Below are 56,116 nucleotides of genomic sequence, written 5' to 3' on the forward strand. Positions count from 1 at the left end.
CGGTACTCGTCGACCACGTCACCGGTGTTGCGCAGCCGTAGTCGCACGGTCGTACTGCTTCCCGGGTCCACAGTCGCGGAGGCGGGTTCGAGGGAAGTCCAAAGGCTCACACAGCCACGCTAGGCGGGCGGTCGACGGGCGTCAGGAGTCGCAGGGGCACCCCGGATGTCCACAAGGCCCTCCGGCCCGGGGCCCGGACCAGCGCCGGACGGGCCCCGGAGTGACCATGAGCGGATCCCCGGTCCGCCACCCCGGGAGCGACCGTGAGCGGATCACCGGTCCACCACCCCGTGACGGCCCGTGAGCGGATCGCCGGTTTGCCACACGCGCACCGGCCGTACGCGGATCGCCGGCCGGCCGGGCCCGGCCGGCTATGCGCGAATGGCGGGCCTACCGCGCCCCGACCGGCCGTACGCGGATTCGTCGGGCCCGAGGCGCTCGAAGTGGCCTACACGGCCCGCCGACCGGCCGTACACCGACCGCCAGCCCGCGGCGCCCCGACCGGCCGTACACAGACCAGCGGCCCCCAGGCGCCCGAAGCGGCGCACACGGATCGCCGACCGGCCGCGCCCGGACGGCCATACGCGCATCGCGGACCTGCCACACCCTGACCAGCTGTACGCAGGCCTTCGGGCCCGAGGCACCCGAAGCGGCACACACCGACCGCCAGCCCGCCGCGCACCGACCAGCCGTACACACACCAGCGGCCCCGAGGCACCCGAAGCGGCGCACGCGGAACGTCGGCCGGGCGTGCCCGGACCGCCGTAGGCGCACCGCGGGCCTGCCGCACCCCGGTCGGCCGCCCACGGGCCGTCGGTCGGCCCGTGGGCGGAGCGGGAGCGCGGCGCCGGAAACGGGCCGGTGTGTTGCCCCTGTGGGCAACAGGACTGCCCCCTACCAGGCCCCCGAGGACGTTTCGAGGCACGCGCTTCGCGCGTGAGGGTGAGAGGCGACCTGTCTCGTACCCCAAGGAGAGCAGAGCATGCCGTCCTACCTGTCGCCGGGCGTCTACGTCGAGGAGGTGGCCAGCGGCTCGCGTCCCATCGAGGGTGTGGGCACCTCGGTGGCCGCCTTCGTCGGCCTGGCCCCGACCGGTCCGCTGAACGAGCCGACCCTGGTGACCAACTGGTCCCAGTACGTCGCGGCCTTCGGCGAGTTCACCGACGGCTACTACCTCGCGCACTCGGTGTACGGGTTCTTCAACAACGGCGGCAGCGCCGCGTACGTCGTCCGGGTCGGCGGCACGGCCGCGGACGGCGCGTCCGCCCAGGGCCCGGCCGCCGTGACGGGCTCCGCCGCGCCGGCCGCGCTGCCGCCGGGCGAGCCGAAGCAGCTGGGCACGTTCAGCGTGACCGCCATCGCGGGCGGTTCGCTCAGCGTCGAGGTCGCCGACCCCGAGGGCGAGGGCCCCGCCGAGCGCTTCAAGCTGATCGTCAAGCACGGCGACAAGCCGGTCGAGACCTTCGACGTGACCGCCAAGAAGGGCGGCCGCAACTACGTCGTCACCCAGGTCAAGGAGCGCTCCAAGCTCATCACCGTCACGGAGACGGCGCCGGCCGCGCAGCTCGCGCGCCCCGACAACCAGACCGTGGCCCTGGCGGCCCCCGCCGCTCCCGCCCCGGTCGCCCCCGCCACGACGGACGACGCCCACCCCGGCCCGGCCGAGTACCTCGGCGACTCCGCCGACCGCACCGGCTTCGGCGGCCTGGAGGCCGTGGACGAGATCTCGATGGTCGCCGTGCCCGACCTGATGGCCGCCTACCAGCGCGGCGCGATCGACCTGGAGGCCGTCAAGGCCGTCCAGCTCGGTCTCATCGCGCACTGCGAGCTGATGGGCGACCGCGTCGCCGTCATCGACCCGCCGCCCGGCCTCAACGCCCGCCAGATCCGGGTCTGGCGCCAGGAGACCGCCGGGTACGACTCCAAGTACGCGGCCCTCTACTACCCCTGGATCAAGGTCTTCGACCCGGCCACCGGCCAGTCGAGGGTGGTCCCGCCGAGCGGCCACGTCGCCGGTGTCTGGGCCCGCAACGACTTCGAGCGCGGTGTGCACAAGGCTCCCGCCAACGAGGTCGTACGCGGCGCGGTGGACCTGGAGCTGCAGATCACCCGCGGCGAGCAGGACCTGCTCAACCCCATCGGCGTCAACTGCATCCGTGCCTTCCCCGGCCGTGGCATCCGCGTCTGGGGCGCCCGCACCATGTCCTCGGACCCGGCCTGGCGCTACCTCAACATCCGCCGGTACTTCAACTACCTGGAGGAGTCGATCCTGATCGGCACCCAGTGGGTGGTGTTCGAGCCGAACGACCACGCGCTGTGGGCCCGGATCCGGCGCAACGTCTCCGCGTTCCTGGTCAACGAGTGGCGCCAGGGCGCCCTCTTCGGCCAGCGGCCCGAGGAGGCGTACTACGTCAAGTGCGACGAGGAGACCAACCCGCCGGAGTCGGTCGACCTCGGCCGGGTCATCTGCGAGATCGGCATCGCCCCGGTCAAGCCCGCCGAGTTCGTGATCTTCCGGCTGGCGCAGTTCTCCAGCGGCAACGGGGAGCTGGAGGAGTAAGCACCCCGGCCCGCCGGCCCTCGTACGCCATTCCTCAAGACCCCCTAGAAGGACAGAGAACAGATGAGTCTCGCACCGGGTGACGCCCTTACCTCACATAATTTCGGCCTCCAGATTGACGGCGTGATGGTCGAGTACCTCGCCGAGGTCAGCGGCCTCAGCCTCGAACAGGACGTCATCACGTACCAGCAGAACTCCGCCCAGGGCCGGCCCGAGGTCAACCTTCTGCCCGGTGTGCAGAAGAACGGGCAGTGCACGGTGGTCCGCGGTATGACCCAGTCGGCCGCGTTCAACACGTGGATCAACGACTCCATCAACGGTCAGATGAGCTCGGCCCGCAAGAACGCGTCGATCATCATGATGGATTATCAGAACAACCCGGTGAAGCGGTACAACATGCGCAACGCCTGGTGCAGCAAGATCGACGCGAGCACCCTCAAGGCGGGCGAGGCGTCCGCGCTCACCGAGACCGTGACCATCGTCTTCGAAGAACTGGTCATCGAGTAATGCGGCGTACGGCTGCCAGGGCGGGCGCGGGCTCGATCGTGGACGTACCGGGTCCGGGCGTGGCGGCCGGGCCGGGAGCGGTGGCGGGTGCGGCTCCGGCTGCGGGCGCGGGCGTGGGTATGGGCGTGGGAGAGGGAGTGGCTCCGGCCGCCCCCGCCCCCGCTCCTTCTCCGACCGCCGCGCCGGTGGCGCAGCGGCTGCGGACGGAGTTCCCGTTCGAGCTGCCGCGCGGTTATGTCGACGAGGCGGGGAACGTCCACCGGGAGGGCGTGATGCGTCTCGCCACCGCCCGGGACGAGTTGATCCCGCTCCGCGACGTCCGCGTCCAGGAGAACCCGGCGTATCTGTCGGTCGTACTGCTCGGCCGGGTCATCACCCGTCTCGGCAATCTGCCGATGGTCCACGACGGGATCGTGGAGAACATGTTCGCGTCCGACCTCGCGTTCCTGCAGGACTTCTACCGGCAGGTCAACGCCGAGGGTCACACCCGTGCCGCCGTGGAGTGCCCCCACTGCTCCGAGCCCTTCGAGGTCGAACTCGGCGGGAGCCGCCTGGGGGAATCGTGACGTACGCGACCGACCGGCTGCACGAGGAGATCGCGTACGTCGCCTTCCACTTCCACTGGAGCTTCGAGGAGATTCTCGACCTCGAACACCACGACCGCCGCCGCTACACCGAACAGATCGCGTCCCTCGTGACACGGGGCGGGGCGGAGGGCTGACGTGGGGTTCTTGGATCGCCTACGGGGTGCCCGTGCGTCGGCGGGGCGCCAGGGCGGGGTTGACGGGAGTGGCTCGGGTGACGGGGCCGGCTCGGGTACTGGGGTTGGCTCGGGCGACGGGGTCGGTTCGGCTTCGGGGGCTGAGGCGTCTTCGGGGGCTGAGGCGTCTTCGGTGAGTGGCGCCGCGTTCGTAGGTGGGGCTGCTTCCGTGAGTGGGGCTGCTTCGGTGAGTGGTGATGCTCCGGTCGGCGGGGTCGCTCCGGTCGGCGGGGGCGCTTCGATCGGTGGCTGGGAGGGGCTTGCTCCGATCCAGCGGGCCACCGGCGGGCGGGCCGTGGTCGCTGACGCCGGATTCAGCGGGCGGTTGAGCACGTGGCAGAACCCGTCCTTCACCGGAACCTTGTCCCACGCCGTCCTGTCCGGAGCGCCGGGCGGGCTGGTCAGGGATGTCCTCACCACGTCGGCGGCACCCGTCTCCGGCCTCGAACTGCCCACGCGCACGCTGCCGGTGGCGAACACCGACGAGCTCCCGGCCCAGGCCGACGTGCGCGGCGACGCGCTGCCGGTGCAGCGCGCGCCCTACCGGGTCACGCCGTCGCGTCCGACTGGGCCCCGGGTGACTCCGGTACCGCCTCGGGTGGCCCACCCGGCCCCGTTGACCAGGGCGCCTGCCGCGCCTGCCGCGCAGCGCCGGACGCTGCCGACGGCGCGGCCACAGGTCTCTGGGGTCGTCGGGACGTCGGGACGTACGGCGTCGGGCGGTACCGCGTCCGGACGTACGACTTCGGGCGGTGCGGCGTCGGAACACGCGGCTGCGGAGCGGGCGGCTGCGGAGCGGGTGGCCTCAAGCGGTTCCTCGTCAGGCCGTGCGGCGACGGGCGGCGGCAGCGCGCCTGCGCCTACGGCCTCCGGCCCCGGTGCGTCGGGCTCGGCCGATGCGGGACCGAGTCAGGTCGGCGCCTCCGGCGGCCCGCTTGGGGCGACGGCGCCTACCGGGGCGAGCGTCGGCTCCGACGCCTCGGGAAGCGGCTTCACCGTCACGGTCACCGGTCCCCGTGACGCGGGAGCCGCCACTCCCACGGGGCTCGACATCCAGAGGGCGACGACCGACTCAGGCCGTACGGCAGCCGATCCGGCCGGGGAGGCAGGCAACCCCGCCGGGGCGGCAGGTGGCTCCGCCGTGCCGGCAACCAGCCCCGACAGGACGGCAGTCGGCCCCGCCGGGAAGGCAGTCGGTTCCGCAGGGACGGCCGCTGGCCCCGCAGGGACGGCAGCCGGCCCCACAGGGAAGGCAGTCGGCCCCGCAGGGACGGCAACTGGCGCGGCCGCCACGGTCACCGGTTCTGGCGGCAGGCCTGTAGCCCCGCGAGCAGCTGTCAGCGTCCAGCGGGCGGCGGCCGACCCCAGTCGTACGACAACCAACCCCAGCGCAACGACCACCGGCCCCGCCGGGGCATCGGTCGGCCCTCGCGGGACCGTGGGCGGCCCCGACGGCACGCCGGTCGGCCCGCGCAACACGGCGGTCACCACGCAACGGTCGGCGACCGGACACGGCAGCTCGGCGGGCGAGACAGCCGGTACGACGACAGGTCCCGGCACGCCGCCAAGCAGCCCCGGCACGAGGGCGACCGGCCCCGACACCCCGGCGGCCGGCATCCGGCGTGCGGAAAGCGACCCCAGCAGCACGCCGAACCGCCCCACAGGCACCACCGCCGGCGCAGCCACGGGCCCCACCGGCTCCGGCTCCGGCTCCGGCAGGACGGCGGCTGGTGCCAGCCGTACGGCAACCGGGCCTTCCGGCGGAGCGGTCCACGTCCAGCGGGCGGCAACGAATCCCAGCCGTACGGCAGCCGCGTCCGTCGGAACACCAACCAGCCCGTCCGGAACGGCGACCGGCACCGGTGCGGCAGCACGCGGTCGCGACGCGGTGGCGACCGGCACCGGTGCGACGCCAACTGGCCTCGGCAGAGCGGCTGCGGGCTCCAGCGCCACGCCGACCACGGATGATCCTGTGATCGGCGTCCAGAGAGCAACCCCCGACCGCAGCCCCGCGCCAACCACCTCCACCTCCACCGGCACGGCGACCGGCTCCAGTGGCACGCCCGCCACCAGCCGCGCAGCCACCATCGTCCAACGGACAACGGCCGGCCCCGAGAGCACGACGGCCTCTTCCGCCGGGCCCGCGCCGGCCCCCGCGCCCGTCCGCCCGGTGCTGGATCACGGAACCCCTGCGGCCCGCCCGACTGGCTTCGTGGCCAACGCGGCCGAAGGAACAGCTCGTTCCGCACTCACAAAGACCAGCACCAGCGGCACGCTCTCGGCCGGTCCATCAGGCAGCAGCCCGCTCGGCGCGCCGGCCACCATCCAAAGGGCGTCAGCCACCCCCGGCGGCGCTACGGCGGCGACAGCGACCGGCCGCAGCAACTCCACGGCCCCGGTTGTCCCCTCGACCACGCCGGCCCTTCCCAGCACGCCCCCCAGCACAACCACGCACCCCGTACAGCCACGCACCTCCGGTGGACGGCGCATAGGCCTCGGCGCGCCGACCCCCGGCAACCTGCCGGCCCCCACCGCCACGCCCGCACTCCCGACCCCGGCCCCCTCACCCACCACGGCCGCCCCCTCGGGCCCCCCTGCTCCCCCGGCTCCCCCGGTCCAGCGCGCCACCACCCCCGCCCCCCGCCAACGCCCCCTGCTCGGCGCCCCCCTCTCCACCCCGCCCCAGGAAGCGAAGCCTCTCTCCGCGCGCACCGCCCCCGGCGGTTCACTTCCCGCCGGGCCCCCTCCCGTACAGCGGGCCACAACACCACACCAGGGAACGTCGCAGCACACCCCGGGCCCGCTCCCTCAGGCCCCCGAAGCTCCCGCGCCCACACCGGCGGCGGCCCTACCGTCCCACCGCCCCCCGGCCGTACCCCTGACCCGCCCGGCCCCCAACGCCCCCGCCGTACAGCGCGCCACGGCGTACCCCTCGACGACGGGCACCACAGCCGAGAGCCACAAGCCAGCGGTACAGCGCACCACCTCAACCCCCCTCACGCCCACCGCCATGCCCACCACCCCCACACCACCCACGTTCGCGCCCGTCTCCACCCCCGTGCGCCCCCTGGCCCCCACCCGCGCCCTCACCTCGTCCCTCCCCTCCACCACCACACCCCCCGCCGGCGCGCGTCAGGCACCCCAGCCCGCCGTACCCCTGCGCCGCCCCACGCCCGCGACGGGCCGGTCCGCATCCCCGGGCACCGGCCCCGCCGTACAACGCCTCACGGCCGACAAGCCCACGTCCCGTACAGCCGCCCCCCTCACCGTCGCCCCCGCGACGCGCCCGCACGCACCGCAGGCACCGCAGGCACCGCAGCGGCCAAGCCCTCTCCCCACCAGGACAGTCGCCCAGCGCCAAGCCACCGACACCACCCACACCATCGCCACCCCGAAGACGCCCGGCGCCCCCCACACGCCCACGCCCCCACTCACCACCCCGCCCCCCGCTGTCACCCAGGCCCCGCCCCCGGCCCCCGCCCTGATACAGCGAGCCCCAGAAACCTCCCTGCGCCCCACGGCCCCCACCACAACGCAGCGCACCGCGCCCGCCGCCCCACCCCCCACCTCCGCAGCGGACAACGACTCCCCCAGGGCCCAGTTCGACCCCCGTTCCCTCACCGACTTCCAGCTCGACGAACTCACACACAAGCTCGTCGGCCGGATCACCCGCCTCGTCCGCACCGAACTCCGTCTCGACCGCGAACGCATAGGCAAGCTCCGCGACCCCCGCCACTGACCCACAACCCACCCACCAGCCCACCACCTCACCCACCCCCCGCCACACCCCGACCCCCCGTCCGCAGAAAGGCCCTCCCCGATGCCCCGCGATCTCGACCCGGGCTCCACCATCTTCTTCACGCTGACGATCGACGGCGAAAGCCTCGGTTACTTCAACGGGTGTGAAGGCCTGTCGTCGACGGTGGAGATCGAGCACCGCCAGGAGGGCGGAAACAACGGGTTCGTCTGGCAGTTGCCGTCCCGCGTGACGTTCTCGAACATCCGGCTGACGCGACCGCTGACACCGGACACGGCGAAGGTCGCGGCGTGGATCTCGTCCGTGGCGACGGGCGTGAAGCGCCCGACGGCCCAGATCGCGGCGCTGCGCGCGGACGGCTCGGAGGTGGCGCACTGGGGTCTGATCGACGTCCTGCCGGTGAGCTGGCAGGGGCCGTCCCTGGACCCGGCGAACCCGGGCGTGGCGACGGAGGTCCTGGAGATCACGCACCACGGGTTCACGGACTGAGGGGCGGGGACAGGACATGGCGAAGGGAAGCAGGGGCGGCGCGGGCAAGAGTCTCGTGCGGGCCACACTGGCCATTCACGAGCCGCCGGTCGGGACGAGCACGACGCCGGGCGGGTTGATGAAGACGTTCAACTTCGAGTTCAATCCGGCCGAGTTGACGCTGAGCCGGCGCGCCCAGTGGAAGACCACGACCAGCGCGGCCGTACGCGACGGCGCGCTGCCGGAGTTCATGGGGCCCGAGCCCCGGGAGATGAACGTCGAGATCTTCCTCGACTCCTCCGACAAGCCGAGCGGCACCACGGTGCTGAAGAAGGTGGAGTCCCTGCTGTCGTGCTGCGAGGTGACGGCCAAGAGCCTCGCCGCGAAGCAGCCGTCGCCGCCCTGGGTGGTGTTCCAGTGGGGGTCGTTCTCGACGGCCCGTTTCACGGCGTACGTCAGCTCCGTGGACGTCACGTACTCCCTGTTCGGGACGACCGGTGTGCCGATCCGGGCCACCTGCCGGATGTCGCTGCACGAGATCCCCAGTACGACCAAGGGGCAGAACCCGACGTCGGGCGCGCTCACCGCGCAGAGCGTGCACCGGGTCGTCGCGGGCGACTCGCTGCAGTCGCTGGCATGGCGGGAGTACGGGAACGCGTCCGCGTGGCGGGCGATCGCGGAGGCCAACGGCATCGACGACCCCACCCGTCTGCCCACCGGCATCGAACTGGTCCTGCCGGCCGCCGAGGAGGTGGGTTTCTGATGGTGAAGCCATCCTTCTCCAACGTCATCCATGTGACCCTCGACGGGGCGAAGCTGCCGACCGAGTACGCCGATCTGCTGGTCGGCGGCTGGGTCGATCTCGGGGCCGGGGTGCCCGGCGCGTTCCGGCTCACCTTCCGCGACCCGCACGGGCTGCTGCTGGGCAAGCTGAACGTCCGGTTCGGCACCAAGGTGGTCATCGCGCCGGTCGCCGACGGGAAGGGCGCGGCGTCTCCGCTGCTCACGGGTGAGGTCACCGGGATGGAGACCGACTACGACGGCACCGGCACCTTCACCGTCGTGCGCGGCTACGACCCGGGGCACCGGCTGATGCGGGTGCGCAGGGTGGCGGCGTACCGCAACCAGACGGCCGCCGACATCGCGCGCAAGCTGGCCGCGATGAACGGCATCCCGGTCGGTCAGGTGCAGAGCACGAAGACGGTCTACGACTTCATCTCGCAGTCCAATGTGACGGACTGGGACTTCCTGGCGCGGCTCGCCGACGAGAACGAGATGGTGATGTCGCTGGACGCCAAGGGGAGGTTCCAGTTCGTCAAGCCGAAGCCGGCGTCCGGCGCGCCCCCGACGAGCACCCCCGGCGAGAAGAGCCCTTTCGTGCTCCAGGCCGGTGTGGACATCCTGCGCTGCCGGGCCGCCGTGACCGCCGCCGACCAGGTCGGCAAGGTCGAGGCGCGCGGCTGGAACGTCACGACGAAGAAGAAGCTCACCGCGATCACGCCGGCGACCGCCAACCCGGGTATCGCGATCGGCACCAGCCCGCAGAAGGCGGCGGGTGCGTTCAAGGCGGCCAAGCTGGTCGAGACGGACACCCCGTACGACCTCCAGACCGAGGTCACGCACGCGGCCGGGTCCCTCGCCGACGACATCACCTCCTCCTTCGCCGAGCTGGAGGTCACGGTGCGCGGCAACCCGCAGCTGCGGCCCGGGGTGCCTGTGACGCTCACCGAGGTGGGGGCCCCGTTCGAGGGCAAGTACACCTGCACGTCCGTACGGCACTCCTTCGGCGACGGCAGCCACTACGAGACCTGGGTGACCGTCAGCGGGCGGCAGTGGCGCTCGCTGTTCGGCCTGACGTCCGGAGGCGGTACGGCGGCGCCCCGGCTGCCGAGTGTGGCGAACGCGCTGGTCACCGACGTACAGGACCCGCTGAAGCAGGGCCGGGTGAAGCTGCAGTTCCCGTGGCTGGACGACACGTACGTCAGCGACTGGACGCGGACGGTGCAGATGGGCGGCAAGGGCGGCGGCGGGATCTTCCCGCTGGACGTCGGCGACGAGGTGCTGGTCGCCTTCGACCGGGGCGCGCTCGACCACCCGTTCGTGATCGGCGGTCTCTACAACGGCGTGGACAAGCCGACCCCGGTGAAGGACGTGTGGCTGCACGACCCGGTCAAGAAGAAGGCGATCCGGCACACCCTGTCCGACCGGGAGGGCAACCGGGTCGACCTGCTCAGCCAGCAGACCGGCCTGCGCAAGCAGGGCGTACGCATCGCCAGCGGCAACGACCGGCTGATCATCAATCTCGACCGGACGAAGACCGAGATCACGGTGGACAGCAAGGGCGCGGTCAGCATCACGGGCGGTACGTCGGTGTCCGTGAAGGCCGGGACCGATCTGACGCTGAGCGCGCTGCGGTCGGTGACCATCCGGAGCGGCGGGCCGCTCAACCTCCAGGGCCAGGGCATGGTCGGGCTCAGGTCGCTCGGCGGCGCGGTCAACGTCAACGCGGTGGGCGCCATCAGCATGAACGCGGCCGGTGCCGCGACGATCAACGCGGCCGGGACCGTGCAGATCAGCGCCGTCGGCCAGGCGGCGCTCCGGGCGGCGAACGTGGACATCATGGGCCTGGTGACGGTCAACAAGAAGCCGTATCCGATCCCGTGACGCCCGGAGCACGGAAGTCCGCCGAAGAGTCCTACGTTCCAGAAAGGAGGGTGACCCGCTGATGGCCGAGCAGTTCGTCGGATCCGGCTGGGCGTTCCCGCTACGCATCGGGCCCACCGGGGGCATCGCCCTGGTCAGCGGGGAGCGCGAGGTCGAGGAGGCCATCCGGCTCGTGCTGGCCACCGCGCCGGGTGAGCGGCCGATGCGGCCCGAGTTCGGCTGCGCCATCCACGACCTGGTGTTCGCGCCGGTCAACGAGGCCACCGCCGGCCGTATCCAGCACGAGGTGTACGCGAGCCTCGACCGCTGGGAGCCGCGTATCGAGGTGACGGACGTGGAGGTGACGGCGGGCGCCGACCAGGGCGTCCTCTTCATCGACGTCCGCTACGCGATCCGTGGCACCAACAACCCGCGCAGTCTCGTCTTCCCGTTCTACGTCATCCCCTCCCACGACGAGCCGGACCTGGCCTCCGAAGGCTCCGACCGTCCCGAACGCCCCGACCGTCCTGAAAGCGACCGCTGATGGCCCTGCCCTCCCCCAACCTCGACGACCGCCGCTTCCAGCAGTTCGTCGACGACGCCAAGCGCTACATCCAGCAGCGGGCCCCGGAGTGGACCGACCACAACGTCTCCGACCCCGGCGTCACCCTGGTGGAGACGGTCGCCCACATGGCCGACCAGATCGTCTACCGGCTCAACCGGGTGCCGGAGAAGAACCATCTGGCGTTCCTGGACCTGGTGGGCATCACCCTGTTCCCGCCCTCGGCCGCCCGCACGGAGGTGACCTTCTGGCTGTCGGCGCCGCAGGAGGAGCCGGTCCTGCTGCCCGTGGGCACCGAGGTCGCCACCGTGCGCACCGAGAGCGAGGAGGCGGTCGTCTTCGCCACCGAGCGCGAACTGACCGTCGTGCCCTGCGAGTTGCGGAACATCGTGGTGCAGCTGAGCGGTGAGCCGGTGGCCGACCGGACGACCGATCTCGTCGAGGGCAAGGACCTGATGTGCTTCGCCGAGTCCCCGCGGCCCGGCGACTGCATGCTGTTCGGGCTGACCGCCGCCGTTCCGACCTGCGCGGTCGTGCTGGAGCTGGACAGCCGGGTCGACGGTGTCGGCGTGGACCCGCGGCAGCCGCCGCTGGTGTGGGAGGCGTGGACCGAGGACGGCTGGACGCAGTGCGAGGTCGACCGCGACGGCACCGGCGGCCTGAACCGCCCGGGTGAGGTGGTCCTGCACGTCCCCGGCGGGCACACCCTGTCCCGCACCGGCGGGCAGGAGGCCGGCTGGCTGCGCTGCCGGGTCACCGAACCCCTCCCCGGCCAGCCCTTCTACACCACCTCGCCGACCGTCCGCGCCGCCGAGGCCTTCACCATCGGCGGCACCACCACCGTCGTCCACGCCGAGACCGTGTACGACGAGGCGCTCGGCGAGTCCACCGGTCTGCCCGGGCAGCGGCTGCGCCTCGCGCACTTCCCCGTGGTGGGCGACACCCCGCCCGTGCTGCTCCAGACCGCCGAGCACGACGGCTGGAACGACTGGGAGGTCGTCCCCTCCTTCGCCGGATCCGCCCCGTACGACCGCCACATCACCCTCGACGCCGCCACCGGCGAGATCGCCTTCGGCCCGGCGGTACGGGAGGCCGACGGCACCCTGCGCCAGTACGGGGCGGTCGCGCCCAAGGGCGCCGTCGTCCGCGCCGTGCGCTACCGCACCGGCGGCGGCCGGGCCGGCAATGTCGCGCGCGGCGCCATCCGTGTGCTGCGCACCTCCGTCCCGTACGTCTCCGAGGTCGTCAACCGCGAGGCGGCGCGCGGCGGTGTCGACGCGGAGACCGTGGAGGAGGCGAAGGTCCGGGCGCCGATCACCCTGCGCGCACAGGAACGCGCGGTGACCCTGCGCGACTACGAGGAACTCGCCCGCCGCGCCGCCCCCGAGACCGCCCGCATCACCTGCCTGGAGGGCGAGGAGGGCGAGCACGGGGCATACGCGGTACGGGTGTTGGTGGTTCCCCAGGCGGTCCCGGACCCCGGTGGCCGTCTGCGCTTCGAGCAACTGGTGCCCGGTGACGCGCTGTTGCGCCGCATCACCCGCCATCTCGACGAACGCCGCCTGATCGGCACCCGGTTGGCCGTCGGCCCGCCCTTCTACCAGGGCATCACCGTCGTCGCCACGCTGCACGCCTTCCGGGGCACCGACACCGACCGGGTGCGCCGCCAGGCCCACGACGCGCTCTACCGCCACCTCGACCCGTTGACCGGCGGCGCCGACGGCCGCGGCTGGCCCTTCGGTCGCCCCGTCCAGTCCGGCGAGGTCTTCGCCGTCCTCCAACGCGTCCCCGGTGTCGAACTCGTCGACGACGTCCAACTCCACCCGGCGGACCCCCTGACGGGCAAACGAGGCGACCCCACCGACCGCATCGACCTCTCGCCCCCGTCCCTGGTCTTCAGCTTCGACCACCGGGTCCGAGTGATCGGGGACAAGCAGTGAGGACGGCCCTTGACGGGGCGCAGCCCCAAAAGGGGCGCGGGGAACTGCGCGACCAGCCACGACGGACCCGCAGCCGCCGACGCACCGCACCCCCCGAGCTCCCGGGCGCACTCGGAGGCCAAAAATGAGGGGCTCCATAGACGGCCTCGGCTCCTCCACCCCCATCGGCACGATGCTCCCGGCCGTGTTCGCCGACGACGACCTCGCCCAACGCTTCGTCGGCGGCCTGGACGACGTCCTCGCCCCGATCCTCTCCGTCCTCGACTGCCTGGACTCCTACTTCACACCGTCCCTGGCCCCCGTGGACTTCACCCAGTGGCTGGCCGGCTGGGTCGGCGCCGAGACGGACGGCACGGAACCGGAGGACCGCCTGCGCGCCGCGGTCGCCGCCGCCGCGTACCTGCACCGTGTACGAGGCACCCGGCGCGGCCTGTCCGAGGCCGTACGCCTGGTGTTCGGCGTGCCCCCGGAGATCACCGAGAGCGGCGCCGCGACTTGGGACGCCCGCCCCCTCGGCCCGGTCCCCGGCGAGAGCCGGCCCCGTCTCCACGTCACGCTGCGCCTGCCCCACCCCACCCCGGCGGACGAACACCGGCTGGACAGCCTCGTCGCCGCCGCCCGCCCCGCCCACATGCCCTACACGGTCCAGGTGACCGCCGCCGAAAGGATCCCCGAGAGATGACCAGCCAGACCCCCGGCACCGGCCAGGCCCAGAGCTGCGCCGAATGCGGAACCCGCGGGGAGCCCGGCCAGTCGTTCTGCGACGCCTGCGGCGCGGTACTCGGCTGGTCCGGAACCCCGGACCGGTCGACCACGGGCCGCAGCCGGAGCGAAGCCGCCGACCGGCCGGACACCGCACCGGCACCCGCACCCGCACCCGCACCCGCACCCGCACCCGCACGGACCGAAGCCCCGGCCCCGGCGGGCGGCGGTGGCCCGGCAGCCACCGCCCCCGGCCACGCGGCCACCGACCGTACGCCGGCCGCCGCGACCGCCGACCGTGCCGACACCGGACGTACGAGCGAGCCCACCCCGGCCCCCGACCGCGCGGGCTCGGGACACCCGAGGGCGGAGGCGCCGCACCCGGCGCCCGCGGGCCGCACGACGGCCGGCGACGACCACGGCTGGGACGCCTTCTCCCTCCCGGGCGCCGGAACGGGCACGGCCCGCACCGCACACGACGCGGCGCAGGCCGGTACGGCCACGGCCGCCGCCACCGACGTCCACGCCCCGGAGCCCGGCACGGCGGTCCGCACGGACACCCAGACCACCGGTCCCCGCCCCGCCCCCACCCCCTCGGCCCCCTCGTCCGCCTCGGCCCCCGCGACGCCCACCACGCCCGCCACCCCCGAACCGACCCCGACGAGCGCCCCCACCACCCCCCTCCCCTCGGCCTCCGTCCCCTCCCCCTCCGCCGCAGACCGAGCCAGGTCCCTCCTGGTCCCCGTCGCCGACCCCGAACCCCGCGCCCCGGCGGAGCCGAGCGTCGCGCCCGTGCTGCCGGGCCGCCCGGACGCGCAGCGCCCCCAAGTCCGCACCCCCGGCCCGGAGTTCGGCACGGAGGGTGGCGTGCCCTGCCCGTGGTGCGGGACTCCCACCCGCCCGGACCGGCACTTCTGCGCGCGTTGCGCGATGCCGATGGCCGGCCGCCCGGAGGCCCCGGGTCGGCTGCCGTGGTGGCGCCGGATGCTGAACGGCCGCGACACGGAGACCCCGTGGGCGGGCGACCGCCCCCGCCTGCGCCGCGGCTTCGGCCGGATTCTGAACTGGGTGGTCGGCGCCCTCGTCATCGCCCTGATCGTCACCCTCGCCTTCCAGGCCGACGACGGCTACCAGGCGGCCCGCGACCACTTCGCCAAGCGCGCCCAGGTCGTCCCGGACACCTTCAAGGCGTCCCGCTCGTACCCCGGTCACAAGCCACAACTGGCGTTCGACAACCACAGCAACACGTGGTGGGGCCCGGGTGTCACCCAGTCCGGTGAGGGCGAGTGGCTGGAGGCCCACTTCGAGCAGCCGACACGTCTGCTCGACGTGATCATCACGCCCGGTGTCTCGAAGAAGGTGGACACGCTCCCGCAGTCGGCCCGCCCGCACCGCATCGAGGCGACGATCACCGCCTCCGACGGCTCCACCTCCACCAAGTTCCTCACCCTCGACCAGGGCGCCGGCAGCCAACCCCGCAAGTTCCGCGTCGGCGACGCCGAAACCGTCCGTTTCACCATCCGCTCCTCCTACGGCGCCGACGGCAAGAAGCAGGTGGCCATAGCCGAGATCGAATTCTTCGGCCGCTCGAACAACAACAGCTAGAACAACAGCTAGACAACAGCTAGAACAACAACAGCCACACCAGCAGCCGGAACCGGCCTGTCACATCCGGCCCGCCCTCGTCGTGACGAGTCCCCGACCCCCTTCTACCCCCACCCCCGACTGACTCCCCCCGGACCATGCCCAAGGGGCGCCCCACCGCACTGTGCGGTGGGGCGCCCCTTGCGCCTGTGGCTCACTTGCTCAGGTGGGCCCAGAACTCGTCGAACGACAGGAGCTTGTCGCCGTTGAGGTCGCGGGTGCGGATGATGACCTCCGCCACGGACTCGGTGACGTTCCAGTCGCCCTCCTGGGCCAGGGCGGTCTTGAACTCGGCGGCGGTGATGAAACCGTCACCGTCCGCGTCGATCCGCTGGAACTCCTTGCGCGCTGCCTCGATGTCCGCCACCGATCCGCCCCTTCTTGCCCTGCCTCTTCCAGGCAGTCCTGCCGACAGTCCTACTGACGCAGGTCAGATTAACCGGCCACGCGAGCGCGGAGTGCGGCGACCACCCACGCGAACTCCTCGGTGTGCGACGACAGCGGCTCCACGCCCCGTACCCGCGCCGCCAGCTCCCGGAACCGGGCCAGCTCGGCATGGGCCGCCGAGGTGACGCGCTCCAGCAGGACGGCTCGGTCGGCGTCGCCGGGCAGCCCGGTCAGCACCTCCTCGGCCGCCGGCGAGGCCGGATCGACGCCCTGCCGCAGCGCCTCGCCAGCCAACTGCACCAGGCGGCTCATGAACCACAGGGAGGTCCCCGCCGGCACATCGGGCCCCCGGTCCGCCGCGTTGAACTCGACGGTCTGGCGCATCCGCGTCCGGAACCCGGGGTCCTGGATCATCTCGGCCAGCTCCACCCAGGCGTCCACCTGCTCGGGCGTCGGATCCTCCGGCAGATCGGCGAGGCTGAACCTCAGCCGCGTACGGATGTCGGGGTCCGCGGTGTCGAGTCCCCCGAAGGTCTCCTCCATGAAGTCGTCGATGATCCGCCCTCGTTCGGCGGCGGACAGCCGGGCCAGTCTGTTCATCAGCGTCATCTCCTCTGCGGTCGAGCCGCGTCGCGCCACGGTCGACAGCACCGCCCGGGTCACCTTCAGGGCACGGATCTGCGCGTCCAGCGCCGCCACGTGCGTGGCCGCGGCCTCCGCGACGGTCGTCTCGCCCGCGAGCACCCGCCGTACGTGGTCCAGACTGAGGCCCAACTCCCGCAGGGTGCGGATGAGTTCGAGCCGGGCCACGGACCGGGCGTCGTACAGCCGGTAGCCTCCCGCGCTCCGGGCGACCGGGTGCAGTACTCCCTCGTCCGACCAGTAGCGGATCGTGCGGACGGACAGCCCGGAGCCGCGGGCGAGCTGCCCTATGGTGAGAAGGCCGGTGCTGTTCTCGATCATGTCTGCGAGTGTGGGCCTTCCAGTGGGTGGAGACTCAAGGAGCACGGCGGCGATGGAGAGCTTGCGGGACATTCTGGACGCGGCGGCCAAGGGGGTCTTCCCGCCGGCGGACGGCACCACGACCGTCGTCGCCCAGCACTCTCCCCGGGACGCGGGTGTCCTGTGCTTCACGGCACACTCCGTCGTGTTCACGGACGAGGATCCACGGTGGGTGTACGAGAGTCTCGCGGCGACGGAGTGCGACGCGCTGTCCGCGAGCATGAACCCACGGTTCCTGGCGGCCTTCATGGCACGGACGGGCCGTACGTCCGAGACCGTCGACGCGATGCTGGTCGCCTCACCCCTGCCGGGCGAACCGCCGCTGGCGCTGGAGGAGATCGAGGACGCCGGCCATCCCCGCGTCGCGTACGCGCGGCGGCGCCGTGACGACGTACGGGTGTGGGCGGCGGACGGCGGCGTCCTGACGACGGGCCGCGGAATCGCCGGGCGGCTGGAGGTCTCGGTCGAGGTGGACGAGGGCGCACGGCACCGAGGGCTGGGCAGGTCGCTGGTGACCGCCGCACGGCATCTCGTCGGCGAGCCGCTGTGGGCGCAGATCGCACCGGGGAACGCCCGCAGCGTGCGGGCGTTCCAGTCGGCGGGCTATCGTCCGGTGGGCTCGGAGATCCTGCTCAGCGCCCGACCGGCGGGACGGGCCCGGTGAACGCGGTGCGCGTCAGCGCCAGGGCTCGTAGTGCGGGTTGCTCTCGCACTCGCTCATCTTCTCCGTCCTGGTCTTCTTGTCGACCGGGCAGACGCCGATGATGAACTCCGTCCTGATGCCGCCGGGGAAGGCCACCTCGACCTGGTCGGCCCACCTGTGCTGGTCGCCGATGGTCCTGTTGACGTCGACGCCGCCGGGAGCGTCGATGTAGTAGTTGTAGCCGGACTTGTACCAGGTCTTGTACAGGTCGTGGTCGTACGTCGTGGAGACGTACGGCGAGGGCTGGTTGACCAGGACGTACTGCTCGATGTCGTACTGCCCGTCGATGACGTCCCTGGGGTGGAAGCCCTGCTCGAAGACGATCGCCGGGCCCCGGCTGTCGCTGCGGTAGAGCGTGCCGCAGGTCTTGCGCCAGACCGGATCGGGGGTGATGCGGTCGGTGTCCACGCGGCGGTCGGCGGCGGCGTGCACCGGGTCCTCGAACTGGGGGCAGGCGGGAGCGGCGGCTCCCGCGAAGGCTGTGGCAGCGGCGGCCTTGCCCGACGTGGAGGTCTGGGTCTGTGCCGGAGCGGTCGCGGCGGAGGTCGCGAGGACGGCGGCGAGGGACAGGCCGACAGCGGCGGCCCGGCGCAACGGACGAGTTGTGATCATGCGGAGCACGATCACGGCCGCGCGGCGCCGGGCCGTGGATCATCACCCTTACGGCGGCGTGTCAGCCCGCCCGGTTGTCATGTGTCACCGGAAGACGCCCGTGTGGCCGAGGGAGTAGCGGCCCGGCTGCGGGTACACGGCGAGGCCGTGCGGGCCGCTGCCGACGGGGATGCGGGCGAGCTGTTCCCCGGTGCGGGTGTCGATGGCGTACACCTCGGAGTCGTAGCGGCCGGAGAGCCACAGGACCTTGCCGTCGGCGGAGACACCGCCCATGTCGGGGCTGCCGCCGTCGGGGAGGTGCCACTTCTTGGTGAGCCTGTTCTCGGTGAAGTCGAAGACCGACACGGAGCCCTCGCCCCGGTTGGAGACGTACATCTCGCGGGAGTCGCGGCCGACGTACAGCCCGTGGCAGCCCTTGCCGGTGGGCAGCAACGTCGGCTCGTCGAACCTGTCGCCGTCGAGGACCCACATGCCGTCGGCCATCATGTCGGCGATGTAGAACCGCTTGCCGTCGGGTGAGATCTTCACGTCCTGGGGCATGGCCCCTTCGAACGGCAGCTTCTGCTGCCCGATCACCTTCATGTTCTCCGTGTCGACCTTCAGCAGCTCGCCGCTGAACTCGCAGGAGACGATGAAGTACTTGCCGTCCATGGAGAAGTCGGCGTGGTTGACGCCGTAGCAGGTGACCGGCTCGGTCTTGACGCGCTTCATGGTGTGCGGGTCGCGGAAGACGAGTTCGCGGTCGAGGGAGGCCATGACGACGGCGTACTTGCCGTTCGGGGTGAAGTACAGGTTGTACGGGTCGTGCACCTCGACCGGCTTGCCCGCCTTGCCCGTCTTCGGGTCGATGGGGGTGAGGGTGTGGCCCCGGTTGTTGTTGACCCACAGGGTCTTCAGGTCCCAGGAGGGCACGACGTGCTGGGGCTGGCGGCCGACCGGGATCGTCTCGACGATCTCGTACGTCTCCGGGTCGATGACGGAGACGGTGTCGGACTCGCTGTTGGGGACGTACACCCGGGAGGGGAAGTCCTTGACCACCGGGGAGAGCAGGCCCGGGCGGTCGGCGGCGTAGACGTCCTTGGGGTCCAGCACGGGCGGCATCCCGTGGAGTCCCCGCACCGCCGTCCGCTGTTTCTTCTTCCGCTCGGCGGCCTCGGCTTCGGCGGCGGCCCGGTCGGCCCGGGTCCGCTGCTCCTGCTCGTCGGTCCTGGTCTCGGAGCCGCACGCGGCCACGGCGGCGAGTACGGCGGCCGCGAGAAGGCCGCGCTGCACGAGGGTGCGCTGCATGAGGGGGGTGCGGGGCGTGGTCACGCGACCTTTATAGGGAGGTCGGGCACGAATTCCGGCGATTGGACCGATCGGCGGAGGTGCGCGTTGCGCACTCGCGCGTCCTAACGGTCCGCCACTCTCATCTCGAACCATGTCGTCTTCCCGCGCGGCAGCAGGTCGACCCCCCACCGGTCCGAGAGCTTGTCCACCAGGAACAGCCCCCGCCCGCTGAGGTCCATCTCCTGTACCGGCATCAGACACGGCAGCCCTCGCGAGGGGTCGCGGACCTCGATCCGGATCCAGCCCGGCCGGCGGCGCATGCGGAGTCCGAAGACACGGGCGCCGGTGTGCCGTACGGCGTTGCCGACGAGTTCGGAGACGAGTAACACCGCGTCCTCGGTCATCTTCGGTGAGAGCCGCCACTGGCGGAGGGCGACGACCTGGGCGAGCCGCCGGGCCGTGGCCGCGGACTCGGGGCGGGACGGCAGCGGGACCTCCGCCTCGGTCGGGTCGCCGAACAACTCCAGCGCCTTCTGCGCCCGTTCGTCCTCGATCGCAGGTGACCAGCGCGCCGCGGTCGCACTCCCGTGCCGCCGCGGCTGTTCGATACCCTCCAGCCCCGCCATGCCCCCATCATGGCCGTCCAGGGCCCCGTTCGGGGCGGTTCCGCAGGAATACAACCCCCGGAACCAACCATTCCGGGGGTTTCGAATGACATATGCCAGCGGCAACAACTCGCCCGTGACAGCCCGTCTGACCTGCGCGGACCATCTGAACTCCGGTCAGCGGCCAGAGCCTTGGGCAAGGATTGCTTAAGGCTGCCTTAAGGCTCGGATAAACCGCTCCTTCGGGGGACGCGGGTAATACACCGCGTCAACTGCAAGCCGTCCAGGGGCACTTGTCAGACGAACTTCGCCTTGCCCGGCCCCTCTTCGACGAAGCTCCGCATCCCGCGCTCGCGGTCCTCCGTGGCGAACAGCCCCGCGAACCAGTTCCGCTCGATGGCGAGCCCCGTCTCCAGGTCGGTCTCCAGGCCCGCGTCGATGGACTCCTTGGCCGCGCGCAACGCGATCGCCGGCCCCTGCGCCAGCCTGGCGGCCCACTCGTGCGCGGCGGTGTACACCTCGTCGGCCGGGACGACCCGGTCCACCAGGCCGAGCGCCAGGGCCTCGTCCGCCTTGACCATGCGGCCTGTGAAGATGAGGTCCTTGGCCTTGGAGGGACCGATGAGACGGGCCAGCCGCTGGGTGCCGCCCGCGCCCGGGATCACCCCGAGCAGGATCTCCGGCTGGCCGAGCTTCGCGTTCTCCCCGGCGATCCGGTAGTCCGCGCACAGCGCGAGCTCGCAACCGCCGCCCAGCGCATAGCCCGTGACGGCCGCGACGACCGGCTTGGGGATACGGGCCACGGCACTGAAGGAGTCCTGCAGGGCACGGGACCGCGCGACCATCGCCGCGTGGTCCATGGCCCGCATCTCCTTGATGTCCGCACCGGCCGCGAACACCTTCTCCCCGCCGTAGAGGATCACGGCGCGGACGTCGTCCCGGGTCGTCGCCTCCTCGGCGAGTTCCTTGAGGCGGTCCTGGACGGCGATGTCCAGGGCGTTCATCGGGGGGCGGTCGAGGCGGATGGTGCCCACGCCTTCGGCGACTTCAAGATGGACGGTCATGAGGGCAGGTTAACGGTGACTAACGGCAACGGCCTCGGTGCCGTACATCACACCGAGGCCGTGCGTCAGGTTCTCAGGCGGCGGCGCTCACGCCTTCCACTTGTCCCACGCCATGTTCCAGCCGTTGTAGCCGTTGTCCGGGTCGACGACGCGGTCGTTGGAGTTCTTGACGACCACGACGTCACCGATCATCGAGTTGTCGAAGAACCAGGCGCCCGGCGCCTTCCGGTCCCAGCCGCCGCGGGTGTCGCGCAGGCCGATGCAGCCGTGGCTGGCGTTGTAGTTGCCGAAGGCGTCGCCGCCCCAGTAGTTGCCGTGGATGAAGGTGCCGGAGTTGGTCAGACGCATGGCGTCCGGCACGTCCTTGATGTCGTACTCGCCGCCGTAGCCGACCGTTTCGCCGTTCATCCGGGTCACGCTGAGGCGCTCGCTGATGACCATCTGGCCGTTCCAGGTCTCCATGCCGGGCTTGCCGGTGGTGACCGGGATGGTCTTGATGACCTTGCCGTCCCGCTCGACCTTCATCGTGAGCTTCTTGACGTCGACCGTGGAGACCTGGCTGCGGCCGATGGTGAAGGAGACCTTCTTGTCCTGCTCGCCGTAGACGCCGTCGCGGCCCTCGACGCCGTCGAGGTTGAGGTCGACGGTGACCTTCGTACCGGCCTTCCAGTACTTCTCCGGGCGGAAGTCGATGCGGTCGTTGCCGAACCAGTGGCCCTCGACCTCGACGGCCGGCTCGGTCTTGATGGTGATGGCCTTCTCGACGTCCTCCGGGGCGGTGATGCCCCGGGTGAAGCGGATCGAGAACGGCATGCCGACGCCGACCTTCGAGCCGTCCTCGGGCGTGAAGATGCCGACGAAGGTGTTCTTCGGGGTCAGCGTGGTGAAGGACGAGTCCTCGGCCGCCTCACGCCCCTCGGAGTCCTTCGCGACGGCGTGCACCTTGTACTCGGTGGCCGAGTTGAGGTGGATCGACGGCGTCCAGCTGGCGCCGTCGCCGGATATCTCCCCGGCTATCTTCTCGCCCTTGTCGTTCTCGACCGTGACCTCGGACAGCTTGCCCTTGGCGGCGGTCACCTTCAGGGCGCCGCTCGTGGCCACGTCCTCGGCGCCGTTCTTCGGGGCGATGGAGACCACCGCTTCCGAGGCCTTGGTGGCCGCCTTGTCGGAAGCGCTCTTGTCGGAGCCCTTCCCCTTGTCGCCGTCGGAGCCGGAATCCGAACCCCCGCCCCCGCCGCACGCGGTGACGGCGAGCAGCATGAGGACCGGCAGCATCGCCAGAACCCCCTTGCGCCGCCGAGTCCGCGCGCCAACCGACGCCCCCGATATCGGTCGCCCGTTCAACTCTCTGTTCTCCCCTCGCACGGCCTGATCAGGCCCGCACCCCTACGCACAACACGCGCGTACGCACGTACATTAACCAGATGATCGGCATGGATTGACCTCGGCGCATGTCACCGTTCAGTCCCAAGTTGGACAATCGCCCGCCGCGTGAGCGCCCCCCTTTGTCGGTCTACTTCACCGCGGCACCCGCTTTCCATTCCTTCCACCCCATGTTCCATCCTCCGAGGCCATTGTCGGGAGCGACCCTTTTGTCGTTGCTGTTGACGACCTCGACGACGTCCCCGACGAGGCTGCGGTCGAAGAACCAGCCCGCGGGGGTGCTCGAACTGCCGCCCCTCACATCGCGCAGGCCCACACAGCCGTGGCTGACGTTGGCCCTGCCGAAGACGTCCGGGGCCCAGTAGTTGCCGTGCAGGAAGGTGCCGGAGGTGGTCAGGCGCATGGCGTGCGGGACGTCCGGGATGTCGTACTCGCCCTTGCCGTTCGCCTTCTTGAAGCCGACGGTGGCCCCGTTCATCCGGGTCACCTCCAGCATCTCGGTGACGACCATCTTCCCGTTGTACGTGGTGGTGCTGGGCGCCCCGGCCGTGACGGGGAGGACGGCGAGCACACCGTCGCCGCGCTCCACGCGCATGGTGTGCCTGGCCGCGTCGACGACGCTGACCTGGTGGCGGCCGACGGTGAACGAGAACGTCTTGTACTGCTGGCCGTAGACACCGGGCGCGCCCTCGACGTCGCGCAGCCGCAGGCCGACGGTGACCTTCGTGCCGGGCTTCCAGTACCGCTCGGGCCGGAAGTCGAGGCGTCCCCCGCCGAACCAGTGGGGGCGGATCTCCACGGCCGGTTCGGCGCTGACGTCGACGGCGCGTTCGACGGCCGCGCGGTCCTCGATCTCCCGGCTGAAGGCCAGGGAGACGATCATCCCGGTGCCCACGGTGGCCCGGTTCTCGGGGGTGACGTACGCGACGAAGCGCTCGTCGGGGACGTACGTCGTGAAGCTGACGTGCCGTGCCGAGCGGCGGCCGTGGCCGTCGAGGGCGACCGCGTCGACGGTGTACCTGGCGGCCAGCGCGAGCTTCTGTGAGCCGGCGGGGCGCCAGGTCAGCCCGTCGGCGGACATCCGCCCCGGTACGGGGGACTCCTGCGCGTCCTGCGATTTCACGACCTTGACGGACTCCAGGCGCCCGCTGGGCACCCGTACTTCGAAGCGCTGCTCCGGGCGCACGCCCTTGCTGCCGTCCTCCGGTGTGACCCGGATCGTGTCGTCGGGCGCCTTCCCGCTGGTCAACGGGGGTCCGGCGGTGCATCCGGCGGCCCCGGCCAGCAGAGCGGCCCAGGTGAGTGCGGCGGCCAGGGCGGCCACGGCGCGGCGCGCGTGCGTCTGTGCGTGGTTCACGTGCGGCCCAACGACGGCGCACGCCCCCGGGAAACGTGAGTGCGAGGCGTGCTCTGGGCAGAACCCTTGGGAGGACGACTCGGTGGGGAGCAGCGGAGGGACACCTCGCTCCCCTTTCCGTCGCCCCACCGAGCCGCGGGAGGCCTGAAGTGTCGAGCGCAGCCGAGCAGGAGGAAGTCCAGGGGACGCGCGGGGTGCCGGCCGCGCGTCCGGCCACCGTGCTGAGCGGCGGTGGGCGCGAGGAGGTGGTGCCGGAGCCGAGGCCCGTGTGGCCGGGGGCGTCGACGCCGCTCGGCGCGCGGTTCCGGGTGGGCCCCGAGGGGGTCGCGGGCACCAACTTCGCGCTGTGGGCGGGCGGGGCGGAGGCGGTGGAGCTGTGCCTCTTCTCCGAGGCGGGCGAGGAGACCAGGCTCCGGCTGACCGAGCTGACCCATGAGATCTGGCACGGCTTCGTGCCCGGTGTGCTGCCCGGCCAGCGGTACGGCTACCGCGTGCACGGCCGCTGGGACCCGTGGACCGGCGCCCGCTGGAACCCGGCGAAGCTCCTCCTCGACCCGTACACGCGGGCCGTGGACGGCGAGTTCAGCCTGCCGGCCGAGGTGTACGCGCACGTCCGGGACTGGCCCGAGCAGCATGTCGCGGACACCGTGCGCGACGAACGGGACTCGGCGCCGCACGTTCCGAAGGGCGTCGTCGTCCACGATGACGACGACTGGGCCGACGACCGCCGCCCGAAGACCCCGTGGGCGGACTCGGTCATCTATGAACTCCACGTCCGCGGCTTCACCAAGACCCACCCCGGCATCCCGGAGGAACTGCGCGGCACATACGCCGGGCTGGCCCACCCGGCGGCGATCGAGCACCTGGTGAAGCTGGGCGTGACGGCGGTGGAGCTGCTGCCCGTGCACCAGTTCGCCCACGAGGACCATCTGCTGCGCCGGGGCATGCGGAACTACTGGGGCTACAACTCGATCGGCTACTTCGCCCCGCACGCGGCGTACGCGTCGTCGGGCACGGCCGGGCAGCAGGTGGGTGAGTTCAAGCGGATGGTGCGGGCGCTGCACGCCGCCGGGATCGAGGTCGTCCTCGACGTGGTCTACAACCACACCGCAGAGGCCGACGAGCGCGGCCCGAGCCTGTCGCTGCGCGGTATCGACAACCGGGGCTACTACCGCCTGCAGAGCGACGCGCGTCGCTACGCGGACTACACGGGCTGCGGCAACACCCTGCACGTGGTCCAGCCGCACGTCCTGCGTCTGATCACGGACTCCCTGCGCTACTGGGTGACGGAGATGGGCGTCGACGGCTTCCGCTTCGACCTGGCCGCGGCCCTGGCCCGCTCGATGCACGACGTCGACATGCTGTCCCCGTTCCTCGCCGTCATCGCCCAGGACCCCGTCCTGCGCCGGGTCAAGCTCATCGCCGAGCCGTGGGACGTCGGCTCGGGCGGCTACCAGGTGGGCGCCTTCCCGCCGCTGTGGACGGAGTGGAACGACCGCTACCGGGGAGCCGTCCGGGACTTCTGGCGGGGCGCGCTGCCGGACGTACGGGACCTCGGCTACCGGCTGTCGGGGTCGAGCGACCTGTACGCGTGGGGCGGGCGCAGGCCCTACGCCTCGGTCAACTTCATCACCGCGCACGACGGTTTCACCCTGCGGGACCTCGTGTCGTACGAGCGCAAGCACAACGAGGCCAACGGGGAGGGGAACCGGGACGGCTCCGACGACAACCGGGCCTGGAACTGCGGCGCCGAGGGCGAGACGGACGACGAGGGCGTACGGGCGCTCAGGCGGCGCCAGTTGCGGAACCTGCTGACGACGCTGTTGCTGTCCACGGGCGTGCCGATGCTGGTCGCCGGGGACGAACTGGGCCGTACGCAGGGGGGCAACAACAACGCGTACTGCCAGGACAACGAGATCAGCTGGGTGGACTGGGGGCTGCTGGAGGACCCCGGCTGGAAGGCGCTCTTCGACCTGACGGCCCGGCTGATCGCCCTGCGGCACTCGCATCCCGTGCTGCGCCGCCGGGCCTTCTTCTCCGGCCGGCCCCACTCCGCGGACGGGCTGCGGGACCTGGCCTGGTTCACGGCACGCGGGACCGAGATGACCGAGCGGGACTGGTACGCGCCGGCCGCGACGCTGGGCATGTATCTGTCGGGGCGGGACATCCCGGGGCGCGACTCCCGGGGCGCCCCCATCCTCGACGACAGCTTCCTCGCGGTGTTGCACGCGGGGGACCGGCCGGTGAGCTTCGTCCTGCCGGGCACGCCGTGGGCGGAGCGGTACGAGGTGGTCGTCGACACGTCGGTGGAGGAGCAGGTGGAGGGGCCGGGGGTGGTGCACCCGGCGGGGGCGGCGGTGACGGTGCCGGCGCGCACCGTACTGCTGCTCCGGGTGATCGGCTGAGAGTTCGGGGCTCCGCCCCGGACCCCGTTCGCGCGGTTCCCCGCGCCCCTTGGAGGGGCGCGGGCTAGCCGAGAATTCCGCGCTCGTACGCCGTCGCCACCGCCGCCGCGCGGTCCTTCACGCCCAACTTGGCGTAGAGATGGGTGAGGTGGGTCTTCACGGTCGCCTCGCTGATGAAGAGTTCGCGGGCGATCTCGCGGTTGGAGGTGCCCTTGGCGACGAAAGCCAGCACTTCGCGGTCACGCATGTGTCGAGCATCTGGGCGGAGCGCGTGTGCCCGCATCGGCCATCGCGCTCGAACGGACATCAGCCGATCGGTTGATGTCTCGCTACGACCCCACGACCGACCAGGTAGAAGCCCCCACCCCCGCGCAGGTCGTAGGACCGACGGCCGAGCGCGGTCCGGCCAAAACTCGGTGGGCGTTGTCAGTGGCGATCCGTAGGCTCGCTGCTGATGGCCACGACACGTGCAACCGCCGAGGAACCCGAAAAGACCCAGGAACCCGAGCCGCGGACCGCCGAGCCGGGGACGGCCGGGAAGGCCGAGGGGCGGTCCGCCGTACGTATGCTGCTGCGGCTGTGGCCGTACGTGCGGCCCGTGCGGGCGCGGCTGTCCGTCGCCGCGTTCGTCGCGATCATCGCCTCGTGCGTGGGGCTGTTCATCCCGCTCGTCCTGAAGTGGATGGTGGACGGGCCGGTCGCCGACCGTGACCCGGCGGGCGTATGGCTCGGGGCGCTCTACCTGCTGCTGCTCGGCCTCGCCGAGGCGCTGCTGTTCGGGTTACGGCGGTGGCTGGTGGCCCGGCCCCTCGCCGGGGTCGAGGCGTCGATGCGCGCGGATCTCTACCGGCATCTGCAACGCCTGCCGGTCTCCTTCCACGACCGCTGGGCCTCCGGCCAGCTGCTCTCGCGCGGCACGACCGACCTGATGCTGCTGCGGATGTTCCTGGCCTTCCCGCTGACGTTCTTGCTGGTCAACGCGGTGACCATCGTCGTCGGCGTCATCATCATGCTGGTGCAGGACTGGACGCTCGGGCTGGTCATTCTGGGGCCGGCCGTCCCCGTGATGGTCACCTGTGTGGTCTTCGAGAAGAAGTACGCGAAGGTCGCGCGCCTCGCCCAGGACCAGGTCGGCGATCTGACCACGGTCGTCGAGGAGAGCGTCCTCGGGATCCGCATCATCAAGGGGTTCGGCCGCCACCGCAGCCAGGCGCGGGCCTTCCGCGAGCTGTCCCGGACCCTGCGCGGCACCGAGCTGCGCAAGGCCCGTCTGCTGTCCGTGATCTGGGGCGTCATCGTGACCCTCCCGGAGCTGGCGATCGGCGCGGCCCTGATCCTCGGCGTGGTGCAGGTGGCGGACGGCGCGCTGTCCGCCGGCACTCTGGTCGCCTTTCTCTCCATCGCCCTCGCGCTCCGCTGGCCCGTCGACTCGATCGGCTTCCTGCTGGCGATGAGTCAGGAGGCGGCGACGGCGACGGAGCGGTATTTCGAGGTGATGGACGAGAAGCCGGAGTCCCACAGGACCGAGCCTCGCTCGAACGGCGGCACCCCCATCGCCCCGGCGGCACGACCGGCCGCAGCTGAGCCGAGTGACGCGGGCGGCGGCCTCCGGTTCCACGACGTCACCTTCCGCTACCCCGACGCGGCCCCCGGCACCACACCGACCCTCGACCACATCGACCTGCACATCCGCCCCGGCGAGTCGATGGCCCTGGTCGGCGCCACCGGTTCCGGCAAGACGACGCTCACCGCCCTCGTCCCCCGCCTCCACGAGGTCACCTCCGGCCGCATCACGCTGGACGGTCACGACATCACCGAGATGTCCCGGGAATCGCTGCGCGCCCTGGTCGCCGTCGCCTTCGAGGAACCCACCCTCTTCTCGGCGACCGTGGGTGAGAACGTCCTCATGGGCGCGCACCCCGACGCGGGCGAGGCCGAGCTGAACCGCGCCCTCGCCATCGCGCAGGCGGAGTTCACGCACGCGCTCCCCCAGGGCACTGCCACCGAGGTCGGCGAGCAGGGCCTCAGCCTCTCCGGCGGCCAGCGCCAGCGCCTGGCGCTCGCGCGGGCGGTGGTCGGCCGCCCCCGCTTCCTCGTGCTGGACGACCCGCTGTCGGCCCTGGACGTGCACACGGAGGCCGCGGTGGAGGCCGCGCTGCGCCGCGTGCTCGCGGAGACGACCGCGCTGATCGTGGCGCACCGCCCGTCGACGGTGCTGCTCGCCGACCGTGTGGCCCTGCTCTCCGGCGGCCGGATCGCCGCGGTCGGCACCCACCACGAACTGCTGCGCACGCACGCGGAGTACGCCCATCTGATGTCCGGGACCGAGGAGGACGAGCGATGACGGCGCCCATGACCGCCGCGCCGAACAAGGAACCGGACAAGGAACCGGACCAGGAACCGGACCAGGGACCGGACCAGGGACCGGACAAGGAGCCGAACGAGCAGCCGAACGACCGGCCGGGCAAGGAGTCCGGCAAGGCCGTCTCGTTGGAGAAGGCACCCGGCGGCGACCGGCCCGCCCCCGCGCACAAGGCGTCCGCCGACGACCCGTTCGACCACGACGATCTCCCCACTCCCCCGGGCGCCACCCTCGCGCTGCTGCGCTCGCTGCTCGCGCCGATGAGGGCCCGGGTGATCGTGGCGAGTGTGCTGCTCCTGCTCCAGCAGGCGGCTGTGCAGGCGGGCCCGCTGCTGGTGGCGTACGCCATCGACAGGGCCGTACCGGCGCTGCGGGACGGCCGGCACGGGCCGCTGGTCGCGGTGGCGGTCGGCTATCTGCTGTGCGCGCTGCTGGCCGGCGGGCTGCAGTGCGCGTTCATCGGGGCGTCCGCGCGCGTGAACCAGGACGTGCTGCTGGATCTGCGCGGCCGGATCTTCCGGCACGCGCAGGCGCTGAGCATCGACTTCCACGAGCGGTACACCTCGGGCCGGCTCATCTCCCGTTCCACCACGGACGTCGAGTCGCTGCGGGAGCTGCTCGACGAGGGCCTGCAGGAACTCATCGGCGTGATCCTCGCCTTCGTGTACATCTCGGCGATGCTGCTCTGGCTGGACCTGGGCCTCGGCGCGGCGGCGCTGGCGTCGTTCGTGCCGCTGTACGGGTTCGTGCGGATGTACCGGCGGCGCGCGGCGAGCGTCTACACGGCCCGGTCCACCGCGATCGCCGCGGTGATCGTGAAGTTCGCGGAGACGATGAACGGCATCCGTCCGGTGCGGGCGTTCCGTCGGGAGGCCGCGAACGACACGGAGTTCGGCGCCCTGAACCGGCACCACGAGCGCACCAACGGCGACGCGATCCTGGAGATGGCCCGCTATGTGGTCTGCTCCCGTGTCGTCGCGAACATCACGGTGGCGGCGATCGTGCTGTGGGGCGCCTACCGGGTGGCGTCGGAGTCGCTGGCGCTGGGTGTGCTGGCGGCGGCGGTGCTGTACCTGCGGCGGCTGTACGACCCGATCGACCGGCTCGGCATGTTCCTCAACTCGTACCAGTCGGCGGCGGCCTCGCTGGAGAAGATCGCGGGCCTGCTGGCCCAGGCTCCCTCCGTCCCCGAGCCCACCGAGCCGAAGGAACTGCCTGCCGCGACCTCCGAATTCCCGGGCCGTGAGGTCGTGTTCGAGGACGTACGGTTCGCGTACCGCACCGGCGGGGAGGTCCTGCCCCGCTTCGATCTCACCCTCGCGGCGGGCAGCACGGTGGCGGTGGTCGGCTCCACCGGCGCCGGCAAGTCGACCCTCGCCAAGCTGGTGGCCCGTTTCTACGACCCCTCGTCCGGGCGGGTCCTCCTCGACGGCGTCGATCTGCGCGACCTCTCGGTGCCCGAGCTGCGGCGCGGGGTGATCATGGTGACGCAGGAGTCGTTCCTGTTCTCCGGCACGGTCGCCGAGAACATCGCCATCGGCCGCCCCGACGCCACCCGCGAGGACATCGAGCGGGCCGCCAAGGCCATCGGCGCCCACGACTTCATCAGCGCCCTGCCCGACGGCTACGACACCGACGTACGCAAGCGCGGTGGCCGTATCTCCGCCGGCCAGCGTCAACTCGTGGCGTTCGCGCGGGCGTTGCTCGCCGACCCGGCGGTCCTCATCCTGGACGAGGCGACCAGCTCCCTCGACATCCCCGGGGAACGGGCGGTCCAGCGTGCCATGTCGACGGTCCTGCGCGGGCGGACGGCCGTGGTGATCGCCCACCGCCTGTCGACGGTCGAGATCGCCGACCGGGTCCTGGTGATGGAACACGGCCGGATCGTGGAGGACGGCAGCCCGGCCGAACTGATCGAGGGCAAGGGCCGCTTCTCGGACCTGCACCGGGCGTGGCGGGACAGCCTGGCGTAGCGGCGCCCTGGAGAACCGGCCCGAAGGGCCGTTCTCCAGGGGCCCGGGGAACTGCGCGACCAGCCCCCACCCACCCACAGCCGAAACTCGACCCGTCCCACACCTGAATCGGGGGCCGATGATCAACGCGTACGAGGACCCCGGCACACCCGACTGCCGCGGGGGCGGGCGCTACCTCTGGTGGCTGGTCAAGCAGCAGGCCGGTCGGTCCGCGATGGGTTCTTTGATCTCGTGCGTCTGGATGGTGCTGCTCGCGGCCACCCCGTACCTGCTCTCCCGGGCGATCGACGAGGGGCTGGAACCCGGTGACTACAGTGCCCTGGCCGGCTGGACCGCCGCGCTCTTCGGCGTCGGCGCGTTCAACGCCTGGCTGAGCATCATGCGGCACCGCACGATGACCCGGGTGCGGATGGACGCCAACTTCCGCACGGTGAAGGTCGTGATGGCGCACGCGGTCCGGCTGGGGGCGGCACTGCGGCGCCGCGTCGGCGCGGGAGAGGTCGTCACGATCGGTGTGGGCGACGTCAACACGATCTCCTCGTCCCTGACGGTCCTCGGACCCGGGGTCGGCGCGGTCGCCGCGTATCTGGTGGTCGCCGGACTGCTCGTGTCGGTCTCGTTGCCCATCGCGGCGGTCGTGCTGCTGGGGATGCCGCTGATGGCCGTCGTCGTGGGGCCGCTGCTGCGGCGGCTGCAGAGCACGGAGACCGAGTACCGCGAACGGCAGGGCGTGCTGACCGCTCGGATCGCGGACCTGGCGGGCGGGCTGCGCGTCCTCAACGGGCTGGGCGGCAAGGGGCTGGTCGCCGACGCGTTCCACCGGGACTCCCAGCGGCTGCGGCGGCAGGGGTACCGGGTCGGGGCGGTGACGAGCTGGATGCAGGCGCTCGGGGTGGGGCTGCCGACGCTGTTCCTCGCGGTCGTCACCTGGCTGGCGGCCCGGCTCGCCGCCCAGGGGTCCATCAGCGTGGGCGAGTTGGTGTCGGTGTTCGGGTATGTCACCGTGCTGGTGCGGCCGGTGTCGTACCTCGTCGACTGGGGGTACGAGCTCAGCCGCGGGGTGGTGGCCGCGCGGCGCGTCATCCGGTTCCTGACCCTGGAGCCGCTGCCGGACCACGGCACCACGGACGCCCCCGCCGAGCCGTCCGCGCTGCACGACCCGGAGTCCGGCGTGCGGATCCCGCCCGGGCGGCTGGTCGCGCTGGCCGCCGAACGGCCGGCCGAGGCGACAGCGATCGTGGACCGGCTCGGCCGGTACGCGCCGACGGCGGTGACCTGGGGCGGCACCCCGCTCGACGAGATCCCCCTCGCACAGGTCCGCGCCCGGATCATGGTCGCCGACCACGAGGCCGATCTTTTCGCGGGCCGGCTGCGCGACCTGCTCGGCGGACACGGCGAGGTCGACGACGTGGTGGCGGCGCGGGCGTTGCGGGCGGCCGTGGCCGAGGACATCGTGCAGGGTCTGCCGGACGGCCTCGACTCGGCGATCGACGCGCAGGGCCGCAACCTCTCCGGCGGTCAGCGGCAGCGCGTACGGCTGGCCCGGGCTCTGGTGGCCGACCCCGAGGTCCTGCTCGCCGTAGAGCCCACCTCGGCGCTCGACGCCCACACCGAGGCCCGGGTGGCCCAGCGGCTGCGGGCCGCCCGCGAGGGCCGTACGACCCTCGTCACCACCACCTCGCCCCTCGTCCTCGACCACGCGGACACGGTCCTCCACCTGGTCGACGGCAAGGTCGCCGCCACCGGCAGCCATCGCGAACTGCTGGCCGCCGAGCCGGGGTACCGGGCGCTGGTGGCCCGGGACGCGGGCGAGGAAGAGGGCACGGGCCAGGGCCCAGGCAAGAAAGAGGGCCCAGGGGAGGAAGAGGGCCCAGGCAAGGGAGAGGGCCCGAACGAGACCGCGGTCGAGGAGGTCGTACGGTGACCACGGAACCCACCACTTCCCCCGCCTCGGGTCGGCTGCCCATCGCCGACGCGGTCGCCGTGCGGCGGGCCACCGTGCGGCTGGTGCGGGCCGACGGACGGGTGTTCCTCGCCGTGCTGGGGCTGAACGGGGCGGCGGCCGCGATGGGGCTGGCCGGACCGTGGCTGGTGGGGCGGATCATCGACGAGGTGCGCGGCGGGGGCGGCGTCGGGGCGGTGGACCGGCTCGCGGCGACGCTACTGCTGTGCGCGGTGGCGCAGTTGCTGCTGGCGCGCTGGGCCCGGTATGTGGGGCACCGGTTCGGGGAGCGGACGCTGGCGCGGGTGCGTGAGGAGTTCGTGGAGCGGACGCTGGCGCTGCCCGCGTCGGTGGTGGAGCGGGCCGGGACCGGTGATCTGACGGCGCGTGGCACGGCCGACGTGGACGCCGTCGGCAAGACGCTGCGCGACGTCGGCCCGGAAATCCTCATCAGCTCGGTGCAGGCGCTGTTCCTGATCGGCGCGGTGTTCGCGCTGGACCCGTTGCTCGGCGTGTGCGCGCTGTCCGGTCTGACCGGTATCCGGTTCGTGTTGCGCTGGTATCTGCGCCGGGCGCGCACCGGCTATCTCGCGGAGGGCGCGGCCAACTCCGAGGTCGCGGAGATCGTCGCGGCGACGGCGTCCGGCGCGCGTACGGTCGAGGCGCTGCGGCTGGAGGAGCGGCGGATCGCCGCGAGCCGGGACGCGCTGGAGTCGTCCCGGCGACGGCGGTTCCACACCCTGTTCCTGCGCACGGTGTTCTTCCCGGGTGTGGAGGTCTCGTACTTCGTGCCGCAGGTGCTGGTCCTCCTCGTCGGCGGGGTGCTGCTCGCGCGCGGTTCGGTCAGCCTGGGCGCGGTGGTGTCGGCGGCCCTGTATCTGCAGCAGCTCAGCGGCCCGCTCGACGAGATCCTGATGCGGATCGAACTGCTGCAGAGCAGCGGCGCCTCGTTCGCCCGGGTGGAGGGTCTGGCCGGGGCCCCGCGCGCGGACTCCGCCGACTCCCCGGAACCGGCGGACGACCGTATCGACGTGTCCGGTGTGCGGTACGCCTACGACCGGGGCAGCGAGGTGCTGCGCGGTGTCGACCTGACGGTCCGGCCCGGCGAGCGGCTGGCCGTGGTCGGCCCGTCCGGCGCGGGCAAGACGACCCTGAGCCGCCTCCTGGCCGGCATCGACGCGCCGACCGAGGGCACGGTGACGGTCGGCGGCGTCCCCGTCGTCGGCCTCGGCCCCGAACGGCTGCGCCGTCAGGTCGTCCTCGTCACCCAGGAGCACCACGTCTTCCTGGGCACGGTCCGCGACAACCTCCTGATCGCCGAACCGGCCGCCACGGACGAGGAGTTGTGGGCGGCGCTGACGGCCGTGGGCGCGGACCACTGGGTCCGCGCCCTCCCCGACGGCCTCGACACCCGCCTCGGCGAAGGGGGTCGTCGCACGGACGGCCCCCAGGCCCAGCAACTCGCCCTGGCCCGCGTGGTCCTGGCCGACCCCCACACCCTCATCCTCGACGAGGCCACTGCCCTGCTGGACCCCACCACCGCCCGCCACACCGAACGCGCCCTGGCCGCCGTCCTCCACGGCCGCACCGTCATCGCCATCGCCCACCGCCTCCACACCGCCCACGACGCGGACCGCGTCGCCGTCATGGAGAACGGGCTCATCACGGAACTGGGCACCCACGAGGAACTGGTGACGGCGAAGGGCGCGTACGCGGCGCTGTGGCGGAGGTGGCACGGGGAAGGCGCGGCCTGAGGGGCACGCCCGGCGAACAGTCCGTATAGCGAACACGACCAACCGGACAACGGACCGTTTCCAGCCAACTTCTTGACGCGCTCCTGACAGGATGCACGGTCTCCTGCCACTCTGCCCACAACCGCGGCACAGCGGGCTCACAAGTACGCCGGCCGTGCCGCGAAGCACCCTCCACGCATGTGGTTTCGCGTTCACCAGTTCACACCTTGTTCTGCCCGGACGGTCACCAGCCGCCCGGTCTCCCCTGGCCGTGTGAACCGCGGCCATGCAGAAGGAGTCAGTGTTGAGACGCCAGTCCCACAGACGCACCTCCCACACCGGTAACACCTTCGGCCACGGCACCCGGCGGCGCGCGGCCGCCGGCGCGCTCGTCGCCGTGACCGCCCTGTTGGCCGCGGCCGTCCAGTCGGGCGCCGCCACCGCCGCCCCGGAGAAGGCACCGTCGGCTGCGGACAAGGCCAACCCGGGCGCCGTCTCGGTGAAGCTCACCCCCGCCCAGCGGGCCGAGCTGATACGCGAGGCCAACGCCACGAAGGCGGAGACCGCCGAAGAGCTGAACCTCGGCGCGAAGGAGAAGCTCGTCGTCCGTGACGTGGTCAAGGACCGCGACGGCACGGTGCACACGCGGTACGAGCGGACGTACGACGGCCTCCCGGTCCTCGGCGGCGACCTGGTCGTCGAGACCTCGAAGGCGGGCGAGACCGAGGGCATCGTCAAGGCCACCAAGGCCACGATCAAGGTCGCCTCACTGAAGCCCACCGTCACCGCCGCCAAGGCCGAGAAGCAGGCACTCGGTGCCGCGAAGGCGGAGGAGGCCAAGAACCCCGAGGTCAACCGCGCCCCGCGCAAGGTCGTCTGGGCCGCGAGCGGCAAGCCCGTCCTCGCCTACGAGACGGTCGTCGGCGGCTTCCAGCACGACGGCACCCCGCAGGAGCTGCACGTCATCACCGACGCCACCACCGGCGAGAAGCTGTACGAGTGGGAGGCGGTCGAGACCGGCACCGGCAACACGGTGTACAGCGGTCAGGTGACCCTCGGCACCACGCAGTCCGGTTCGACGTACAACCTCACCGACGGCGCCCGCGGCGGCCACAAGACCTACAACCTGAACCGCGGCACCTCCGGCACCGGCACGCTGTTCTCCGGCCCCGACGACGTATGGGGCAACGGCAGCCCGTCGAACCTGGAGTCGGCCGCCGCCGACGCCCACTACGGCGCGGCGCTGACCTGGGACTACTACAAGAACGTGCACGGCCGCAACGGCATCCGCGGTGACGGCGTCGGCGCCTACTCGCGTGTGCACTACGGCAACAACTACGTCAACGCGTTCTGGCAGGACTCCTGCTTCTGTATGACGTACGGTGACGGCTCGGGCAACGCCAACCCGCTGACGTCGATCGACGTGGCCGCGCACGAGATGACGCACGGCCTCACGTCCAACACGGCCGGTCTCAACTACTCCGGTGAGTCCGGGGGCCTGAACGAGGCCACCTCGGACATCTTCGGCTCGACGGTCGAGTTCTACGCGGCGAACTCCTCCGACGTCGGTGACTACCTCATCGGCGAGGAGATCAACATCAACGGCGACGGCACGCCGCTGCGTTACATGGACCAGCCGAGCAAGGACGGCTCGTCCAAGGACGCCTGGTACTCGGGCATCGGCTCGATCGACGTGCACTACTCGTCGGGCCCGGCGAACCACTTCTTCTACCTGCTCTCCGAGGGCAGCGGCGCCAAGACCATCAACGGCGTCAGCTACAACTCGCCCACCTCGGACGGCCTGCCGGTGACCGGCATCGGCCGCGCCAAGGCGGAGCAGATCTGGTTCAAGGCACTCACCACGAAGTTCACGTCCACGACCAACTACGCGGGCGCCCGCACCGGCACCCTCGCGGTCGCCGGTGAGCTGTACGGCACGACGTCCGCCGAGTACACGGCGGTGCAGAACGCCTGGGCGGGCGTGAACGTGGGCACGCGCCCCGGCGGTGGCGGGGGCGGCGGCACGTCGTTCGAGAACACGGCCGACGTATCGATTCCGGACAACGGGGCGGCGGTCACCTCGCCAATCACCGTTTCCGGCCGCACCGGCAACGCGCCCTCCAACCTCGCGGTCGCCGTGGACATCGTCCACACCTACATCGGTGACCTCCAGGTGCAGCTGGTCGCGCCCGACGGCACCGCGTACACGCTGAAGGCGTACGGCAGCGGCGGCAGCACGGACAACATCAACACCACGTACACCGTGAACGCCTCCTCCGAAGTCGCCAACGGTGTCTGGCAGTTGAGGGTCCAGGACAACGCGGCGCGGGACACGGGCCGGATCAACAGCTGGAAGCTGACGTTCCCGTAGGACACCCGGCGCACACAACGCTCCACAGGCGTCGCCCCGGTGGGTCACATCCCGCCGGGGCGACACCCGTTCACATCCCCGAAACATTCACCGGACCGTTGACTTTCGGCCAACATCACCTTCCCCTCCTGACATGCACACGACCCAGGTGCCACTCTTCCTCCACCCGCCGCACCAGCACCAAAGCACTCCCCCACATAAGGAGCTTGTGTGACTCCCCTCTACGCGCGTCACAAGCGCACCTCGCTCGCCATCGCGACCGCTGTCGCCGCCGGCGCGCTGCTGACCACCGGGCTGACGTCCGGCGCCACCGCCCAGCCCGCGCCCGTCGCGGACAAGGCCCAGCCGGCCGGAGCCCCGGTCCTGCTGACCCCCGCCGCGCGCACCGCCCTGATCAAGGAGGCGGACGCGGCCACGACCGAGACCGCCGACGAGATAGGCCTCGGCGCCAAGGAGGAGCTGGTCGTCCGTGACGTCCTCAAGGACGCCGACGGCACGGTCCACACGCGCTACGAGCGCACCTACGGCGGCCTCCCGGTCCTCGGCGGCGACCTGGTCGTCCACGAGTCGAAGGCCGGCGACATCAAGAGCGTCACCAAGGCCACCAGCGCCTCCGTCAAGGTCTCCGACCTCACCGCGGACGTCACCAAGGCCACCGCCGAGAAGCAGGCGCTGAAGGCCGCCCAGGCCGAGGGCTCCACCAGGACCGCGGCCGACAAGGCCCCGCGCAAGGTCGTCTGGGCCGCGGACGGCAAGCCCGCGCTCGCCTACGAGACGGTCGTCGGCGGCTTCCAGCACGACGGCACCCCGCAGGAGCTCCACGTCGTCACCGACGCGGAGACCGGCGAGAAGCTGTACGAGTGGGAGGCCATCCAGACCGGTTCCGGCAACAGCCAGTACAACGGCCAGGTCACCATCGGCACGTCCCTGTCGGGCTCGACGTACCAGCTGAACGACGCCTCGCGCGGCGCCCACAAGACGTACAACAAGGCCCGCGCCACGTCCTCGTCGGCGGGCACGCTCTTCACCGACGCGGACGACGTCTGGGGCACCGGCACCGCCACCAGCTCCTCCACCGACCAGAACGCCGCCGTGGACGCCCACTACGGCGCCCAGGTCACCTGGGACTTCTACAAGAACGTCCTCGGCCGCAACGGCATCAAGAACAACGGCGTCGCCGCGTACTCCCGCGTCCACTACGGCAACGCGTACGTCAACGCCTTCTGGTCCGACAGCTGCTTCTGCATGACGTACGGCGACGGCGCGGGCAACACCAAGCCGCTGACCTCCCTGGACGTGGCGGGCCACGAGATGACCCACGGCCTGACGTCGAACACCGCGGGCCTCAACTACTCGGGCGAGTCCGGCGGCCTGAACGAGGCCACCTCGGACATCCTCGGCACGGCGGTCGAGTTCTACGCCGCCAACTCCAAGGACCCGGGCGACTACCTCATCGGCGAGAAGGTCGACATCCGCGGCAACGGCACCCCCCTGCGCCACATGGACCAGCCGAGCAAGGACGGCAACTCTGCCAACTACTGGTCGTCGAGCCTGGGCAGCCTGGACGTCCACTACTCCTCGGGCCCGGCGAACCACTTCTTCTACCTCCTGTCCGAGGGCAGCGGCGCCAAGACGATCAACGGTGTCAGCTACAACTCCCCCACCTCCAACGGCGCCACGATCACGGGCATCGGCCGCGACAAGGCCGTCCAGATCTGGTACAAGGCGCTGACGACGTACATGACGTCGACCACGAACTACAAGGGCGCCCGCACGGCGACCCTGAACGCGGCGTCCTCCCTCTACGGCTCCAGCAGCACGGAGTACGCGCGGGTGAACGCGGCGTGGGCGGCGGTCAACGTCACGGCGTGACGCACATCCGAGTCAGGGCGGTACCCGGAGAGAAGGCGACTCCGGGTACCGCCCTACGCTGTGCCCCATGCCCCGAACCGACGGCCCCCTCCCCGAGGGCCCCTTCACCTACGACGAGGTGGGCGCGACCCGGAAGGGCCACTGCCCACCCGGCTTCAACCCCCTCCACGTCCGCACCCGCATAGGCGAGGGCGTGGACGTCTTCCACCGCGCCGCCGACGCGGTCCTCACCTGGGAGATGCACCGCGCGATGGGCGTGGGCATACGCGCCTCCGCCCCCGAGGCGTCCCCCGGCGTCGACGTGACGGTGACGTTGGGCGGCGTCATCAAGGCCCCCTGCCGCGTGGTGTGGACGGTCGACGAACCCCGCCGCAAGGGCTGGGCCTACGGCACGCTCCCGGGCCACCCGGAATGCGGCGAGGAGGCCTTCGTGGTCGACCGCACGGGCGACGGCACGGTCTGGCTGACGGTGACCGCCTTCAGCCGGGGCGCGAAGTGGTACGCACGGGCGGGCGGGGCGGCTACGCGGGGGTTGCAGCATGCGTATGCGCGGCGGTGTGGGGTGGTGTTGCGGCGGTTGGCGGGGGACACGAAAGAGTGAACTCTCGGCGCATTAGGCTGCGACACATTTTGTCTAACTAGACTTGGACAGAATCGTCACGGCCGACAGGCAGGAGCCTCCTCGTGGGAGAACGCGACGCTCAGCGCCCAGCCGTTCCGGCCAAGCCCGGCCGGCTTGTCGACCGGGATCGGGAATGGGCGCTACTCACCGATTTCCTCAGCGATCCGTCGCCCGAGATGCGGCTCGGCATCGTGTCCGGCCGGCGACGCCACGGGAAGTCGTTCCTCCTGCGAGCCCTGTGCGAGGAGTATGGCGGCCTGTACGTCACCGCGGTCAGAGAGGAAGGCCGCCTGCCGGCACTCCGGCGTTTCAGCGAGGCGATCGCCGCGCACGCAGGCCTGCGCCCTGGCACCCTGAACCTGCCCGACTGGCGAGAGGTTCTGACCAACGCCCTGGACGTCGCGGCCCGCGGCTCTGCGACCCCCCTCGTGATCATCGACGAGCTCCCGTATCTGCTCCAGCACTCCCCCGAGCTCCCGGGCCTGATCCAGTTGATCTACGACGAGCACCAGTGGCACGCAGGTGTCGGCGCGCGGATCATCCTGTGCGGATCCGCCATGAGTGTCATGCACGAGCTGCTGTCCGGTACGAAGCCCCTGCGCGGCCGCGCGGTCATCGATCTCCGCCTCGGCGCCTTCGACTTCCGTATGAGTAAACAGTTCTGGCAGATCGACGACCCTCTCACCGCCCTCCGCGTCCACGCGGTCCTGGGCGGCGCCGCCGGATACCGCGCCCTCGCCGGCCGCCCGAATCCCAACGCCGGCTTCGACGAATGGGTCACGCGGACCCTGCTCGATCCGGGCCGGGCGGTCTACTCCCCCACGGAGACCGAGTACCTCCTGCGCGAGGACCCCCGCATCACCCAGCACACCCTGTACTACGACATCCTCTCCGCCATCGCACAGGGAGCGAGCACACCCAGCAAGATCGGAGCCGCCCTCGGCCGCCAACGCAACGCGGTCACGCACCCGCTGGATGTCCTCGAGTCAACGGGCTACATCCACCGCGAGCAGGACCTGCTCCGCCCCCGTCACCCCGTCATCACCCTCGCGGACCCGCTGATCCGCTTCAACCAACTCATCACGCTCCCCCAAGCGGCGGCCGTGGAGGAAGGCGGTGCCAAGGAGGTCTGGCAGACCTCCCTCCCCACGTTCAACTCCAAGATCCTGGGCCCTCATTTCGAAGAACTGGCCCGCACCTGGACCCGCCGCTACGCCCACACCATCCTCCCGGGAGGCATCCCAGGCCCGGTCGGCACCACCGAGGTCCCTGACCCGGCAGCCCGCACCAAACACGAGGTCGACGTCATCGCCCTGTCCCTGGGCGAACGCCCCCAGTCACCACGCTCCCGCATCGCGCTACTGGGCGAGGCGACGGCGGCGCGACGCGGAGTGGCTGATCTCCAACGCCTCGAACGTATCCGGGACTTGCTGTCCGAGCAGGGTCACGACACAAGCGGGGTCACTCTGGCGCTCTTCTCGCTGTACGGCTTCCATGCCGACGTGACGGAACTCGCGAAGCGGCGCCCCGACGTCCTGTTGGTGGATTTGGAGACGCTGTACGGCCTGTGAGGCCGAGTAGTGACGCACCCCAATCACTGACGTTTCTCCTTCAGGTTCAGGTCGCTCGGCACAAAGTGACCGGGAGCGCATGACAGACGAGCGGGACCGGAAGCCTGAAGCGCCGACGGCGGCCGACGGAACGACGCGACTGTTCACGGCGATCGGCTGGATGCTCAAGCTCCTACGGGCGCGGGCAGGACTCGCTCAGAAGGAACTCGGCGAGGCGGTCGGCTACGGCCCCGACGCCATCTCGGCATGGAGCACGGCGTACGCCTGGCCCGCCCAAGGTCCTGGAGAAGGCGGAAGATCTCCGCGATGCCGGAGGCTTGTTGAACGCGATGAACTCCGAGATCAAGGGGGGTATGAAAAAGGCACGGACGAGGCATCCAGAGTGCAAATCAAGGTTACGCGGCTCTGGGGTCGCACGCCATGCGGGCCGAGAGGATGGCCCGCCAGGCGATCTTCGAGCAGTGGCCGTCGCCGAGGCTCAGTTTCGTGCTCGACGAGGGTGTGTTGTTGTCCCCGTCGAAGGACAACAAGTACACGCAGGCCAGTTGCGGAACCTGCTGCGCATCGGTAGGAATCTCAGGACCGTAGGGGTTCAGGTCATGCCGATGGACCGCAAGGAACAGTTGAGCATGGACGGCCCGTTCAACCTGCTGACCGTCAGGAAGCAGCTGCCATACATGGAGGTCCACAGCCATTCACGACCCATCACCGACGCGGAAGAAGTACGCATCCTGACCGAGCGCTCCGGCTTCTCAGGCAGGCCACCGCCGACGCGGCAGGCCCTCAGGCCCAGCGAATCCCTGCTCCTGATCGAGAAGCTACGTGGACGGCTACGAAAACCGAAGCAATCTCTCGGTTCAAGAGCAGCCATAGCAGCGGCGGGGGCGGCTAGTGTCTCGAAGGCGCCTACACCTGGCGCAAGCCGTCGCACAGCGACGGCGAAGGCAGTTAGTGCGTAGGGATGTCCATCCGCCCTCAAACCATCCACATCCGCGGCTCCACGAGTCCCACGGGCCTCACCTCACCCTCTCCCCCAGTCACCCAGCCGACGTCCTGACAGGCTAGCTACTGAGTTGACGGCCTTGTGCATCATTACCCGCCACCCCGTTATACGACCCGCACCTGCGGGAGGGCCGGTCAAACTGCCCGAGTTCGCCAACCTCCGCCGCATCCACTTCCAGGGCCTACGGCACTCGACCGCCACCCTCACTGACTCCATAAACAACTTGCTTCTGCGGATCATAGGCGAACAGCCTATGACTGGACGCTAGATCAAGCAGGAGCGAGGAAACTTCCTTGGCCCTCGACCAAGAGATAGAGGCCATCACACACTCACTGGTGACGTAAAGCGGAGAAGCCCAGGGAGAATCGTTCATATTTTCCTCCGTGAGATCCGGTATCGCGGAAATCACGGATTCATAAAAGGCATCAATAGCTGAACTTTCTTCAACCACACCTGTAAGGCCGTCCGCCAGCTGATCGTAAACATGAGCGGCCTCCTCTGAGGTTGGAATCGTCTCCTGGCGCCAGAAGGCCAGATCAAAGCTCACGCTCACTCCCCTCGAAAATGCCATCCTGCCCAACAGGCCAGGCTTCTTCCGGGCATACCATACCCCGGGAAGAGACAGAACGACTATGACCCCGCCTCCAACCGGACCAACAGCTACTATTTTCTATGTATCTGCACGTCAAATACTCCGACCAGCGTGCGCCCGTCCGAGGTGGTCACTGTATTTCCAGGCTCGTTCAGCCAATTGTCAAATTTACGCTGTTGCGGATTCTTCTTCGCCTCACCGCCCTTCACCTCGATCCCGTACCACCGGCCATCGATCTGAACTGTGCCATCATACTTTCTGGGACGGAGTCCAGGCGCAGATACCGGGGTCTCTCTACGCATCACGACTGCGCCATCCACTTCCAATTGATCCCAGGCGTTCGTCTCATCCGCAGCGCCATCGCGACCAGGCTCACCGTTACGCTTTGAGTATTTTCCATCCGGTGTGCGCGGGGCCTCCCCCTTTTTGGCGTCATTGATCGCATCGGCAATGTTTTCGACTTGTCGGGGTGCCTTGAGGATGTCTCCCCAGGGGATGAATCCAGCGGCCCCTGCTGCAACGCCGATCGAGTCGCCTTCGTTCCAGGCGCGCTTGAGGTCAACAAAGTCGCAGCCCCAGCCCAGGACGGGGATCCAGCTACAACCTGCGAGCGCTATCTCCCCTGCCGGGGACAGTTCCTCGGGCGGAGTGTTTCCTGAGCCGCTGAAGTATGAGTCCAGGTCGTAGGGGCCGGACTGGACGCAGTACTTGGAGACGAAGGCGCACGGTTGGTCATCAAGGACGGTTCCGGTGGTGCCCGTACTGTCAGTGGCTGCCGTTCCACTCGACCTGGTGTAATCCACCGCCTCACCGGGACGTCCGTTTCCTTGCGTTCCGTCAGGGCGCGTCGGGCAGGCATCCTGGTTCGGCGAGTTGCCGCAGTTGAGGCCGAGGCCCGACGGGTCGGAGAAGGTGATGGGGTTGTTGATGCTGTACGTGTAGCCGTTGAGGGTCTGGTGCTTGTCGAGTTCCAGCAACGGGTCGACGCTGATGAACTGGCCCGTCTTCGGTCGTACTCGCGCGCTCCTACGTGCGTCAGCCCCGTGCCCGCGTCCGCCGGCTTGCCCAGGAAGGCCTTGTCATCCGGCCAGACGGTGACCGGTTTCGGGTCACGTGAGGCTCCGAACGGTGACGTGTACCGCTTCGTGACCGCGTACGTCGTCGCGTCGAGTGCGAGGCTGGACGTGCCGTGGTGGTCTGAGGCGAGGAAGCTCAGCTTCGTACCCGTGGTGCCCGCGACCGCCGTACGGACCGCGATCGTCTGGCCGTTGGCCGTGTAATAGCGCGTGCCGGACAGGGTCTTGGTCGTGCCCTTGACTGTCAGGCGGACCTCCGTGCCGCCCAGGTACAGGACCGTGTCGCCGTTGCCCTTGGCGCGGCGGATCAACAACTCCCCGTCGGCGTCGTAGAGGTAGTTCGTCTCGGCCGTGCCCTCGGTCGTCTTGGCCAGCTTGCCCTCGCCGTTCCAGAGCAGGGTCTGCTGAGCGGCAGGCCCAGGACGGGATGTCGTGCTGCCGTTTGCGTCGTAGTCGTAGACAGCCGCCCTGGCGCCCGTCGTGTTGTCCAGGGTGTGGGGCTTCTTGTCGCCGGCCGCGCTGGTGTCGTCGTACGTGTATGTCGTCGTGTTGTCGGCCGACGCCGTGTGCTGCGTCTCCGTCTTGCGCTGGCCCGCGTCCGTGTACGTGTACGAGGTCCAGTACGGGGCCGCACTGTCGATGTTCGACTTGGTACGGCCGGAAGCCGCACAGTCAGCAGTCTTCGGGGTCCAGGACTCCGTCATGCGACGGTGGCCGTCATAAGCGAAGCACTGGTAGTCCGCCTTCGCCGTGCCGCCCATTGTCGACGCGTCGAAGATCGACGTGACGTTGCCCGCGTCATCCTGAGTGAACTTCAGTTCCTGCGGCATGTAGCCATGCACGTCGTCGGTGACGAAGGAGCGGGTCAGGCGGCGCGTGCCCGACTCGTAGTCCCAGTTCAGATAGGCCTTCTCCGCCGAGGAGGTGCCGTCCTTGCCGACCGTGAGCTGGCGCAGGTCCCCCTGCGGGGAGAACACCGCCCCTTGCAGATAGCCGGTCGTGCCGGTCGACTCGATCTGCTGGCCGGTCGCGTTGTACTCGTACCCGACCGACTCTGCGGGAAGACCACCAGCCGCCGGCTGGGACGTCACACTGACCGTCCCGTCAAGGCGGTACCCCGTCGTGAACGACAAGGTCTTCGGCACGAAGCCCCCCGCCACCAGCTCGTCGCTCTCGGGCAGCAGGAGCTGGCTCTCCTTGACCTTGTACAGGGGATCGTAGGACGTGATCTTCTTCGTGTACGCCTTGCCGGTCGACGCCGAGCCGCCGTCGTAGCGGGTCGCCTCGTCCAGCTGCCCCCTCGCCAGCGAGTCGAACGTCCAGGCGGCGAGCTTGTTCGCGTCCGTCTTCGTGCCCTGCCACAGGCCCGTCTTGCGGTTCAGTTCGTCGTAGCCGTAGAGGAGCTTCTTGCTTTCCTCCTCGACGTTGAAGGTCGACTCGACCCGGTCGAGGCTGTCAAAGACCGACTTCGCTGTGCCCTTGTCGGGGTCGGTCGCGGTGACCTGGCGGCCGAACAGGTCGTAGGTGTAGGACCACACCGTCTTGTCCGGGCCGGTGATGGCTTCCTGCTGGCCCGCGTCCGTGTACGTGTAGGTGGTCGTCGTGTAGTCCGTGCCCGTCGGGTTCGGGCCCGCGTACTCGCGGCGCTCGGTCGTCTGGCCGAGGACGTTGGTGATCACTGCGGTGGCCTGGCCACCGGTCGGGGCGGACGTGGTGACCGTGTCACCGGTGTACGTGGACTCCGTGGTCCAGCGGGTGACACCGTGCGTCTTCGTGACCGTCTTCGTGGCACGACCGGCGCCGTCGTACGTCGTGTCGGTCTGGATCGGGGCCTGGCTGCCCTCCGTCTGCACCGGAGTGCTCGACGGGGCGGAGGTGTTGTCCCAGATGTCGCCCTGCGCGCTGATCGCCAACCCGCGGGTGTCGTAGCGGGTCAGCGAGACCAGCCGTCCGCCGACCGGGGTCGGGGTCTGGACCTGGCGGGTGCGCAGCAGGTTGTCGTAGAACTCGTACGTGGTGTTGTAGCCGGACGCATCACCCTTCAGCGCGCCGGTCGACACCCAGGACAGGCCCGCGTTGGTGATGTTGTAGGCATAGACATAGTTCGCCTTCTGGCTGAGGGCCTTGAGGCGGTTGGGCAGCCAGACGCTGGTGACGCGGCCGAGGCTGTCGTACTCGGTTTCGGTGATCTTCTTGTTCGCATCGGTCACCTTGAGCGGCGCGCCGGTCGCGAACGACACGTCGGTGATGGTCGTGTGCGCCTTGATGTTGGTGACGGTGCTGGAGGTCAGCGGTCCGGCCTCCGTCGGGGCGTAGGCCGTGTCGGTGACCAGCTTGTCGTTGGTGTCCTTGACGACACGAGGACGGCCGAGAGTGTCGTACGTCGTCGTCGCGACCTTCTGCCAGGCCGGAGCGTCGTCGCTACCGTAGGACTTGGCGCGGCCCGCCCAGACCGGCTCACCCTTCGTCGGCTTCTGCGCCGCCGACCAGGCCGTGGTGGTGGTGTCGTCGTAGACCGTGGCCGTGTCGGAGATGACGTCGCCGGGGCGGCTGGAGTCCGCCGGGAGGTCGAGGGCCGAGTCCGCCGTGGCGCACGTCTTGGCGACCGTACGGTTGCGGGAGACCAGGGAGTTGATGCCGTTGTCGGCGTTGCGGGCGTACCAGGTGCGGGTGCACTTCTCATCGCCCGTGACGGCTGCGTCGCCCTCGTCCTCGGTCGTGCTGACCATGCCGAAGTCGTCGTAGGTGTACGAGATCCGATGCGCTCGGTTGAGGGCGGTGCCGGTGGTCGTCACCCGGGTGCGGTCCGTCTTGCCGGCGACCCGCACCATGTAGGCCTCGGTGTCGGCGTAGGACTTCTGCTGGGTGGCGGTCTTCTTCGACCAGATGGTGTTGATGGTTCCGGAGACCTCGGCGGAACCGTTGTAGGTGACGCTCTCCCGGACGAAGCCGGCGTACTGGTCACGGTCCGTGGCCGCGCCGGCGAGGATGCCCGTCACCGATGCCGACTTGCGGTCGTCCGGGTGCGGCGTCTTGCCGTCCGTGCCGAGGACCCGGTCACCGTTCATGCCCTGCATGTAGATGGTGACCGTCTTCAGTTGGGCGGTGTCGCTGGTACCTGTCAGGTGCGTGACACGCTGGAAGCCCCGCCAGAGCGACCAGGTGCGCTCCTTCGCCGGGACGAAGGGGTCCTCGTTGTAGTGCCAGGCGGGAGTCGAGTACTGGTAGGTGTGCTGGACGGCATCGGTGCCGCCGTCCGGGGCCGAGGTGAGCACGGAGGTGACCGGGTACTTCTGGAACCAGTCGAGGATCGGGGTCTTCTCCCCGTTGGGTGACCAGTACACCGGGTAGCAGCGCTTGGTGTTCTCGTCGACCTTGGGCATGGTCTGCCCGTAGACGCAGTCGGCCTCCATGTACGACACGAGCGTCACCGCGCCCGCCTCGGACGTGATCTTCTTCAGGCGCGGTTTGTCGAAGGAGAGAATGTTGTCGCTCTCGCCGTCGACACGGTTGGGGAGCAGTGTGTGCTCGAACCTCACCGGCGGCAGCGCCAAGTCGGTGCCGCGCTTGCCGGTGTGCTTGATCTCCTTCAGCCAGAGGGACTGGTCGGCGGAGTCGCCGGTGTCACCGGGGTCGGGGTAGCTGTGCTGAAGCGCCCAGGCGTCGACGGCCGCGTACGCGGGCGTCGACGCGGCCGCGTTCCACGCGTACGTGGTGATGCCGGTCAGCCGCTTGCGGGTGAAGAACGAGGGCCCGGTGTTGCCGGTGCACTTGTCGCCGCTCTTGCACACGGCGTCGAAGGGCACATCGGGCCAGTTGTCCCGGGAGTCCTCGGTCAGCGAGTCACAGCCGGTGCCGGACGCGACACAACGCTCGGCGTAGTCGAGGACGACCTTGTTCGAGGCCGCGGGGGTGGCGGAGAACACGGAGTCCTTGCGCTGGCCGTAACGGATCTCCTTGAGGTAACCACCGCGGACATACTCGGTCCCGGTGGTGTCGTCACCGAGCATGTCGTAGTGGTTGCGCTCGGCCTCGTACCAGTAGCTCATCGCGTTGCCGTGGGTGTCCTCGACGTAGTCGAGGTTCCACCTCCACGCTTGCTTCTTCTCGCGGCCGGACAAGCCGCTGCCGCTGCTGTAGCCGGGTTCACCCGAGTCGTCACCGAAGACGGGGACGGTCCAGACCGACTCCGTACGATCGCTCGCGCCCGCACCCTCCAGCTTGTTCAGGCCGAAGACGTACTTGGTTCCGTCGCCTGTGACGACCGTCCAGTACTCACCCTTGTCCCCCGCCGAGGTGTCGGTCTTGGCGTCACCGTCGTCGCCGTTGTCGGCGCCGACGGAGTGCGTGACCGTGGAGGCGTCGTCGTTCTTCAGACGCCACTGCTTGGTGGTGTCGTCCTTGACGAGTTCGGTGGCTTTGCCGTTCAGGACCAGGGAGGCGTTCTCGTACTTCCAGCACAGGTCGAACTTGTCGTCCTGTCCGTCGTCGCAGGAGCCGTACTTGCGCTCGACGTAGGAGGAGGTGAGGTCGAAGCCCTCGCCGACCTGGCTGCTCTGGTTGTTGGTATTCGCGGTACGGCCGTCCACGGCGCCGGAGTCATACGAGATCGACAGGCCGGGGGCGGGCCCGGCCGCAGCCGGGGGTGTGCGCAGAGGGTAGGACCAGGTGAACGTACCCGACGAACTACCCGCCTCCCAGGTCGAGGAGGACGACAGAGGCGTCGCCTTGTAGTCGCCGCCGCCGGACTGGGTGCCGGCCGCCAGCGCGAGAACCATCGCCTGGCCGTTCGCGGCAGAGGACTTGAAGTCCAGAGTCGTCGAAACGCTCTGCTCAGCACGGGCGTTGATGGAAACCAGTGGCTTGGGAGCACGGCACGTGCCCGCGCCGCCGTCACCGAGCCGACAGTCGGGGAACTTCAGCAGGTTCAGGCGGCCGGCCCAATCACCGCCGTAGGCGGAGGCGAACGCCGAGTAGTCGACACCGAGTTGGGCACGACCGCCTGTCTTCGGTCCGGTGACCTTGAGTACCACGCCCTTGATGCCGAGCTGCTTGGCGGCCTTCTGGTCAAGGACCTCGACCTTGACCGAGTCGGCGGTGCGCGGCTGCTTCTTGGCCTTGGTCGCCTTCGGTTCGGTAAACGTGACGGGAAGCGAACCAGGGGTGCCCTTGGCCTTGCCCGATCCATTTAACGAGAGCGTTGCCGAGCCACCATCGGGCCAGGTGACCTTTCGTGCGCGGTCCTGACCGGCACGCTTCGCCGCAGCCCGATTGGCCGTATCGACCTTCTCCGCGAGCGCCGCGACCTTCTTGTTCGTCTTCACCGTCCACGGGGAGACCTCGGCCGCCTTGGGCGCATCCAGGTCCGGCTTGCCGAGCGGGTCGACCTCCGCCGCGAACACGACCGGTGTCAGGAGACTCGGCAGCATGGCGAAGCCGACCAGCGAGGCGAGGCGCCGGGTCCAGAACCGTCTGCCTGGTGCGGTTCGCTCCGCTCTGAGCGAGCCGGGAGAAGAAAACTGGGTCATGACAAGTCTCCTTGCGGAGACGGCCCCGAGGGGCCGCCGCGCGCCGATGAAGGTCTCAGGAAGAGGAGGGCAGATAGGTGCGCTGAGCTGGACGTGCGTGACCTACATCGACGGCGCAGCGATTTGGCTCTGTACCAGTTCTTTGGGCATGGCGCCGGACCACACACGGAACTTCGCCAAGTCGCCCGGTAGGTAGTGGCCGGTGGCGCCGTCGGCCGAACCTCGGCCGACCGAAAGCGAACCCGAGCCTTGCTGAGCGCCCTCGAGTCCGCCGTCCTCCTCGCTCTGCTGAGGGAATTGACCGACGTACAGCTGAGACACCCCGAAGCCCTGCGTCCCGTCGGCAGCGCTGAAAGGCTGAGTGGCGTCGAAGACTCCGGTCACGTCGACCCACGTGCCGAACTCGCGGTCACTGATGGGCTCCTGGGCGACAGCGAGGGCAGTGTCAACCACCTTCCCGGTGGAGTCGACAGCCGTACGCCCGAACTTCCACTGATAGACACCGTCCGCGACCTTCTCGACCCACAGGGCCCAGGAGGACTCCTTGCCCGTCGGTGTCGCCTGTGCCGCGACCAGTCCTCGATAGCCGTCCTGCTTCGCGTCCAGCAGAGTCCTGTTGAGTCGTACGCGCGCGGACACGGTGAAGGATCCGGTCTCATCGGCCACCGGGCCCGTGCTCGACGCGTAGCCGGAGGTGCCGTTGAGGACGAGGGCGGTGGAGTCCTCACCGCTCAACGACGCCCCGCCGGCCAGGGTCAGGCCGCCGCGCTGATACGGGAACGACGTGCTGGCCGGGTTGTCGGAATCCTCCGGGCTCTCCGCGACCCGCGTACCGGACGAGATCGTGGCATCCCAGTGGGCTACCAGCTCATTGGTCGGCACGTCGTCCGTCTTCAGCCGATGCTCCTCGCGGATCTGCTCGGGCTGCTGCGCCTCCTGCCACACCGCGATCTCGTCCACACGTCCCCGGAAGTATTCGCCCTGTGTTCCGCCGACCTTCGAGGCGCCTATCGTCAGGTTCCGGTTGCTCGCCCAGGGCGAGTACGTCGAGGCGGCCTGGGACAGCACCACCGGATCGCCCTGAGGCCTCCCGTTCACGTAGAGCTGGATGGTGTCGTTGCTCTTGTCGGCGTCCTTCTTGGCGTCGAAGACCGCGGCCAAGTGGGTCCAGACCCGCAGCGGAGGACTGGCCGCGTCGGCCACCGATCGGATGTAGACGGGGTTGTCCTTGTCCTGGTCGGTCCGGTTGAAGACCCACTTCTTGTACGTGGACGAGTAGTAGAGCGTGAACGCCGACCCTCGGTCGCCGGGCGCGGACAGCACCGTCCTGTTCGCGGAGGCGTCCGTGAGGTACACCCACGCCGATACGGTGAAGGAGTCCTGGGTGTTGACGGCGGCTCCGTCGGTCGACGCGTAGCCGTTCTGCTTGGCCGGGTCCGTGCTGTCGTTCAGCCAGAGCGAGTAGTCGCCCGCGCCGCGGCGGGCCATCGTCGACCACCCGGTGCCCGCCGTGTCGCGCAGTACGGCGTTGTGGCGTGTGCCGGCCTCACCCGTGTCCTTGGCGACCTTCTCGGTGGAATTGGGTGTGCCGTCGTCGAAGCGCCAGCGGCCGGTCGGCCCCTCCGGCAGGCCGACCTTGAGGTCGAACTCCGCGGGTGGTCCCCAGCGCACTCGCCCGTCCTTGTCCAGCTTGAGATCACTGGCTTCCACCGACAGGGTCTGCGTGCCGGACAGACCAGGCGTGATGTCCTTCCGTGTCACCGGCGCGTTTGTCGTCGCGGCATCAACCCGCTTGGCCGCACTCGCACCCGTGGCGAGGAAGCGCCAGCGGTACGCCTTCACATCCTTGTCGGCCGCGTTCGGCCGGAAGGAGCCTTACGGGCGGAGTGAAAGCGTCATCACCCCGCCCGCACCACCGTCACCGCATCAACACCCCCGCCCCCTCCCCCATCTCCTCCGAGGGCACCGCCACCAGCCCCAGCTCGGCCGTCGAGGCCAGCAGGCGGTGGGCCGGGAGGATGCGGACCGTGTAGCCGAAGGAGCCCGTGCGGTCCAGGGAGAGCGGGCCTTCGTAGACCCAGCGGCCCTCCTCGTCGGGGCCGGTCGTCGGCTTCAGGGGGACGTACGTCGCGTCCGTGATGCGGTCCTCCGCGTCGACGCGGCCGGAGACCGCCTGGACCTCGACGTCGTCCGGGGCCAGGTCGCCGAGCCCGACGCGGACCCGGAGCACGAGTGTCGCGCCCAGTTCGCCCGCCGTGCTCGAAGGGGCGGCCGAGGTCTCCACATGGTCGACCCCGACGCGGTGCCACGCGCCCCGCACCCGCGCCTTCCACTCCGACAGCTCGCGGGCCACATCCGGGGTCAGCGACCGGTGCGCCCGGGCGGCGGGGGTGTAGAGGCGGTCCACGTACTCCCTGACCATGCGGCCCGCCAGCACCTTCGGTCCGAGATGGGTGAGTGTCTGGCGGACCATCTCGATCCAGCGGTCGGGCAGACCGGCCTGGCCGCGTTCGTAGAAGCGCGGGGCCACCCGCTGTTCCAGGAGGTCGTACAGGGCCGCCGCCTCCACGTCGTCCCGGCGGTCCTGGTCCTCGTCCGTCGCCGTACCGTCAGCCGTCGGGATGGCCCAGCCGAAGTCCGGCCGGAACCACTCGTCCCACCAGCCGTCCAGGACGGAGAGATTGAGACAGCCGTTCAGAGCCGCCTTCATGCCGGACGTCCCGCACGCCTCCAACGGGCGCAGCGGGTTGTTCAGCCACACGTCGCACCCCGGGTACAGCTTCTGCGCCATCGCCATGCCGTAGTCGGGGAGGAAGACGATCCGGTGGCGTACGCGCGGGTCGTCCGCGAACCGCACCAGCTCCTGGATCAGGCGTTTCCCGCCGTCGTCCGCGGGGTGCGCCTTGCCCGCGATCACGATCTGCACCGGCCGCTCCGGGTGGAGCAGCAGCTCCATCAGACGGTCGGGGTCGCGCAGCATCAGGGTCAACCGCTTGTAGGACGGGACTCGGCGCGCGAAGCCGATCGTCAGGACGTCCGGGTCCAGCACGCCCTCGATCCAGCCCAGTTCGGCCGTGCCCGCGCCGCGCTGCCGCCAGGAGGCGTACAGGCGTTCCCGTACCTCCATGACCAGCTGCTCCCGCAGGTCCCGGCGCAGGTCCCAGATGTCCTGGTCGGGGATGTCACCGACGGCGTCCCAGCGGTCCGAGCCGCCGACCGTCATGGCGTCCTCGGTCCGCTCGGCGCCGATCTGGCGGGCGCCGAGCCGGAAGACCTCGGGGGCCACCCAGGTCGGGGCGTGCACCCCGTTCGTCACGGAGGTGATCGGGACCTCGTCCGCGTCGAAGCCCGGCCACAGGCCCGAGAACATCTCCCGGCTGACCTGGCCGTGCAGCAGCGACACACCGTTCGCCCGTTGCGCCAGCCGTAGCCCCATCACCGCCATGTTGAAGACGTTCGGGTCGCCGCCCGCGTACGTCTCCATGCCCAGCCCCAGGATGCGTCCGACGTCGATGCGCGGGAGTTCGGCGTCGGGGCCGAAGTGGCGGGCGACCAGCTCGCGGTCGAAGCGGTCGATGCCGGCGGGGACGGGGGTGTGGGTGGTGAAGACCGTGCCGGAGCGGACCGCCTCCAGGCCTGCGTCGAAGTCGAGCCCCTCGTCGCAGAGTTCGGCGATGCGCTCCAGGCCGAGGAAGCCGGCGTGGCCCTCGTTGGTGTGGAAGACCTCGGGCCCGGGGTGGCCGGTGAGCCGGCAGTACGTGCGTACGGCCCGCACTCCTCCTATGCCGAGCAGCATCTCCTGCAGGAGACGGTGTTCGCTGCCGCCGCCGTACAGCCGGTCGGTGACGCCGCGTTCGCCGAGGTCGTTCTCCTCGACGTCCGAGTCGAGCAGCAGCAGCGGTACCCGGCCCACCTGGGCCTGCCAGATCCGGGCGTGCAGCCGGCGGCCGCCGGGCAGTGCCAGGTCGACCTGGGCCTGGGTGCCGTCGCTCTCGTGGAGCGGCACCAGGGGCAGCTCGTTCGGGTCGAGCACCGGGTAGTGCTCCTGCTGCCAGCCGTCCCGGGACAGGGACTGCCGGAAGTAGCCGTGCCGGTAGAGCAGGCCGACGCCGATCAGCGGGACACCGAGGTCGCTGGCCGCCTTCAGATGGTCGCCGGCGAGGATGCCGAGGCCGCCGGAGTACTGCGGCAGGGCGGCCGTGATGCCGAACTCGGGCGAGAAGTAGGCGACGGCGGCCGGGAGTTCGGAAATCTGCGCCTGCCCCTGGTACCAGCGGTCCCCGGCGACGTAGTCGCGCAGATCGTCGGCGACCGCGGTCAGCCGGCGCAGAAAGCGCCGGTCCTCGGCGAGTTCGGCCAGGCGCCGGGTGGAGACGGAACCGAGGAGACGCACGGGGTCGCCGCCGGACGAGACCCAGCGCTCGGGGTCGACCGACTGGAACAGGTCACGGGTCTCCGCGTGCCAGGACCAGCGCAGATTGCGCGCCAGCTCGCTGAGCGGGTACAGGGCTTGGGGCAGGACGGGTCGGACGGTGAATCTGCGGATGGCCTTCACAGAGGGTTCCACCTTCACGCCAGGACGTACGGGCCGGGGGACGCACTCCGCTGTGCGCCGTTCGTCACCCCGACGGTAGCGGCGCGGGCGCCCGGCAACCATGGCGCGTCCCCCGGTATGCGATTACGGCGCATCCGTACCCCGGCCTCCCGGCAGGACAGTCCACCCCCGCCCGCTCCGTCCTGAATTCGCCGCAACCCGGCTTCAAGCTTCACATGACTTCACATGTACCCCACGGGCGATATGGCCGATTCCACCCCTCTGCGCGCCCTTGTGGCACTTCACACCGCACGAGAGGCTGCCGAGTGGCGTACCGGCCGACCTCGGCCGAATCCGGCGGACCCGGGCAGCCCACCCTTGTCCGGCTTCCGGCGAACTCCGGTGTTGGTGCGCCAGGTCGAGGAGGGGGTTCACACACATGCACCACCTGGCAGAGGCGAGAAACAGGCGTATGCGCTGGGCGGGAGGGCTTACGGCGGTGATGACGGCCGCGGTGCTTTCGGCCATCACCCTGCCCGCGCACGCCGCTCCGGAGGGGCTCGTCCTCGGAGCCGGTGATCCCGGTTCCGTCAGCGGCAGTTACATAGTGACCCTCAAGGCGGGGACGAAGGCCCCGTCGAAGGCCGGAAAGGACGTGGCGGCCAAGTACGGGGCGAAAATAGGCCACATGTACAGCACCGCCCTGAACGGATATTCCGTGAAGGCCGGCGAGAAACAGGCCAGGCGTCTCGCGGCGGACTCCCGCGTCGCCTCGGTCGTCCAGGACACCGAGGTCACCTACGGCCACCGGCAGACCGACCCGCCCTCGTGGGGCCTGGACCGCGTCGACCAGCCGGACCTGCCGCTCGACAGGAGCTACACCTGGCCGGAGTCGGCGGGCAGGGGCGCCACGGTGTACGTGATCGACACCGGCATACGCGTCACGCACAAGGACTTCGGCGGCCGGGCCAGACACGGCTGGGACTTCGTCCAGAACGACAGGACCGCGCAGGACGGCAACGGCCACGGCACCCATGTCGCGGGCACCGTCGCCGGCACCGCGTACGGCGTCGCCAAAAAGGCCGAGGTGGTCGCGGTGCGCGTCCTCGACGACGCGGGGGCGGGGACGACGGCCCAGGTCATCGCCGGCATCGACTGGGTGACCCGGCACGCGAGGAAGCCGGCCGTGGCCAACATGAGCCTCGGCGGCTTCGGCAACGCCCAGCTCGACGCGGCCGTACGCAACTCCATAGCCTCCGGCGTCACCTACACGGTCGCCGCGGGCAACGACGGGCTCGCCGCGGGCCTCTACTCGCCCGCCCGCGTCAAGCAGGCGATCACGGTCGGCGCCACCGGAAAGAAGGACGTCCGCGCCGACTTCTCGAACTGGGGCCCGAGCCTGGACCTGTTCGCGCCCGGCGTGTCCATCACCTCCGCCTCACACAGGAACAACACCGGGAAAGTGACCCACTCCGGTACGTCGATGGCGTCACCGCACGTCGCGGGCGCGGCCGCCCTGTATCTGGCCGACCATCCGCGGGCCACACCGGCCGAGGTGAGCAAGGCGCTGGTGGAGCGTGCGATTTCGGGCAAGGTGAAGGACACATATCCGGGCTCCCCGAACAAGCTTCTCCACGTCGACAACCCGTAGGAACCCGTAACACCACAGGTGAACGGCTCTTTACCCAGAGCGACTACAGTGACCGGCCTCGACCCCTTCGGACGAGGCCGGTCTTGTGTGTAGACATACGCGTGAGTAGTTAACAAAGTGCCGGAATGCCCACCCGCACTGTGTGGGAAGGCTCCACCGGTACGTCCCGCTGGCCCCACCTCCCCACACCCTCATCCGCCCACCCACGTTGACGCGGACAGGAGCGGTCATGCCCGCCACGCACCACTCGTCAGCACCTCCGACGACCAGCACCAACCCCGCCCCACCCGACAGCACCGCCGAACGCCCCGCACGCCGGGCGCACACCGGCCCGCCCACGCCCCCCGCGCCGACCGCGCCGCCCCCGAAGACTCCGAGCGCCCCGGGCGCTCCGACCATCGGGCGCATACCGGTCCTCGACGTGAGGCCCACCGTCCACCACAGCCGCCGCCCGGCGAAGGCCGTCGTGGGCGAGGCCTTCGAGATCTCGGCCGTCGTCATCCGGGAGGGCCACGACGCGGTCGCCGCCAACGTCGTCCTCAGGGACCCGGAGGGCCGCCCGGCCGACTGGATCCCGATGCGCGAACTCGCCCCGGGCACCGACCGCTGGGGCGCCACCGTCTCCGTACCGAGCGAGGGCATCTGGTCCTACGCCGTCGAGGGCTGGGGCGACCCGATCACGACCTGGCGCCACCGCGCCCACATCAAGATCCCGGCCGGCATCGACACCGAGCTGGTCCTGGAGGAGGGCGCCCGTCTCCACGAGCGCGCCGCCGCCGAGGTCCCCGAGGGCAAGTCCGGGCGAGGCATCCTCCTCGCCGCCGTGGACGCGCTGCGGGACACCGCCCGGCCCGTGTCCTCCCGGCTGGCGGCGGCGTTGGCGCCGGAGGTGGACGAGGTCCTGACCCGCCACCCCTTGCGGGAACTGGTCTCCTCCAGCGACCCGTTGCCGCTGC

The 56,116-nt window shown here is 70.5% G+C and carries 36 protein-coding genes and 2 pseudogenes; 25 read left to right on the top strand and 13 right to left on the bottom strand.

The features are described from left to right. The first annotated feature begins 982 nt into the window (after positions 1 to 982). The 12 genes from ACWD26_RS39525 to ACWD26_RS39580 all read left to right on the top strand — a co-directional run bounded on the left by ACWD26_RS39525 (position 983) and on the right by ACWD26_RS39580 (position 15,504). Positions 983 to 2,560 (top strand): phage tail sheath subtilisin-like domain-containing protein, encoded by a 1,578-nt coding sequence (locus ACWD26_RS39525; protein ID WP_451277813.1) that lies wholly within the window; start codon positions 983 to 985, stop codon positions 2,558 to 2,560. Positions 2,561 to 2,623: 63 nt separating this feature from the next. Continuing rightward, positions 2,624 to 3,067 (top strand): phage tail protein, encoded by a 444-nt coding sequence (locus ACWD26_RS39530; protein WP_257540363.1) that lies wholly within the window; start codon positions 2,624 to 2,626, stop codon positions 3,065 to 3,067. Then, positions 3,067 to 3,633: a hypothetical protein gene (locus tag ACWD26_RS39535; RefSeq protein ID WP_451277815.1), complete on the top strand. Its 567-nt coding sequence runs from the start codon at positions 3,067 to 3,069 to the stop codon at positions 3,631 to 3,633. The genes ACWD26_RS39530 and ACWD26_RS39535 overlap by 1 nt, the downstream gene beginning before the upstream one ends. Continuing rightward, positions 3,630 to 3,788 (top strand): DUF6760 family protein, encoded by a 159-nt coding sequence (locus tag ACWD26_RS39540; protein WP_391005701.1) that lies wholly within the window; start codon positions 3,630 to 3,632, stop codon positions 3,786 to 3,788. The genes ACWD26_RS39535 and ACWD26_RS39540 overlap by 4 nt, the downstream gene beginning before the upstream one ends. A 3,049-nt stretch (positions 3,789 to 6,837) precedes the next feature. Beyond that, entirely contained in the window at positions 6,838 to 7,566 is a 729-nt protein-coding gene (locus ACWD26_RS39545; protein ID WP_451277817.1) for an extensin, read from the top strand. Between the two features lie 81 nt (positions 7,567 to 7,647). Then, a complete protein-coding gene (locus ACWD26_RS39550; RefSeq protein ID WP_149828893.1) occupies positions 7,648 to 8,073 on the top strand; it encodes a phage tail protein in 426 nt (141 codons plus the stop codon). 16 nt (positions 8,074 to 8,089) lie between these two features. Further along, positions 8,090 to 8,815, top strand: coding sequence for a CIS tube protein (locus tag ACWD26_RS39555; RefSeq protein WP_451277820.1), 726 nt, complete (start codon positions 8,090 to 8,092; stop codon positions 8,813 to 8,815). Continuing rightward, positions 8,815 to 10,716, top strand: a complete 1,902-nt coding sequence (locus tag ACWD26_RS39560) for a VgrG-related protein (protein WP_451277822.1) — start codon at positions 8,815 to 8,817, stop codon at positions 10,714 to 10,716. Before ACWD26_RS39555 ends, ACWD26_RS39560 begins: the two co-directional genes overlap by 1 nt. Positions 10,717 to 10,777: 61 nt before the next feature. Then, positions 10,778 to 11,239: a GPW/gp25 family protein gene (locus tag ACWD26_RS39565; protein ID WP_451277824.1), complete on the top strand. Its 462-nt coding sequence runs from the start codon at positions 10,778 to 10,780 to the stop codon at positions 11,237 to 11,239. Next, a complete protein-coding gene (locus ACWD26_RS39570) occupies positions 11,239 to 13,197 on the top strand; it encodes a putative baseplate assembly protein (protein WP_451277826.1) in 1,959 nt (652 codons plus the stop codon). The genes ACWD26_RS39565 and ACWD26_RS39570 overlap by 1 nt, the downstream gene beginning before the upstream one ends. A gap of 124 nt (positions 13,198 to 13,321) precedes the next feature. Further along, positions 13,322 to 13,879, top strand: a complete 558-nt coding sequence (locus ACWD26_RS39575; RefSeq protein ID WP_451277828.1) for a phage tail protein — start codon at positions 13,322 to 13,324, stop codon at positions 13,877 to 13,879. Continuing rightward, complete coding sequence (locus ACWD26_RS39580) at positions 13,876 to 15,504, top strand: NADase-type glycan-binding domain-containing protein (RefSeq protein ID WP_451277830.1); 1,629 nt, start codon at positions 13,876 to 13,878, stop codon at positions 15,502 to 15,504. Before ACWD26_RS39575 ends, ACWD26_RS39580 begins: the two co-directional genes overlap by 4 nt. 193 nt (positions 15,505 to 15,697) lie before the next feature. On the opposite strand, the gene ACWD26_RS39585 is transcribed toward ACWD26_RS39580, so the two are convergent. Continuing rightward, positions 15,698 to 15,910, bottom strand: coding sequence for an EF-hand domain-containing protein (locus ACWD26_RS39585; protein WP_086800233.1), 213 nt, complete (start codon positions 15,908 to 15,910; stop codon positions 15,698 to 15,700). A gap of 68 nt (positions 15,911 to 15,978) precedes the next feature. Then, on the bottom strand, positions 15,979 to 16,893 hold the full coding sequence (locus ACWD26_RS39590) for a helix-turn-helix domain-containing protein (RefSeq protein ID WP_451277832.1): 915 nt from the start codon (positions 16,891 to 16,893) through the stop codon (positions 15,979 to 15,981). 52 nt (positions 16,894 to 16,945) lie between these two features. Here ACWD26_RS39590 and ACWD26_RS39595 point away from each other — a divergent pair, with 52 nt between their 5' ends. Beyond that, complete coding sequence (locus tag ACWD26_RS39595) at positions 16,946 to 17,596, top strand: N-acetyltransferase family protein (RefSeq protein ID WP_451277834.1); 651 nt, start codon at positions 16,946 to 16,948, stop codon at positions 17,594 to 17,596. Between the two features lie 12 nt (positions 17,597 to 17,608). On the opposite strand, the gene ACWD26_RS39600 is transcribed toward ACWD26_RS39595, so the two are convergent. From ACWD26_RS39600 to ACWD26_RS39625, 6 genes are all read right to left on the bottom strand, one after another. Next, entirely contained in the window at positions 17,609 to 18,247 is a 639-nt protein-coding gene (locus ACWD26_RS39600) for an ADP-ribosyltransferase (RefSeq protein ID WP_451277836.1), read from the bottom strand. A gap of 84 nt (positions 18,248 to 18,331) precedes the next feature. After that, positions 18,332 to 19,558, bottom strand: a complete 1,227-nt coding sequence (locus tag ACWD26_RS39605) for a YncE family protein (RefSeq protein WP_451277838.1) — start codon at positions 19,556 to 19,558, stop codon at positions 18,332 to 18,334. A gap of 80 nt (positions 19,559 to 19,638) precedes the next feature. Then, a complete protein-coding gene (locus ACWD26_RS39610) occupies positions 19,639 to 20,142 on the bottom strand; it encodes an ATP-binding protein (protein ID WP_451277839.1) in 504 nt (167 codons plus the stop codon). Positions 20,143 to 20,417: 275 nt separating this feature from the next. Next, positions 20,418 to 21,185: an enoyl-CoA hydratase/isomerase family protein gene (locus tag ACWD26_RS39615; protein WP_451277841.1), complete on the bottom strand. Its 768-nt coding sequence runs from the start codon at positions 21,183 to 21,185 to the stop codon at positions 20,418 to 20,420. Positions 21,186 to 21,272: 87 nt separating this feature from the next. Beyond that, positions 21,273 to 22,529, bottom strand: a complete 1,257-nt coding sequence (locus ACWD26_RS39620) for a L,D-transpeptidase (protein WP_451277843.1) — start codon at positions 22,527 to 22,529, stop codon at positions 21,273 to 21,275. Positions 22,530 to 22,698: 169 nt separating this feature from the next. Continuing rightward, on the bottom strand, positions 22,699 to 23,925 hold the full coding sequence (locus ACWD26_RS39625) for an Ig-like domain-containing protein (RefSeq protein ID WP_451277845.1): 1,227 nt from the start codon (positions 23,923 to 23,925) through the stop codon (positions 22,699 to 22,701). 149 nt (positions 23,926 to 24,074) lie between these two features. Between ACWD26_RS39625 and glgX the strand changes: the two genes are divergently transcribed. Beyond that, a complete protein-coding gene (gene glgX, locus ACWD26_RS39630) occupies positions 24,075 to 26,330 on the top strand; it encodes a glycogen debranching protein GlgX (protein ID WP_451277847.1) in 2,256 nt (751 codons plus the stop codon). Between the two features lie 64 nt (positions 26,331 to 26,394). Here glgX and ACWD26_RS39635 read toward each other — a convergent pair. Further along, positions 26,395 to 26,574 (bottom strand): annotated as a pseudogene (locus tag ACWD26_RS39635) (response regulator transcription factor); the annotation flags it as partial. A gap of 210 nt (positions 26,575 to 26,784) precedes the next feature. Here ACWD26_RS39635 and ACWD26_RS39640 point away from each other — a divergent pair. The 9 genes from ACWD26_RS39640 to ACWD26_RS39680 all read left to right on the top strand — a co-directional run bounded on the left by ACWD26_RS39640 (position 26,785) and on the right by ACWD26_RS39680 (position 41,735). Next, on the top strand, positions 26,785 to 28,674 hold the full coding sequence (locus ACWD26_RS39640; RefSeq protein WP_451277849.1) for an ABC transporter ATP-binding protein: 1,890 nt from the start codon (positions 26,785 to 26,787) through the stop codon (positions 28,672 to 28,674). After that, positions 28,671 to 30,665: an ABC transporter ATP-binding protein gene (locus ACWD26_RS39645; RefSeq protein WP_451277851.1), complete on the top strand. Its 1,995-nt coding sequence runs from the start codon at positions 28,671 to 28,673 to the stop codon at positions 30,663 to 30,665. Before ACWD26_RS39640 ends, ACWD26_RS39645 begins: the two co-directional genes overlap by 4 nt. Before the next feature lie 118 nt (positions 30,666 to 30,783). Next, positions 30,784 to 32,589, top strand: a complete 1,806-nt coding sequence (locus ACWD26_RS39650) for an ABC transporter ATP-binding protein (protein WP_451277853.1) — start codon at positions 30,784 to 30,786, stop codon at positions 32,587 to 32,589. Continuing rightward, the gene (locus tag ACWD26_RS39655; RefSeq protein WP_451277855.1) at positions 32,586 to 34,361 is read left to right on the top strand and encodes an ABC transporter ATP-binding protein; all 1,776 of its coding nucleotides are present in this window, start codon (positions 32,586 to 32,588) and stop codon (positions 34,359 to 34,361) included. Before ACWD26_RS39650 ends, ACWD26_RS39655 begins: the two co-directional genes overlap by 4 nt. A 265-nt stretch (positions 34,362 to 34,626) precedes the next feature. After that, on the top strand, positions 34,627 to 36,711 hold the full coding sequence (locus ACWD26_RS39660) for a M4 family metallopeptidase (RefSeq protein WP_451277857.1): 2,085 nt from the start codon (positions 34,627 to 34,629) through the stop codon (positions 36,709 to 36,711). A gap of 210 nt (positions 36,712 to 36,921) precedes the next feature. Next, positions 36,922 to 38,583, top strand: coding sequence for a M4 family metallopeptidase (locus tag ACWD26_RS39665; RefSeq protein ID WP_451277859.1), 1,662 nt, complete (start codon positions 36,922 to 36,924; stop codon positions 38,581 to 38,583). Between the two features lie 67 nt (positions 38,584 to 38,650). Next, the gene (locus tag ACWD26_RS39670; protein WP_451277861.1) at positions 38,651 to 39,184 is read left to right on the top strand and encodes a DUF1990 family protein; all 534 of its coding nucleotides are present in this window, start codon (positions 38,651 to 38,653) and stop codon (positions 39,182 to 39,184) included. A gap of 197 nt (positions 39,185 to 39,381) precedes the next feature. Then, positions 39,382 to 40,776, top strand: a complete 1,395-nt coding sequence (locus tag ACWD26_RS39675; protein WP_451277872.1) for an AAA family ATPase — start codon at positions 39,382 to 39,384, stop codon at positions 40,774 to 40,776. A gap of 353 nt (positions 40,777 to 41,129) precedes the next feature. After that, positions 41,130 to 41,735 (top strand): Scr1 family TA system antitoxin-like transcriptional regulator, encoded by a 606-nt coding sequence (locus ACWD26_RS39680; RefSeq protein ID WP_451277874.1) that lies wholly within the window; start codon positions 41,130 to 41,132, stop codon positions 41,733 to 41,735. A 225-nt stretch (positions 41,736 to 41,960) separates the two neighbouring features. Here the strand turns inward: ACWD26_RS39680 and ACWD26_RS39685 are convergent, their stop codons facing one another. The 4 genes and pseudogenes from ACWD26_RS39685 to ACWD26_RS39700 form a co-directional block, all read right to left on the bottom strand. Then, the gene (locus ACWD26_RS39685; RefSeq protein WP_451277862.1) at positions 41,961 to 42,326 is read right to left on the bottom strand and encodes a hypothetical protein; all 366 of its coding nucleotides are present in this window, start codon (positions 42,324 to 42,326) and stop codon (positions 41,961 to 41,963) included. A 938-nt stretch (positions 42,327 to 43,264) separates the two neighbouring features. Further along, positions 43,265 to 48,975: pseudogene (locus tag ACWD26_RS39690) on the bottom strand (RHS repeat-associated core domain-containing protein); the annotation flags it as partial. A 102-nt stretch (positions 48,976 to 49,077) separates the two neighbouring features. Continuing rightward, entirely contained in the window at positions 49,078 to 50,736 is a 1,659-nt protein-coding gene (locus ACWD26_RS39695) for a LamG domain-containing protein (RefSeq protein WP_451277864.1), read from the bottom strand. A 157-nt stretch (positions 50,737 to 50,893) separates the two neighbouring features. Further along, positions 50,894 to 53,530, bottom strand: coding sequence for a glycosyltransferase family 1 protein (locus ACWD26_RS39700; protein WP_451277866.1), 2,637 nt, complete (start codon positions 53,528 to 53,530; stop codon positions 50,894 to 50,896). A gap of 418 nt (positions 53,531 to 53,948) precedes the next feature. Here ACWD26_RS39700 and ACWD26_RS39705 point away from each other — a divergent pair, with 418 nt between their 5' ends. After that, positions 53,949 to 55,160: a S8 family peptidase gene (locus ACWD26_RS39705; protein ID WP_451277868.1), complete on the top strand. Its 1,212-nt coding sequence runs from the start codon at positions 53,949 to 53,951 to the stop codon at positions 55,158 to 55,160. Between the two features lie 229 nt (positions 55,161 to 55,389). Continuing rightward, positions 55,390 to 56,116 (top strand): maltotransferase domain-containing protein (locus ACWD26_RS39710; protein ID WP_451277870.1); only part of this gene is annotated, 727 nt, incomplete at its 3' end.

Source organism: Streptomyces sp. NPDC002787 (assembly GCF_053592095.1).

Excerpts from the sequence above, each read along its gene's own strand:
- ACWD26_RS39570 (WP_451277826.1), top strand. The coding sequence starts at position 11,239 with ATGGCCCTGCCCTCCCCCAACCTCGACGACCGCCGCTTCCAGCAGTTC.
- ACWD26_RS39650 (WP_451277853.1), top strand. The coding sequence starts at position 30,784 with ATGATCAACGCGTACGAGGACCCCGGCACACCCGACTGCCGCGGGGGC.
- ACWD26_RS39525 (WP_451277813.1), top strand. The coding sequence starts at position 983 with ATGCCGTCCTACCTGTCGCCGGGCGTCTACGTCGAGGAGGTGGCCAGC.
- ACWD26_RS39610 (WP_451277839.1), bottom strand. The coding sequence starts at position 20,142 with ATGGCGGGGCTGGAGGGTATCGAACAGCCGCGGCGGCACGGGAGTGCG.
- ACWD26_RS39550 (WP_149828893.1), top strand. The coding sequence starts at position 7,648 with ATGCCCCGCGATCTCGACCCGGGCTCCACCATCTTCTTCACGCTGACG.
- ACWD26_RS39670 (WP_451277861.1), top strand. The coding sequence starts at position 38,651 with ATGCCCCGAACCGACGGCCCCCTCCCCGAGGGCCCCTTCACCTACGAC.
- ACWD26_RS39590 (WP_451277832.1), bottom strand. The coding sequence starts at position 16,893 with ATGATCGAGAACAGCACCGGCCTTCTCACCATAGGGCAGCTCGCCCGC.
- ACWD26_RS39545 (WP_451277817.1), top strand. The coding sequence starts at position 6,838 with ATGCCCACCACCCCCACACCACCCACGTTCGCGCCCGTCTCCACCCCC.
- ACWD26_RS39595 (WP_451277834.1), top strand. The coding sequence starts at position 16,946 with ATGGAGAGCTTGCGGGACATTCTGGACGCGGCGGCCAAGGGGGTCTTC.
- ACWD26_RS39675 (WP_451277872.1), top strand. The coding sequence starts at position 39,382 with ATGCGGCTCGGCATCGTGTCCGGCCGGCGACGCCACGGGAAGTCGTTC.
- ACWD26_RS39640 (WP_451277849.1), top strand. The coding sequence starts at position 26,785 with ATGGCCACGACACGTGCAACCGCCGAGGAACCCGAAAAGACCCAGGAA.
- ACWD26_RS39705 (WP_451277868.1), top strand. The coding sequence starts at position 53,949 with ATGCACCACCTGGCAGAGGCGAGAAACAGGCGTATGCGCTGGGCGGGA.
- ACWD26_RS39575 (WP_451277828.1), top strand. The coding sequence starts at position 13,322 with ATGAGGGGCTCCATAGACGGCCTCGGCTCCTCCACCCCCATCGGCACG.
- ACWD26_RS39680 (WP_451277874.1), top strand. The coding sequence starts at position 41,130 with ATGAAAAAGGCACGGACGAGGCATCCAGAGTGCAAATCAAGGTTACGC.
- ACWD26_RS39560 (WP_451277822.1), top strand. The coding sequence starts at position 8,815 with ATGGTGAAGCCATCCTTCTCCAACGTCATCCATGTGACCCTCGACGGG.
- ACWD26_RS39555 (WP_451277820.1), top strand. The coding sequence starts at position 8,090 with ATGGCGAAGGGAAGCAGGGGCGGCGCGGGCAAGAGTCTCGTGCGGGCC.
- ACWD26_RS39615 (WP_451277841.1), bottom strand. The coding sequence starts at position 21,185 with ATGACCGTCCATCTTGAAGTCGCCGAAGGCGTGGGCACCATCCGCCTC.
- ACWD26_RS39565 (WP_451277824.1), top strand. The coding sequence starts at position 10,778 with ATGGCCGAGCAGTTCGTCGGATCCGGCTGGGCGTTCCCGCTACGCATC.
- ACWD26_RS39660 (WP_451277857.1), top strand. The coding sequence starts at position 34,627 with ATGCAGAAGGAGTCAGTGTTGAGACGCCAGTCCCACAGACGCACCTCC.
- ACWD26_RS39645 (WP_451277851.1), top strand. The coding sequence starts at position 28,671 with ATGACGGCGCCCATGACCGCCGCGCCGAACAAGGAACCGGACAAGGAA.
- ACWD26_RS39530 (WP_257540363.1), top strand. The coding sequence starts at position 2,624 with ATGAGTCTCGCACCGGGTGACGCCCTTACCTCACATAATTTCGGCCTC.
- ACWD26_RS39580 (WP_451277830.1), top strand. The coding sequence starts at position 13,876 with ATGACCAGCCAGACCCCCGGCACCGGCCAGGCCCAGAGCTGCGCCGAA.
- ACWD26_RS39535 (WP_451277815.1), top strand. The coding sequence starts at position 3,067 with ATGCGGCGTACGGCTGCCAGGGCGGGCGCGGGCTCGATCGTGGACGTA.
- ACWD26_RS39600 (WP_451277836.1), bottom strand. The coding sequence starts at position 18,247 with ATGATCACAACTCGTCCGTTGCGCCGGGCCGCCGCTGTCGGCCTGTCC.